Source organism: Sphaerisporangium rufum (assembly GCF_016863395.1).
In the GTDB taxonomy this organism is placed as follows: Bacteria; Actinomycetota; Actinomycetes; order Streptosporangiales; family Streptosporangiaceae; genus Sphaerisporangium; species Sphaerisporangium rufum.
This window is the reverse complement of the sequence record NZ_BOOU01000036.1, coordinates 53,994-110,312: the sequence shown is the minus strand read 5'-3', so window position 1 is coordinate 110,312 and position 56,319 is coordinate 53,994. Positions and strand designations below refer to the sequence as shown.

The 56,319-nt window shown below is 73.4% G+C and carries 52 protein-coding genes and 2 riboswitches (1 of these 54 cut by a window edge); of the genes, 34 read left to right on the top strand and 18 right to left on the bottom strand.

The annotated features are described in order from the left end of the window. The 3 genes from folB to Sru01_RS12590 form a co-directional block, all read left to right on the top strand. On the top strand, positions 1–132 hold the 3' end of the coding sequence (gene folB / locus Sru01_RS12600; RefSeq protein WP_203984461.1) for a dihydroneopterin aldolase. It extends 234 nt beyond the left edge of the window; only the last 132 of its 366 coding nucleotides appear in the window; the start codon falls outside the window, past its left edge; it ends in the stop codon at positions 130–132. After that, complete coding sequence (folK, locus tag Sru01_RS12595; protein ID WP_203984460.1) at positions 129–635, top strand: 2-amino-4-hydroxy-6-hydroxymethyldihydropteridine diphosphokinase; 507 nt, start codon at positions 129–131, stop codon at positions 633–635. Before folB ends, folK begins: the two co-directional genes overlap by 4 nt. A 128-nt stretch (positions 636–763) precedes the next feature. Next, positions 764–1,219: a DUF3180 domain-containing protein gene (locus Sru01_RS12590; protein WP_203984459.1), complete on the top strand. Its 456-nt coding sequence runs from the start codon at positions 764–766 to the stop codon at positions 1,217–1,219. A 315-nt stretch (positions 1,220–1,534) separates the two neighbouring features. Here Sru01_RS12590 and Sru01_RS12585 read toward each other — a convergent pair whose 3' ends face one another. Both Sru01_RS12585 and Sru01_RS12580 read right to left on the bottom strand, forming a co-directional pair. Beyond that, the gene (locus tag Sru01_RS12585; RefSeq protein ID WP_203984457.1) at positions 1,535–2,713 is read right to left on the bottom strand and encodes an NADH-quinone oxidoreductase subunit D; all 1,179 of its coding nucleotides are present in this window, start codon (positions 2,711–2,713) and stop codon (positions 1,535–1,537) included. Between the two features lie 18 nt (positions 2,714–2,731). Further along, entirely contained in the window at positions 2,732–4,090 is a 1,359-nt protein-coding gene (locus tag Sru01_RS12580; RefSeq protein ID WP_203984455.1) for an aminotransferase class V-fold PLP-dependent enzyme, read from the bottom strand. A 47-nt stretch (positions 4,091–4,137) separates the two neighbouring features. Then, a riboswitch (SAM riboswitch) is annotated at positions 4,138–4,253 on the bottom strand. Positions 4,254–4,413: 160 nt separating this feature from the next. On the opposite strand from Sru01_RS12580, the gene Sru01_RS12575 reads away from it, so the two are divergent. Beyond that, positions 4,414–5,289 carry a TerC family protein gene (locus Sru01_RS12575; RefSeq protein WP_239137358.1) on the top strand — a complete coding sequence of 292 codons (876 nt, stop codon included), beginning with the start codon at positions 4,414–4,416 and terminating at the stop codon, positions 5,287–5,289. Between the two features lie 48 nt (positions 5,290–5,337). After that, positions 5,338–6,567 (top strand): cytochrome P450, encoded by a 1,230-nt coding sequence (locus Sru01_RS12570; RefSeq protein WP_203984454.1) that lies wholly within the window; start codon positions 5,338–5,340, stop codon positions 6,565–6,567. On the opposite strand, the gene Sru01_RS12565 is transcribed toward Sru01_RS12570, so the two are convergent. Continuing rightward, entirely contained in the window at positions 6,548–7,510 is a 963-nt protein-coding gene (locus Sru01_RS12565) for an SAM-dependent methyltransferase (RefSeq protein WP_203984453.1), read from the bottom strand. The two genes, Sru01_RS12570 and Sru01_RS12565, sit on opposite strands and share 20 nt — an antisense overlap. Before the next feature lie 204 nt (positions 7,511–7,714). Between Sru01_RS12565 and Sru01_RS12560 the strand changes: the two genes are divergently transcribed. From Sru01_RS12560 to Sru01_RS12540, 5 genes are all read left to right on the top strand, one after another. Beyond that, positions 7,715–8,605 (top strand): Rossmann-like and DUF2520 domain-containing protein, encoded by an 891-nt coding sequence (locus tag Sru01_RS12560; RefSeq protein WP_203984452.1) that lies wholly within the window; start codon positions 7,715–7,717, stop codon positions 8,603–8,605. Positions 8,606–8,696: 91 nt separating this feature from the next. Beyond that, positions 8,697–9,566, top strand: coding sequence for a pantoate--beta-alanine ligase (panC, locus tag Sru01_RS12555; RefSeq protein ID WP_203984451.1), 870 nt, complete (start codon positions 8,697–8,699; stop codon positions 9,564–9,566). 81 nt (positions 9,567–9,647) lie between these two features. Continuing rightward, positions 9,648–12,194 carry an L-aspartate oxidase gene (locus tag Sru01_RS12550; RefSeq protein ID WP_203984450.1) on the top strand — a complete coding sequence of 849 codons (2,547 nt, stop codon included), beginning with the start codon at positions 9,648–9,650 and terminating at the stop codon, positions 12,192–12,194. Then, positions 12,194–12,976 (top strand): type III pantothenate kinase, encoded by a 783-nt coding sequence (locus tag Sru01_RS12545; protein ID WP_203984449.1) that lies wholly within the window; start codon positions 12,194–12,196, stop codon positions 12,974–12,976. Before Sru01_RS12550 ends, Sru01_RS12545 begins: the two co-directional genes overlap by 1 nt. A 594-nt stretch (positions 12,977–13,570) precedes the next feature. Beyond that, on the top strand, positions 13,571–13,735 hold the full coding sequence (locus tag Sru01_RS12540) for a helix-turn-helix domain-containing protein (RefSeq protein WP_307837838.1): 165 nt from the start codon (positions 13,571–13,573) through the stop codon (positions 13,733–13,735). A 136-nt stretch (positions 13,736–13,871) separates the two neighbouring features. Here the strand turns inward: Sru01_RS12540 and Sru01_RS36200 are convergent, their stop codons facing one another. Further along, positions 13,872–14,948, bottom strand: a complete 1,077-nt coding sequence (locus Sru01_RS36200) for a C40 family peptidase (RefSeq protein WP_275412160.1) — start codon at positions 14,946–14,948, stop codon at positions 13,872–13,874. Between the two features lie 5 nt (positions 14,949–14,953). Further along, positions 14,954–15,156, bottom strand: a riboswitch (cyclic di-AMP (ydaO/yuaA leader). A 366-nt stretch (positions 15,157–15,522) separates the two neighbouring features. On the opposite strand from Sru01_RS36200, the gene Sru01_RS12530 reads away from it, so the two are divergent. The 6 genes from Sru01_RS12530 (at position 15,523) to Sru01_RS12505 (ending at position 23,032) form a co-directional block, all read left to right on the top strand. Beyond that, positions 15,523–16,095 carry an amino-acid N-acetyltransferase gene (locus Sru01_RS12530; RefSeq protein ID WP_203984447.1) on the top strand — a complete coding sequence of 191 codons (573 nt, stop codon included), beginning with the start codon at positions 15,523–15,525 and terminating at the stop codon, positions 16,093–16,095. 89 nt (positions 16,096–16,184) lie between these two features. Continuing rightward, a complete protein-coding gene (locus Sru01_RS12525; RefSeq protein ID WP_203984446.1) occupies positions 16,185–17,474 on the top strand; it encodes an RDD family protein in 1,290 nt (429 codons plus the stop codon). A 792-nt stretch (positions 17,475–18,266) separates the two neighbouring features. Continuing rightward, positions 18,267–18,416 carry a hypothetical protein gene (locus Sru01_RS12520; protein WP_203984445.1) on the top strand — a complete coding sequence of 50 codons (150 nt, stop codon included), beginning with the start codon at positions 18,267–18,269 and terminating at the stop codon, positions 18,414–18,416. Between the two features lie 113 nt (positions 18,417–18,529). After that, positions 18,530–18,862: a histone-like nucleoid-structuring protein Lsr2 gene (locus Sru01_RS12515; protein WP_203984443.1), complete on the top strand. Its 333-nt coding sequence runs from the start codon at positions 18,530–18,532 to the stop codon at positions 18,860–18,862. A 310-nt stretch (positions 18,863–19,172) separates the two neighbouring features. Continuing rightward, positions 19,173–21,716, top strand: coding sequence for an ATP-dependent Clp protease ATP-binding subunit (locus Sru01_RS12510; RefSeq protein ID WP_203984442.1), 2,544 nt, complete (start codon positions 19,173–19,175; stop codon positions 21,714–21,716). Positions 21,717–22,087: 371 nt separating this feature from the next. Beyond that, positions 22,088–23,032 (top strand): sugar phosphate isomerase/epimerase family protein, encoded by a 945-nt coding sequence (locus Sru01_RS12505; protein WP_203984441.1) that lies wholly within the window; start codon positions 22,088–22,090, stop codon positions 23,030–23,032. A gap of 51 nt (positions 23,033–23,083) precedes the next feature. Here Sru01_RS12505 and Sru01_RS12500 read toward each other — a convergent pair whose 3' ends face one another. Beyond that, a complete protein-coding gene (locus Sru01_RS12500) occupies positions 23,084–23,977 on the bottom strand; it encodes an HhH-GPD family protein (RefSeq protein WP_275412159.1) in 894 nt (297 codons plus the stop codon). Between the two features lie 214 nt (positions 23,978–24,191). Between Sru01_RS12500 and Sru01_RS12495 the strand changes: the two genes are divergently transcribed. Further along, positions 24,192–24,845, top strand: coding sequence for a hypothetical protein (locus Sru01_RS12495; protein ID WP_203984440.1), 654 nt, complete (start codon positions 24,192–24,194; stop codon positions 24,843–24,845). Positions 24,846–24,872: 27 nt separating this feature from the next. Here the strand turns inward: Sru01_RS12495 and disA are convergent, their stop codons facing one another. The 5 genes from disA to Sru01_RS12470 form a co-directional block, all read right to left on the bottom strand. Continuing rightward, positions 24,873–25,961: a DNA integrity scanning diadenylate cyclase DisA gene (gene disA / locus Sru01_RS12490; protein ID WP_203984439.1), complete on the bottom strand. Its 1,089-nt coding sequence runs from the start codon at positions 25,959–25,961 to the stop codon at positions 24,873–24,875. A gap of 67 nt (positions 25,962–26,028) precedes the next feature. Further along, positions 26,029–27,462 (bottom strand): DNA repair protein RadA, encoded by a 1,434-nt coding sequence (gene radA / locus Sru01_RS12485; protein ID WP_203984438.1) that lies wholly within the window; start codon positions 27,460–27,462, stop codon positions 26,029–26,031. Positions 27,463–27,566: 104 nt separating this feature from the next. After that, on the bottom strand, positions 27,567–27,881 hold the full coding sequence (gene trxA / locus Sru01_RS12480; protein ID WP_203984437.1) for a thioredoxin: 315 nt from the start codon (positions 27,879–27,881) through the stop codon (positions 27,567–27,569). After that, positions 27,878–28,258: a MerR family transcriptional regulator gene (locus Sru01_RS12475; protein ID WP_203984435.1), complete on the bottom strand. Its 381-nt coding sequence runs from the start codon at positions 28,256–28,258 to the stop codon at positions 27,878–27,880. Before Sru01_RS12475 ends, trxA begins: the two co-directional genes overlap by 4 nt. A gap of 74 nt (positions 28,259–28,332) precedes the next feature. Then, complete coding sequence (locus Sru01_RS12470) at positions 28,333–29,031, bottom strand: class I SAM-dependent methyltransferase (protein WP_203984434.1); 699 nt, start codon at positions 29,029–29,031, stop codon at positions 28,333–28,335. Positions 29,032–29,150: 119 nt separating this feature from the next. Here Sru01_RS12470 and Sru01_RS12465 point away from each other — a divergent pair, with 119 nt between their 5' ends. From Sru01_RS12465 to Sru01_RS12440, 6 genes are all read left to right on the top strand, one after another. Beyond that, positions 29,151–29,966 carry a sugar phosphate isomerase/epimerase family protein gene (locus Sru01_RS12465; protein ID WP_239137357.1) on the top strand — a complete coding sequence of 272 codons (816 nt, stop codon included), beginning with the start codon at positions 29,151–29,153 and terminating at the stop codon, positions 29,964–29,966. Positions 29,967–29,979: 13 nt separating this feature from the next. Beyond that, the gene (locus Sru01_RS12460) at positions 29,980–30,597 is read left to right on the top strand and encodes a TetR/AcrR family transcriptional regulator (protein WP_203984433.1); all 618 of its coding nucleotides are present in this window, start codon (positions 29,980–29,982) and stop codon (positions 30,595–30,597) included. A 162-nt stretch (positions 30,598–30,759) separates the two neighbouring features. Then, the gene (locus Sru01_RS12455) at positions 30,760–32,919 is read left to right on the top strand and encodes a (Fe-S)-binding protein (RefSeq protein WP_239137356.1); all 2,160 of its coding nucleotides are present in this window, start codon (positions 30,760–30,762) and stop codon (positions 32,917–32,919) included. 75 nt (positions 32,920–32,994) lie between these two features. Continuing rightward, a complete protein-coding gene (locus Sru01_RS12450) occupies positions 32,995–33,816 on the top strand; it encodes a hypothetical protein (protein ID WP_203984431.1) in 822 nt (273 codons plus the stop codon). Then, the gene (locus tag Sru01_RS12445; RefSeq protein ID WP_203984425.1) at positions 33,813–34,910 is read left to right on the top strand and encodes a glycosyltransferase; all 1,098 of its coding nucleotides are present in this window, start codon (positions 33,813–33,815) and stop codon (positions 34,908–34,910) included. Before Sru01_RS12450 ends, Sru01_RS12445 begins: the two co-directional genes overlap by 4 nt. Positions 34,911–34,960: 50 nt before the next feature. Then, positions 34,961–35,242: a metal-sensitive transcriptional regulator gene (locus Sru01_RS12440; protein WP_203984424.1), complete on the top strand. Its 282-nt coding sequence runs from the start codon at positions 34,961–34,963 to the stop codon at positions 35,240–35,242. Positions 35,243–35,359: 117 nt separating this feature from the next. On the opposite strand, the gene Sru01_RS12435 is transcribed toward Sru01_RS12440, so the two are convergent. The 3 genes from Sru01_RS12435 to Sru01_RS12425 all read right to left on the bottom strand — a co-directional run bounded on the left by Sru01_RS12435 (position 35,360) and on the right by Sru01_RS12425 (position 37,705). Then, positions 35,360–35,521: a hypothetical protein gene (locus Sru01_RS12435; RefSeq protein WP_203984423.1), complete on the bottom strand. Its 162-nt coding sequence runs from the start codon at positions 35,519–35,521 to the stop codon at positions 35,360–35,362. Positions 35,522–35,752: 231 nt separating this feature from the next. Then, entirely contained in the window at positions 35,753–37,105 is a 1,353-nt protein-coding gene (locus Sru01_RS12430; protein ID WP_203984422.1) for a hypothetical protein, read from the bottom strand. A 54-nt stretch (positions 37,106–37,159) separates the two neighbouring features. Further along, positions 37,160–37,705 (bottom strand): gamma carbonic anhydrase family protein, encoded by a 546-nt coding sequence (locus tag Sru01_RS12425; RefSeq protein WP_239137355.1) that lies wholly within the window; start codon positions 37,703–37,705, stop codon positions 37,160–37,162. A 156-nt stretch (positions 37,706–37,861) separates the two neighbouring features. Between Sru01_RS12425 and Sru01_RS12420 the strand changes: the two genes are divergently transcribed. After that, complete coding sequence (locus tag Sru01_RS12420) at positions 37,862–39,349, top strand: hypothetical protein (RefSeq protein WP_203984418.1); 1,488 nt, start codon at positions 37,862–37,864, stop codon at positions 39,347–39,349. 325 nt (positions 39,350–39,674) lie between these two features. On the opposite strand, the gene Sru01_RS12415 is transcribed toward Sru01_RS12420, so the two are convergent. Beyond that, entirely contained in the window at positions 39,675–39,899 is a 225-nt protein-coding gene (locus Sru01_RS12415; RefSeq protein ID WP_203984417.1) for a hypothetical protein, read from the bottom strand. A 114-nt stretch (positions 39,900–40,013) separates the two neighbouring features. Then, positions 40,014–40,763 carry a GntR family transcriptional regulator gene (locus Sru01_RS12410; protein ID WP_203984416.1) on the bottom strand — a complete coding sequence of 250 codons (750 nt, stop codon included), beginning with the start codon at positions 40,761–40,763 and terminating at the stop codon, positions 40,014–40,016. 745 nt (positions 40,764–41,508) lie between these two features. Here Sru01_RS12410 and Sru01_RS12405 point away from each other — a divergent pair. Next, the gene (locus Sru01_RS12405; protein ID WP_203984415.1) at positions 41,509–41,814 is read left to right on the top strand and encodes a hypothetical protein; all 306 of its coding nucleotides are present in this window, start codon (positions 41,509–41,511) and stop codon (positions 41,812–41,814) included. A 284-nt stretch (positions 41,815–42,098) separates the two neighbouring features. Then, complete coding sequence (locus Sru01_RS12400) at positions 42,099–43,160, top strand: methyltransferase domain-containing protein (RefSeq protein WP_203984414.1); 1,062 nt, start codon at positions 42,099–42,101, stop codon at positions 43,158–43,160. A gap of 36 nt (positions 43,161–43,196) precedes the next feature. Here Sru01_RS12400 and Sru01_RS12395 read toward each other — a convergent pair whose 3' ends face one another. Further along, positions 43,197–43,820 carry a DJ-1/PfpI family protein gene (locus tag Sru01_RS12395; RefSeq protein WP_203984413.1) on the bottom strand — a complete coding sequence of 208 codons (624 nt, stop codon included), beginning with the start codon at positions 43,818–43,820 and terminating at the stop codon, positions 43,197–43,199. Between the two features lie 332 nt (positions 43,821–44,152). Here Sru01_RS12395 and Sru01_RS12390 point away from each other — a divergent pair, with 332 nt between their 5' ends. The 4 genes from Sru01_RS12390 to Sru01_RS12375 all read left to right on the top strand — a co-directional run bounded on the left by Sru01_RS12390 (position 44,153) and on the right by Sru01_RS12375 (position 50,140). Next, positions 44,153–47,950, top strand: a complete 3,798-nt coding sequence (locus tag Sru01_RS12390) for a S8 family serine peptidase (RefSeq protein ID WP_203984412.1) — start codon at positions 44,153–44,155, stop codon at positions 47,948–47,950. Between the two features lie 127 nt (positions 47,951–48,077). Then, on the top strand, positions 48,078–48,323 hold the full coding sequence (locus tag Sru01_RS12385; RefSeq protein WP_203984410.1) for a cell division protein SepF: 246 nt from the start codon (positions 48,078–48,080) through the stop codon (positions 48,321–48,323). Positions 48,324–48,525: 202 nt separating this feature from the next. After that, positions 48,526–49,206, top strand: a complete 681-nt coding sequence (locus Sru01_RS12380) for a class I SAM-dependent methyltransferase (RefSeq protein ID WP_203984618.1) — start codon at positions 48,526–48,528, stop codon at positions 49,204–49,206. Between the two features lie 151 nt (positions 49,207–49,357). Further along, the gene (locus tag Sru01_RS12375) at positions 49,358–50,140 is read left to right on the top strand and encodes an inositol monophosphatase family protein (protein ID WP_203984408.1); all 783 of its coding nucleotides are present in this window, start codon (positions 49,358–49,360) and stop codon (positions 50,138–50,140) included. On the opposite strand, the gene Sru01_RS12370 is transcribed toward Sru01_RS12375, so the two are convergent. Then, the gene (locus Sru01_RS12370; RefSeq protein WP_239137353.1) at positions 50,141–52,588 is read right to left on the bottom strand and encodes an ATP-binding protein; all 2,448 of its coding nucleotides are present in this window, start codon (positions 52,586–52,588) and stop codon (positions 50,141–50,143) included. A gap of 189 nt (positions 52,589–52,777) precedes the next feature. Here Sru01_RS12370 and Sru01_RS12365 point away from each other — a divergent pair, with 189 nt between their 5' ends. Beyond that, the gene (locus tag Sru01_RS12365; protein ID WP_203984404.1) at positions 52,778–53,233 is read left to right on the top strand and encodes a carboxymuconolactone decarboxylase family protein; all 456 of its coding nucleotides are present in this window, start codon (positions 52,778–52,780) and stop codon (positions 53,231–53,233) included. Between the two features lie 229 nt (positions 53,234–53,462). After that, entirely contained in the window at positions 53,463–53,942 is a 480-nt protein-coding gene (locus tag Sru01_RS12360) for an iron chaperone (protein ID WP_239137352.1), read from the top strand. A 48-nt stretch (positions 53,943–53,990) separates the two neighbouring features. On the opposite strand, the gene Sru01_RS12355 is transcribed toward Sru01_RS12360, so the two are convergent. Continuing rightward, a complete protein-coding gene (locus Sru01_RS12355) occupies positions 53,991–54,605 on the bottom strand; it encodes a hypothetical protein (protein WP_203984403.1) in 615 nt (204 codons plus the stop codon). 120 nt (positions 54,606–54,725) lie between these two features. Here Sru01_RS12355 and Sru01_RS12350 point away from each other — a divergent pair, with 120 nt between their 5' ends. Together Sru01_RS12350 and folP are read left to right on the top strand one after the other, a co-directional pair. Next, the gene (locus tag Sru01_RS12350; RefSeq protein ID WP_203984402.1) at positions 54,726–55,211 is read left to right on the top strand and encodes an Lrp/AsnC family transcriptional regulator; all 486 of its coding nucleotides are present in this window, start codon (positions 54,726–54,728) and stop codon (positions 55,209–55,211) included. Between the two features lie 116 nt (positions 55,212–55,327). After that, positions 55,328–56,239 carry a dihydropteroate synthase gene (gene folP / locus Sru01_RS12345; RefSeq protein WP_203984401.1) on the top strand — a complete coding sequence of 304 codons (912 nt, stop codon included), beginning with the start codon at positions 55,328–55,330 and terminating at the stop codon, positions 56,237–56,239. Positions 56,240–56,319 lie beyond the last annotated feature (80 nt).

The following is a 56,319-nucleotide window of genomic DNA, read 5'->3' as shown; positions in this document are numbered from 1 at the left end:
GGGCGGCTGGCCGACGAGTGCCTGGCGGGCGGGCTGGTCGAGGAGGCCGAGGTGCGGGTGCACAAGCCGGCCGCGCCCATCCCGGTCCCGTTCGACGACGTGGTGGTGACGGTGAGGAGGCGGAGGCGATGAAGGTCGTTCTGGCGCTCGGCAGCAACATCGGCCGCCGCTTCGACACGCTGCAGGGCGCGGTCGACGCGCTCTTCGACGCGCCCGGCCTGGAGTTCGTGGCCCTGTCCCCGGTGTACGAGACCGATCCGGTGGGCGGCCCGCCGGATCAGCGGGCCTACTTCAACGCGGTGGTGGTCGGCCGGACCATGACGCTCGGCCCGCGGGCCATCCTCGAGCGCGCGCTCGGGGTGGAGACCGCGTTCGGGCGGGTGCGCGAGGAGCCGTGGGGCCCGCGCACCCTGGACGTCGATGTGATCATGGTCGGTGACCTGATGTCCGACGATCCCGAGCTGACCCTGCCGCACCCGCTGGCGCACGAGCGGGCGTTCGTGCTGGTCCCGTGGGCACAGGCCGATCCGGGTGCGGTGCTGCCCGGCCGCGGTTCGGTGGCCGGGCTGCTCGCCGACCTCGACCAGAGCGGGGTGCGCCTGCGCGCCGACCTGGCCCTGCAGCCGCCCGGCTGACGTCTCCGGCCGGGAGATGCCGGTGACCGGGCGGGCGGCGGCCCGCCGGCGCGGCACGGCCGGCGATGGAGCAGAGTGGGGGTGCCGAGCCGACAGCGACGGGCACGGCACGAGAAGGAGGTTCCGACGTGACACCGAGCCGGCCCGGCGTGCTCGTTCTGCTGCTGGCCGGGTTCGCGGCCGTGACCTGGGCGGTGTTGCAGCAGGTCTACTCCGACCTGCCCACCGTGCCGTGGACGGCCATCCCGACGCTGCTGCTGCTCGCCGTCGGCGAGGCCTACAGCGGGTGGGCGACGCGGGCGCGCATCCAGCGCCGGCCGGGCACCGAGCCGGTGGAGCCGCTCGCGGTGGCCCGGCTGGCCGCGCTGGCAAAGGCGTCCGCGTACGTGGGGGCGGCGCTGGCCGGGATCTTCGCCGGGTTCGTGCTCTACGTGCTGCCGCTGTTCGACCAGGACACTCCGCGGCGCGACCTCTTCCTGGCCGGCGGCTCGCTGGTGGCGTGCGTCGCGCTGGTGTGCGCGGCGTTGTTCCTGGAGCACTGCTGCCGGGTGCCGCGCGACCCGGACGACGAGGCCCGCGCCTGAGGTCACCAGGTGCGGCGCCGGGACGAGGCGCGGCCGTCAAGGGTGGAGCGCGGCCAAGCACGCGGCGCGGCCCACAAGGATGAGGCGCGGTCAAGGACGCGGCGCGGGCGTGGGTACGAGGTGGCGGTCAGGTGGCCGGGGCGGCGGCCGAAACCCGCGAGGCCCGGCCGAAGCCGGGCCTCGCGCTGCAAGGAGCCACCCTTTTCATCAACCCCTGTCCCTTTACACCGGTCTTCTGCGCCGGAGGCGGCCGGTTAAACCAGCCGGACGGATCTCGTCGCGTCGTCCCAGGTCAGCGGGTGCTCGGGCTGTCGGTCACCGGTCGATGTCGCCCACGACGAAGAACATCGAGCCGAGGATCGCCACCAGGTCGGCGACGAGCGCCCCGGGCAGCATCTCGCGCAGCACCTGGACGTTGCTGTACGACGCGCTGCGCAGCTTGAGCCGCCACGGGGTCTTCTCGCCCCGGGACACCAGGTAGTACCCGTTCAGGCCGAGCGGGTTCTCCGTCCAGGCGTAGGTGTGGCCCTCGGGCACCTTCAGCACCTTGGGCAGCCGCTGGCCGATCGGCCCCGGCGGCAGCGACCGCAGCCGCGCCAGGCAGGCGTCGGCCAGGTCCAGCGACACCTTGACCTGTTCGAGCAGCACCTCGAACCGGGCGTGGCAGTCGCCGGCCGTCCGGGTGACCACCCGGACCGGCAGCTCGCCGTAGGCCAGGTACGGTTCGTCGCGGCGCAGGTCCAGATCGACGCCGGAGGCCCGGGCGATCGGGCCGCTCACCCCGTACTGCATGACCGTCTCGGGGTCGAGCACGCCGATGCCCTTGGTGCGGGCCAGGAAGAGCTCGTTGTCGAGGATGAGCCGCTCCAGGTCGGGCAGTCCGCGGCGCACCTCGCCGACGGCGGCGGCGGTCCGCGCCGGCCAGCCGTCCGGCAGGTCCTCCTTCAGCCCGCCCACCCGGTTGAACATGTAATGCAGCCGGCCGCCGGAGACCTCCTCCAGCACCGCCTGCAGCGTCTCGCGGGCGCGGAGCGCGGCCAGGCCCGGGGTGACCGCGCCGAGCTCCATCGGGTAGGCGCCGAGGAACATCAGGTGGCTGAGCACCCGGTTCAGCTCGGCGAGCAGCGTCCGCGCCCACACCGCCCGCACCGGCACCTCCATGCCGAGCATGCGCTCGACCGCGAGCACCACGCCGAGCTCATTGGCGAAGGCCGACAGCCAGTCGTGCCGGTTGGCCAGCACGATGATCTGCCGGTAGTCGCGCACCTCGAAGAGCTTCTCCGCGCCGCGGTGCATGTAGCCGATGATCGGTTCGGCGGCCTCGACGCGCTCGCCGGCCAGCGCCAGCCGCAGCCGCAGCACGCCGTGCGTCGACGGGTGCTGCGGCCCGATGTTGAGGATCACGTCCTCGGCGGCGAGCTCCTTGGCGCCGGCCCCCATGCCCACCGTGCGCTCGGTGCGCCCCGGGCGGGCCGCGGCGGGAGGTTCGGTCATGCCGCCCATGCTGCCATGTCAGCGGCGCGCGGCGAGATCCGCGACCGCGGCGACCAGCCGGCGGACGTGCTCCTCGGTGGTCCCGATGCCGATGGACGCGCGGACGGCGCCCGCCGTGCCGTCCGCGCAGTCGCCGGCCGCGGTGTGCCCGATGCCGTCCAGCAGGTGCCGGACGAACGGATGGGCGCAGAACCTGCCGTCCCGCACGCCGATGCCGTACTCGGCCGACAGCGTCTCGGCGACCCGCCGGGCCGTCCAGCCGGTCACCACGAAGGACACGATGCCGACGCGCGGGTGGCCGGGGCCCCACAGCGACAGCTCGTGGACCCCCTCGATGCCGGCCAGGCCGTCGCGGAGCAGCCCCAGCAGCCGCTCCTCCTCCCGCATCGGCCCGATCCAGCCGGTCGCCGACAGGGCGTCGCACGCGGCGGCCAGCGCGATGGCGCCCAGCACGTTCGGCGTGCCGGCCTCGTGCCGCTGCTCGGGGTCGGCGCTCCACTCGACGGCCGGCGGCCGCCCCTGTCCGGCACCGCCGGTGACGGCCGTGGACGCGCCGCCGCCGTGCAGGTAGGGCTCGGCCTCGGCCAGCCAGTCGGCCCGGCCCACCAGCGCGCCCGCCCCGAACGGGGCGTACAGCTTGTGACCGGAGAACATCACGTAGTCCAGGTCCAGCGCGGTCAGGTTCAGCCGGCGGTGCGGGACGAGCTGCGCGGCGTCCACCAGGACGCGGGCGCCGTGCCGGTGCGCGATGTGGGTCAGCGCGGCGATCGGCCACAGCTCGCCGGTGACGTTGGAGGCGGCGGTGACGACCAGCAGCTTCGGCCCGTCGATGGCGGCGAGGGTCTCGTCCGCGGCGCGGACCGCCTCGCCCGGGAACTCCGGCGGCGCGAGCCGCACCGCGTCCGGCCAGGGCAGCAGGGCGGCGTGGTGCTCGGTCTCGAAGACCACGACGGTGGTGCCCGCGGGCAGGCACCTGGCCAGCAGGTTGGCCGCGTCGGTGGTGTTGCGGGTGAACACGACGGCGTCCCCGGGCCGGGCGCCGACGAAGGACCGCACGGTGTGCCTGGCCTGCTCGTAGCGCGCCGTGGTGAGCTGCGAGGCGTACCCGGCGCCCCGGTGCACGCTGGAGTAGGCCGGCAGCGCGGCGGTCACCGCGTCGCGCACCGGTGCCAGGCAGGGGGCGCTCGCCGCGTAGTCCAGGTTGGCGTACCGGACCAGCCGGCCGCCCTTGACGGGCACCTCCAGGTCGGCGCCGAGCACCGCGGGAACGGCGGCCGCGCCGCCGGACGGCGCCGAGGGCGCGGCCCGGCCGCCGGCCGGAACGGCGGCGCCGGAAGTCGCGGGGGACTGGGCCGCAAGGACGGTGAGCACGGACACGCCTGCCTCCTGAGGTCATGGGACCCCGGCATGGCGTTAGGTGACGGAGCCCGCGCTTGTCCGGCACACCTCGTGCCGGACCTGGTCCTCACCCGGGGCACCCCGCCGCGAGCGCGAGGGTTGCCGGCCAGCGAGCCGGGGCTTGACGCTGGCACTCATGACCTACCGGGACTATAACCCACCGGCCCGGCGCCGGCGCAACCTTCCGAAACGGGTAAATCTTCGCGGCGGGTCGCGAACTTTGCCGCCCCCTGGAGCGTTGAGGTGGCATGCCCTACCCGCGCCGGGCGGGTGGGGCCTTCACGATCTCCGGAGGAACAGCGATGGCATGGGTGGCAGACCCGCAGATCTGGATCGGGTTTCTCACCCTGGTCGCACTTGAGATCGTCCTCGGCATCGACAACATCATCTTCATCTCGATCCTGAGCGGGAAGCTGCCCGCCGAGCAGCGGGACAAGGCCCGCAAGCTGGGCCTGGCGCTGGCCCTGGTGAGCCGGCTGGCCCTGCTGCTCGCGCTGTCGTGGGTGATCCGGCTGACCGCGCCGCTGTTCGAGGTGCTCGGGCAGGAGATATCCGGGCGTGACCTGATCCTGATCCTCGGCGGGCTGTTCCTGCTGGGCAAGAGCGCCTTCGAGATCGGCGACAGCCTGGAGGGCGGGTCGGGTCACTCCGGCGGCAAGGCGGCCGCGGTGTCCTTCACCGGGGTGCTGGTGCAGATCATGCTGCTGGACGTGGTGTTCTCGCTGGACTCGGTGATCACCGCGGTCGGCATGGTGGACGAGATCGGCGTGATGATCGCCGCGGTGGTCGTCGCGGTCGGGGTGATGCTGGTCGCGGCCAAGCCCATCAGCGAGTTCGTCGAGCGGCACCCCAGCATCAAGATGCTGGCGCTGGCCTTCCTGGTGCTGATCGGGGTGGTGCTGATCGCCGAGGGCTTCGAGCAGCACATCGCCAAGGGCTACATCTACTTCTCGATGGCCTTCGCGCTCGGCGTCGAGCTGCTGAACATCCGGTCCCGCCGCAAGGCCGGCCGGCAGCGGCCGGTCCAGCTGCACGAGCGTTACGAGTCGGAGCCCGGGTCCGAGGCCACGTCCGAGACCGAGCCCGGGTCCAGGCCCGAGGCCCGGTCCGAGGCCCGGCCCGAGGTCAGGGCCGAGACCGAGCCCGGGTCCGGGGCCGGGGCCGCGCCGAAGTCCTGATCCGCCGGGGCCGCCCCGGGCGGCCACCGGGGTGTTTACCATGGTCTGGTGGTTTTCGACCCGTGGAGTCCGGAGTTCGTCGCCCATCCCTACGACGCCTACCGGGAGCTGCGTGACAGCGCGCCGGTGAGCTTCTTCGAGCCGACCGGGCAGTGGCTGGTCGCCCGGCACCGCGACGTCAACGCGGCGCTGCGCGACCGGCGGCTCGGCCGCTCCTACCTGCACGTCGCCACGCACGAGGAGTTCGGCCGCGAGCCCGAGCCGGCCTTCCAGGAGCCGTTCTGGCGGGTGACCCGGGCCGGCATGCTGGACGTGGAGCCGCCGGTGCACACCCGGCTGCGCCGCCTGGTGTCCCGGGCGTTCACCCCGCGCATGGTCGAGGAGCTGCGGCCCCGGGTGCGCCGCATCGCCGGCGGCCTGGTGGACGCGTTCGTCGCCCGCGGCGGCGGCGACCTGATCGCCGAGGTGGCCGAGCCGCTGCCGGTGACGGTGATCGCCGAGATGCTCGGCATCCCGCCGGCCGACCGCCACCTGCTGCGGCCCTGGTCGGCGGACATCTGCGGCATGTATGAGCTCAACCCGCCGGTCGAGACGCAGCACCGGGCGGCCCGGGCCGCCGAGGAGTTCGCCGGCTACCTGCGGTCCCTGGCCGCCGAGCGCCGCCGCGAGCCGGGCGACGACCTGATCAGCGCGCTGGCCCGGGTGGTGGACGAGGGGGACCGGCTGACCGAGGACGAGCTGGTCGGCACCTGCGTCCTGCTGCTCAACGCCGGCCACGAGGCGACGGTGAACGTGACCGGCAACGGCTGGTGGTCGCTGTTCCGCAACCCCGGCGAGCTGGCCCGGCTGCGCGCGGACCCGGCGCTGCTGCCCCGGGCCGTCGAGGAGCTGATGCGCTGGGACACGCCGTTGCAGCTCTTCGAGCGCTGGGTGTTCGAGGACGTGGAGATCGGTGGCGTGCGCGTCCCGCGGGGCGCGGAGGTGGCGCTGCTGTTCGGCTCGGCGAACCGCGACCCGGAGGTCTTCGCCGAGCCGGACCGGCTGGATCTTGGCCGGGTGGACAATCCGCACATCTCTTTCGGTGCGGGCATCCATTACTGCCTGGGGGCGCCGCTGGCCCGGATCGAGCTGATCGAGTCGTTCGGGGCGCTGCTGCGGGCCGCCCCGGAGATGGAGCTCGTCGAGGAGCCGTCCTGGGCGCCGAACTACGTCATCCGCGGGCTCACCTCGCTCAAGGTGGCCACCGGGCGGCCGGCGGTCAGCGCCGCCACTGGCTGAGCCAGCCGAACCCGCCGAGGCCGGCCGGGTCGATCAGCTCGGCGTCCTCGCCCGCCCGGGCCAGCGCCCGGAGGTAGCCGCCCGGGTCGGTGCCGGCCAGGGCCAGCGGTGGCCGGGCGCCGACGACGCCCAGCTCGCGTAACGCGTCCCGCTGGGTGCGCAGCGTGGTGGCCGTCGCCCCGGCCCGCTCGCCGGCCGCCGCGCAGGCGTCCAGCGCGACGTGCGCGGTGATGTCGCACGACCCGTCCGGCACGGCCGGGACGCGGGCACCGTCCCGGTAACCCGCCAGGGTGCCGCCGGGCGGCCGCCCGCCCGCCGCGTGCGCGTAGTCGGCGGCCACCGCCAGGCCGCCCGCCAGCCGCCGGATCACCGCGGCCCAGGCCGCGTCGCGCGGCCGGCCGACCTCGGCGCGCCGGCCGGTGGCGCCGAGCGGCCACCACCGGGCGAGCCAGCGCGCGTCCGCCTCGTCCGGCGGGCCGCCCAGCCGTTCGGCGCCGGTCGCCGGGTCGACCAGCACCACCCGTGGCCCGCAGGGAGCGGCCTCCACCACGTCCAGCGGGATGTTGTCCAGCCACTCGTTGGCGACCACCAGCCCGGTGATCGACTCGGGCAGGGTGGCCGACCAGGTGACGGCCGGGTCCAGGTCCGCGGGGCGGGGCGACAGGTCCACCGCCACCGGGTGGAGCCGGCCGGCCGCCGGGGTGCCGGCGGCGGCGTGCAGCACCTGGGTGAGCAGCGAGCCGTCCCCCGAGCCGACGTCCACCAGGTCGAGCCGGGCCGGGCGGCCGAGCGTGTCGTCCACCGTGGTCAGCAGGCGCAGCACCGCCCGGCCGAACGCCGGGGTGGCGCTCACCGAGGTGCGGAAATGGCCGCGGGGGCGCTCCCGGAGGTAGAAACCGTTCTCGCCGTACAGGGCACGGCGCATGGCCTCCCGCCAGGTCATCCACACGGCATGGGACGTTACCAAGGCCGGCGGCCGGCCACCGCCGAGCGCCGCAGGCTGAGGGCTTATGGCTTATATGTAGAAACGCACGCTTGCCGGGTTCGGCCGTCGTGCGAGAGCCTGCCGGAGCGGCGCGGCGGTCCCTGACCGGCGGCCGTTACGCTGGTCGGGCGAGTGTGTTTCGTCGAAAGTGGACGGTAGGCGATGGAGACAAGCGACCGCCCCGGGCGCCTGGCGGTCGGGGTGCTCGGCGCCGGACGGGTGGGATCCGCCCTCGGCGCCGCGCTCGCGCAGGCCGGTCACCGCGTCGTGGCCGCGGCCGGGGTGTCCGACGCCTCCGGCCGGCGGGCCGCCGAGCGGCTCGGCGTGTCCCTCTCCCCGCCCGACGAGGTGATCCGCCGCGCCGAGCTGGTGCTCCTCACCGTGCCGGACGACGTGCTCCCCGGCCTGGTGGCCGGGCTCGCCGCCGCCGGCGTGGACCTGCGGGGCAAGATGCTCGCGCACACCAGCGGCGCGTACGGCCTGGCCGTGCTGGACGCGGCGGTGGGCCGGGGCGCGATCCCCTTCGCGCTGCACCCGGTGATGACCTTCACCGGGCGCGACGACGATCTGCGCCGCATCGGCGGCTGCTCGTTCGGGGTGACCGCACCCGAGCAGCTGCGGCCGGTCGCCGAGGCGCTGGTGATCGAGATGGGCGGCGAGCCGGTGTGGATCGCCGACCCCGACCGCCCGCTCTACCACGCGGCGCTCGCCCAGGCGGCGAACCACATGGTCACGCTGATCGCCGAGTCCCAGGAGCTGCTGAAGAAGATCGGCGTGGACCATCCCGGGCGCATGCTGGGCCCGCTGCTCGGCGCGTCGCTGGACAACGCCCTGCGGCTGGGCCTGGCCGGGCTCACCGGCCCGGTCGTGCGCGGCGACGCCGGCACGGTGCGCAAGCACGTCGACGCGCTCATCCTCGCCGCCCCGGAGGCGGCCGACGCCTACGTGGCCCTGGCCCGGCTCACCGCCGACCGCGCGCTCGCCGCCGGCCTGCTCAAGCCGGAGGCCGCCGAACGTCTCCTGGACGCCCTCGGCGGCAATTCCTGGACCTGATCCCGCCCGGTGCGGCGGCGGGGCGGGCGCACTAGCGTGGGGCGCGCCCCGCGCGGCCGGCGCGGGCCGACAGCAGCCGGGAGGGACAGGCGTGGACGTGATCGTCGCCGGAGACCGTGCCGAACTGGACGCGGCCCGGACGGCCCTGGGCGTCGGGACCGGCGGGCCGCCGGGGGGAACGCTGGCCCTGGTGCCGACCATGGGGGCCCTGCACGAGGGGCACCGCTCGCTGATCAGGCTGGCCCGCGAGCACGCCCGGCACGTCGCGGTGAGCATCTTCGTCAACCCGCTGCAGTTCGGCCCGGCCGAAGACTATTCGCGCTATCCCCGGACCTTCGACGCAGATCTCGCGGTGTGCGCCGCCGAGGGCGCCGGGCTGGTGTTCGCCCCGGCCGTCGAGGCGATGTACCTGCCGGATCGGCAGGTGAGCGTCGCGGCCGGTGAGATGGGCACGGTGGCCGAGGGCGCCTTCCGTCCCGGCCACTTCGACGGCGTCCTCACCGTGGTGCTGAAGCTGTTCAACCTCGTCCGCCCGGACGTCGCGGTGTTCGGCCGCAAGGACGCCCAGCAGCTGGCGCTGATCCGCCGCATGGTCGCCGACCTGGACGTCCCGGTAGAGATCGTCGCCGGCGCCACGCTGCGCGAGCCGGACGGCCTGGCGATGTCCAGCCGCAACCGCTACCTGTCGGCCGCCGACCGGGGGACGGCCCTGGCCCTGTCGGCCGCGCTGCGCGCCGGTGCCGGGCACCACCGCCCGCAGGAGGTGCTGCGGGCGGCGGGGGAGGTGCTGGACCGGGCGGCGCGCGCCGATCCGCCGCTGGTCCTGGACTACCTGACGCTGGCCGACCCCGCCACGTTCACCCCGGTGGCCGCCGGTCACCGCGGGCCGGCCGTGCTGGCGGTGGCGGCCCGGGTGGGCGGCACCCGGCTGATCGACAATGTCGAGGTGAGCCTGACCTGACGGCGATCGCGGGGGGCACCCGCGGTGAGGACACTCCCGGCCATGCTTTATCGTCATATTGACGAAATAAGGGAGCGCCCCATGACCCACCCGCCCATCCCCCGGCGGCTGACCGCACCGGACCCCGGCTGGACCGGGCACGCCGACGTCGTCGTGGTCGGTTCCGGCGTCGCCGGGCTCACCGTCGCCCTGCGCTACACCGAGCTCGTCCCGGACGCACGCGTCCTGGTGGTCACCAAGGACGTGCTGTCCGCCGGGTCCACCCGCTGGGCGCAGGGCGGCATCGCCGCGGTGCTCGACTCCGCCGATTCCCCCGCCGACCATCTCGGCGACACGCTCGTCGCCGGCGTCGGCCTGTGCGACGAGGCGGCGGTGCGCACCCTGGTCACCGAGGGCCCGGCCGCGCTCGGCCGGCTGATCGGCCGGGGCGCCCGCTTCGACCGGGGGCCGGACGGCGGGCTCCAGCTCACCCGGGAGGGCGGCCACCGACGCGACCGCATCGTGCACGCCGGCGGCGACGCCACCGGCGCCGAGGTGCAGCGCGCGCTGATCGAGGCGGTACGGGCGGAGGTGGCGCGCGGCCGGATCGAGGTCATCGAGCACGCCCTGGTGCTCGACCTGCTCACCGACGCCGCCGGGGCCGCCTGCGGCGTCACCCTGCACGTCATGGGCGAGGGCGCCCGCGACGGCGTGGGAGCCGTCCGGGCCGGCGCGGTCGTGCTCGCCACCGGCGGCATGGGCCAGGTGTACGCGGCGACCACCAACCCCGCGGTCTCCACCGGCGACGGGGTCGCCCTCGCGCTGCGCGCCGGCGCGGTCGTCCGCGACCTGGAGTTCGTCCAGTTCCACCCGACCGTGCTGTGGCTCGGCGGCGACTCCACCGGCCAGCAGCCGCTGATCTCCGAGGCGGTGCGCGGCGAGGGCGCCTACCTGGTGGACGGGGCGGGCGAGCGCTTCATGCTCGGCACGCACGAGTTGGCCGAGCTCGCCCCGCGGGACGTGGTCGCCAAGGCGATCATGCGGCGGATGCTGGAGACCGGGGCCGAGCACGTCTTCCTGGACGCCCGGCACTTCGGCGCGGACAAGTGGCGCTCCCGGTTCCCCACGATCCACGCCATCTGCCGCGAGCACGGCATCGACCCGGTGCGCGAACCCATCCCGGTCGCGCCGGCCGCGCACTACGCCAGCGGCGGCGTCCGCACCGACCGGCACGGGCGTACCAGCGTGCCGGGGCTGTACGCGTGCGGCGAGGTGGCCTGCACCGGCGTGCACGGCGCCAACCGCCTGGCGTCCAACTCGCTGCTGGAAGGCCTGGTCTTCGCCGAGCGCATCGCCGCCGCGCTGGCCGCCGCCCGGCCCGCGCCCGGCGAGCCGGTTACCGACGGCCGGGCCACCGGCCTGGCCGACCCCCGGGTGCGCCCGCGCGTTCAGGCCCGGATGAGCGCCGGCGCGGGCGTGCTCCGCAGCGGGCGCAGCCTGGCCGAGGTCACCGCCGGGCTGCTGGACGCCCGGTGGACCCCGGTCGCCGTCCAGCCGTGCACCGAGTCCTGGGAGGCCACCAACCTGCTCACCGTGGCCACCGCGCTCGTCACCGCCGCCGCGGCCCGCGAGGAGACCCGCGGGTCGCACTGGCGGGAGGATTTCCCGGCCCGCGATGATGCCTGGTGGTCCGGGCACCTCGACCTGACCCTGACCGAGAAGGGACTGACCATGAACTACCGGCGGCACGAGGAGCAGGGCGCGGCCCGGCTCCCGCAGCGGGTCGAGGCGGAGCTGGCCGGAGCCGGGCTGGATCCGGCGGCGGTCCTGGCCCTGGCCGGCGTGGCGCTGGCCGAGGATGTCACCGCCGACGGCGACGTGACCACGAGCGCCACCGTCCCGGCCGGCCAGGTCGCCGCCGCCGACGTGGTGGCACGGGCGGACGGCGTGGTGGCCGGGCTGGCGGTCGCCGAGGCCGTGTTCGCGATCTGCTCGGCGGGCCGGCTCACCGCCGACCGCCCGGTCAAGGACGGCGAGCGCGTCCGGCGCGGCGACGTGCTGATGACCGTCACCGGGCCGGTGCGCGACCTGCTGACCGCCGAGCGCACGGCGCTCAACCTGCTCACCCACCTGTCCGGGGTCGCCAGCCTCACCGACCGCTGGGTCCAGGCGATCGCCGGCACCGGCGCGCGCGTCCGGGACAGCCGCAAGACGCTGCCCGGCCTGCGGGCGCTGGAGAAGTACGCGGTGCGCTGCGGCGGCGGGACCAACCACCGGATGTCGCTGTCCGACGCCGCCCTGATCAAGGACAACCACGTCGTGGCGGCCGGCGGGGTCGCCGAGGCGTTCCGGGCGGTGCGCCAGGCCCACCCCGGGCTGCCGATCGAGGTGGAGGTGGACCGGATCGACCAGATCGAGCCGGTGCTCGCCGAGGGCGCCGAGGAGATCCTGCTGGACAACTTCACCGTCGCCGAGTTGGCCGAGGCGGTCCGCCTGGTGGCCGGGCGCGCCCGGCTGGAGGCCAGCGGCGGTCTCACCCTGGAATCGGCTCGTGATGTGGCCCGAACCGGTGTTGACTACCTTGCTGTGGGCGCGCTGACCCATTCCGCGCCCGCGCTCGACATCGCTCTGGACCTTCGGGGGGCTTGATGCTGCTCACGATCGACGTCGGCAACACGCACACGGTGCTCGGCCTGTTCGAGGGCGAGGAGGTCATCGAGCACTGGCGCCTCGCCACCGACGCGCGGCGCACCGCCGACGAGATCGCGGTGGTCCTGCAGGGCCTGCTCGGCCAGAGCCCGCTGCTCAAGGGCACCGACGTCAGCGGCATCGCGCTGTGCTCCACGGTGCCGTCGGTGCTGAACGAGATGCGGGAGATGTGCCGCCGGTATTACGGGGACGTCCCCGCCGTCATCGTGGAGCCCGGGGTGCGCACCGGGGTGCCGGTGCGGATGGACAATCCCAAGGAGGTGGGCAGCGACCGGGTGGTGAACGCGCTGGCCGCCATCCACCTGTACGGCGGGCCGTGCGTGATCGTCGACTTCGGCACCGCGACGTCGTTCGACGCCGTCTCGGCCAAGGGCGAGTACGTCGGCGCGGTCACCGCGCCCGGCATAGAGATCTCGGTGGACGCGCTGGCGGCGGCCGGTGCCCAGCTGCACAAGGTCGAGCTGGTCCGGCCCCGGTCGGTGATCGCCAAGAACACCGTCGAGGCGCTCCAGGCGGGCATCATCTACGGCTTCGCCGGCCAGGTGGACGGCATCGTGGAGCGGATGGCGGCCGAGCTGGCCGACGATCCCGACGACGTCACGGTGGTGGCCACCGGCTCGCTGGCCTCACCGGTCGCCGGTGAGGCACGCTCCATCGACGTGCAGGAGCCCTGGCTCACCCTCATCGGCCTGCGGCTCATCTACCATCGCAACGCCGGCTGACGCCGGTGCCCGCCCGGCCGACGCACCGCCGGCCGGGCACGGTCCTATCCCATATCGTGGACGCCGTCGCGGTCGATGCGGAAATCCGGCGGACCGGTGGCGCGAGGGATCATGACAAATCGGATCTACGTTGCATGCCGCCCGCGCATCGGCTGTTCACCAATAATCAGGAAAGTGATCTGACATTTGCCGGTATTCCGGCGCGGAGATCGGCGGTGGGGCCGGTGCGGTGCGGCGCGATGGCGGCCGGTCCACCTGGCTCCACCAGGGACATCATGCCGCGAGCGATGGCCGGGCGGTGGCCGGGGATGTCCTCATGGCGACACTCCACAGGCCCTGGCCCGGATACATGTCATGAGTAGTTCACATATGGCTAGGTATGTCAAACCCAAACCCATCGCCTGACGTCCCCAACGCTTGACGACCTTTCAACGTGGCGTTTACCGTTCGTCACGGGCGGGCTGAAGCATTCCAGTATGTTGCCGAGTTCGTCGTGGGGGAGGACACCCGATGGCGTATCCGGATCTGGTTTCCCGTGGGAATGGCATTCCCACGGGATCAGACGGTGTGGGACTGAGTGATGATGATCTTCTCTTGCTCGCCGAACTGGCCAAGGGCGTGACCGTCGACCGGGTGGGCCGGCGGTTGGACGTGAGCGGGCGTACGGTGCGGCGCCGGCTGCGCGGCATCTGCGACCGCATCGGCGTCGCCACCGCCATCGAGGCGGTGGCCTGGGCGGCGCGCCGCAGGCTCATCTGACGCGCTCAGGGCGCGCCCGCCGCCGGAGCCGGACGCTCCGGGCGGTCCGGCGCGCCCTGGCTCCGCGGAAAGGCGGGGTGACCACCCCGGCGGCCCGGACATCCGGCCCCCGCCGGGGCTCGGTCATGCGCGCCCGTCAGTCGGCGATGCGCACCGCGCCGGCGAACGGGCGGTTGCCGATCGGCGCCACCCGCACCACGTCACCGGTGTGCGGCGCGTGCACCATCAGCCCGCCACCGATGTAGATGCCGACGTGGTGCAGGTCGCTGTGGAAGAAGACCAGATCACCGGGACGCATGTCGTCCCGGGACACGTGCGTGCCCGCGGTCCACTGGTCGCCGGTGTAGTGCGGCAGGCTGATGCCCACCTTCTGGTAGGCCCACATGACCAGGCCCGAGCAGTCGAAAGTGTTGGGGCCCTCGGCGCCCCAGACGTATGGTTTGAGCTGCTGGGTGAGCGCCCACTTGGTCGCCTCGGCCGCCTTGCCATCGCCGGGGATGGGAATGGCGACCCGGGTGGCGCGCCCGAAGCCGCCGACCTTGGCGCGCGCCTGGCGGAACAGGCTCGTCTCGGTACGGCCGATCGCCTTGCGGATCTTGTCGCGCTGGGCGCCGAGGTCGCTGACGAGCTTCTGCACCTCGGCCTCACGGGCCCGGGCGCTCTCCTTGGCCCGCCTGGCGGTCTCCATCGCCTGGCTGATCTGGGAGACCTCCTGGCCCTGCTGCATCTCCATGGTGTAGGTCGTGGCGGCCTGGTCGAGGTAGCGGGACGGGTCGGCGGACATGGCGAGGGCCAGGGAGGAGCCGAGGCCGCCGGTCATGTAGGCGTCCTGGGCGTACATGCCGGCCTTGCGGCGCTTCTCCGCCAGATCGGTCTCGCTGCGGGCGAGCGTCTTCTTGGCCAACTCGGCCGAGCGCCGGACCTGGGCGAGACGCTCCCGCTGACCGTTGTACTGCTCGGTCAGCGACTCGATCTCGTTGTAGAGATCCTCGACCTGGGTCTTGAGCTTGTTCAGGCCGGGCTTGGGCTCGGCGGCCGCCGACCCCACCGGTGCCCCGACGGCCACCGCGGTCAGCGCGACGGTCACCAGGGTGAGACGGCGGGCGACGCGCCGGGCGCCGCCGGCCGCGCCGGCGAGCCGGGCACGCGGGGTCCGTGCGACGCCGCGGGGGGGCCGTCCCGAGATCTCTCCAGGCGTACGCCTAGCCTGCACCGATGTGCTCCTCTCCTTGAACGCCTACCGGGTTAGCTGACGGGTTCGGGCCGGAGTAGCCCTACCGAGCGCGTTCGGTCACGGAGATCGTGACGCCTCCCTCTCGGATTCACCCCAGGGGCGGTGGTGCGCGGGCGAGCCGCGGCCACCGGTGGGTCCCCGGTTCCCGGCGTGCGGGGACACGGCCGGGATTAGGCGGATCGGCCACCGCCGCACGATGGCCGACATTGACGCTGGACATTAGTGCAGTCCTGGTTCGTGCTCAACCAGAACTGCGGATTCTGTTGAGGTTTCACAACCACCGCATCACGAAGTGATCACGCTGTGTCGCCGGGGGGCGCCGGTCCGCACCGGCTTTGCCGGGGCATGACCGGGCCGTGGTTCGCACCCGGTGGTGGCTGCGTCCCTCAGATCATGAAACATCCTGAAAGATGGCTGTTTTCACGGTGGAGCCGGCCGGTCGGCGGCGCCGGGGGAGTGCGATGGGCGGTCGAGCAATTAGGGGTCGACCGATATTGCCGATCAACTTTACCTGGCGGCATGGTGTGCTCGGGCGACGGCTACGCTGCCGGTCATGGAGCAGGTCGTCTCGCCGGTCCCCGCGGACAGGGCCCTCGCCGTCCGGCGGGCCCGCACGACCGACGTGCCCACCATCCGGCGGCTGGTGGACGCCTATTCCGGTGACGGGCCGCGCCTGCTGCGCAAGGCCACCGTCACGCTCTACGAGGACGTGCAGGAGTTCTGGGTCGCCGAGTGCGACGGCCAGGTGGTCGGCTGCGGCGCGCTGCACGTGTTGTGGGAGGACCTGGCGGAGATCCGCACCGTCGCGGTCGACGCCGAGCGGCGCGGTCTCGGCATCGGGCACCGCATCGTCGAGGCCCTGCTGGCGACGGCCCGGGAGCTCGGCCTGCGGCGGGTCTTCTGCCTCACCTTCGAGGTCGACTTCTTCGCGCGGCACGGTTTCGTGCCGCTCAACGGCACGCCGGTCTCGCCGGAGGTGTACGCCGAGCTGCTCGCCTCCTACGATGAGGGCGTCGCCGAGTTCCTGGAGCTGGAGCACGTCAAGCCGAACACCCTGGGCAACACGCGCATGCTCCTCCATCTGCGGCCGCCGTCCGACGACGGGGTTGACAGAAGGGAAAGGTGACTGTTGATCCCACTGTCGCTACGTTGGGCAGCACCACAGCATGTGTGTCATGACATGTACCGCATGCGCAGCCGAAGTGAGGTGACACGGTGAGCACCGGACAGCCGCCGTACCCACGCGATGAGCCGGAGGGCAACCCGCCCCCGGGATCTCCGCAATATGGACAGCACGCCGGCGATCATCCCGCTCCGGGCAGCGACCCGGAGCGGACGGTCGTCCACCGCCCCCAGCCGACGTCGGAGCAGAGCAGGCCCCAGTACGGCCAGGGCGGCACCGGCTCCTACGGACAGGGCTACCCGCAGCAGGGCCAGCAGCCCGGGCAGGGCTACGGCCAGCAGGACCAGCAGGGCTACGGCCAGCAGCAGTCCTACGGTCAGCAGGGCTACGGCCAGGAGGCCGGGGGCCAGGCCGGTGGTTACGGCCAGCAGCAGTACGGCCAGCAGCAGGGCTATGGCCAGCAGGCCCAGCAGGGCCAGCAGCCCGGCTACGACCAGCAGGGCCAGCAGGGCTACGGCCAGCAGCAGTCCTACGGTCAGCAGGGCTACGGCCAGGAGGCCGGCGGTCAGGCCGGTGGTTACGGCCAGCAGCAGTACGGCCAGCAGCAGGGCTATGGCCAGCACGGCCAGCAGGGCCAGCAGCCCGGCTACGACCAGCAGGGCTACGGGCAGCAGGGCCAGCAGTACGGCCAGCAGCCCGGCTACGACCAGCAGCAGTACGGCCAGCAGCAGTACGGGCAGCAGGGTTACGGCCAGCAGCAGTACGGCCAGACCGGTGGTTACGGCCAGCCGCAGTACGGCCAGCAGCCGGGGTACCCGCAGCAGGGTTACGGCCAGCCGGCCTACGGCGCGGCCGGCGCCCAGCCGCCCGGCGCGCCCGCGCCGCTCGCCGAGTGGTGGCAGCGCCTGGTGGCCCGGCTGATCGACAGCGTGATCCTCGCCATCCCCGCCGCGATCCTGACCGCGATCCTCACCGGGATCATCGTCACCGCGCCGAGCTTCGACCCGACCACCGGGGCCATCGACGCCGGTGGCGGGGTCTTCCTCGCCGGGCTGATCACCGCGCTGCTGCTCGGCGTCATCTTCTTCCTCTACGAGTTCCTGATGCTCAAGCAGCGCGGCCAGACGGTCGGCAAGATCGCCATGGGCATCAAGGTGGTCCGGGTCGGCGGCGTGCTGGACGCGAGCGGCCTCGGCACCGACGTGGCGGGCAAGCGCGCCGGCGTGCTGTGGGGCCCGCAGTTCCTGCGCTGGGTCCCGGTCCTCGGGTACGTGGTCGGCATCTTCACCCTGGTGAACGTGCTGTGGCTGCTCTGGGACAAGCCCCTCCAGCAGGCTCTGCACGACAAGGTCGCCGGTACGGTCGTCGTCAAGACGAAGTAGGCGCGGCGCCCGGAACGGGGCCGGAGGCGTGTCCTCCGGCCCCGTTCGGCGTTCCATCGCCCGTTCCCGCCCCCGCCCGCAGGGGCGGACCCCCGTCCCCGGCGGGGCGCGCGCGGGACGGTCCGCGAAGGCCGCCTCGCCCGCGGACTCCCGCGCGGCCGCCGGGTAAGCGGCAAGAGAATCATCGGGGGCCGATCTTACGGAAACGTCGGCGCCGCGGCGATTTCTCGTTCATGATGAGGTCCGCGTCCGGAAGGCGCCGATGCGCGACCGCCCGCCGGGGCGGGGCCGGGCGATCGGCCCGCGCCCGCTCCGATGCGTATGCCGTCTTACTATGCGCCGCATTCCGCACGCGGCGCCCGCGTGCGGAATATTCACGCACCGGACCGCTCCTGGTGGCGCCTTCGCCGTGTCCGGCATGCAAAAGCTCCTCGGCGGATCCGGGGATCGGGCCTCGGGTGGCGCGCGGCCGCGGGTCCGGTTCGACGCGGGAATCCCGATGGGAGCGGCTTTTCCGGCGTTCGGACCCGCTGGGGCGCCCCGCCGGATGTTTACGCCGGATCAGCTTTCCCGGGCCATCCGGTAAGGCGGCTTGAGAGACGCGGAATGCTCTGGAACGGTCCTTGCCCGGCCGTGATGGAACGGCAGACGACCCCTGCTGACCTCGGGCAGGGGCCTGGACGGCCGCGCACCGGCCCGATCCGGCGGCCGGGGCGCGAGGGGAGCGGGTCCCGTGTGACAATTATCGGCGGGGGCGACCCTGAATGCCGCCCCCGCGTGGGGAGAGGATCAATGAACGATGTATTGTCCGCGTTGATACCACCCGTCGTTGTGACCGCGGTGGTGGTCTTCGCGATCGTGAAGCTGGTGCGTTCCGAGGCGGCGAGCAGGCGCCAGGAGGCACGGTCTTCCGAGAAGTCGGCCGAGACCGCTTCCGACTGAGCCGGCCGATCCGCGGCGCGGCGCAATCCACTGGCCCGTTGAATTGTCAGGCGGGGTCGCCGGGTATATGTTTAGCTGGCGAAACGAACAATGCTCTGCGAAAGGATTGCCGGATGGCCACGCAGATCCAGAAGATACTCATCGACGACCTCGATGGCGGCGAGGCCAATCAGACTGTCACCTTCGCGCTTGATGGCTCCGCCTACGAGATTGATCTGAGCGAGGAAAACGCCAAGCGGCTCCGCGAGGCGCTGTCCTCTTTCGTGTCCAGTGCCCGGCGGGCCGAGAGTGCCTCCTCCCGGGGGCGCAAGCGCGGTGGCGGGCAGCGTCCGTCCCGTGAAAAGAGCTCGGAGATCCGGGCCTGGGCGAAGTCGAACGGCATCCCGGTCAGCGAGCGCGGCCGTATTGCCTCCTCCGTGGTCGAGCAGTACGAAGCGGCACACTGACGGGCTCTTTGCGATCGCCCGGCTATGGCGGCGAACGGTGACCAATCGCCGCCATAGCCGCATGATCGCGTTTTCGGTGCTGATCGTTCCGGGGCGGTCGGGGACGGTCGGAGAATTCGCCCTGAGTAAACGTCGTTCGCTTGCGGCGTAGCGGGAACACCGGAGCCCTCATCGGTAGTTGGATGGAGGGTGAACGCCCTGCTCCCGGGGAACGTCTCCTGTATTGAGCGGTCGCCGGTCGGGGCTAGCATGCGGATGCGGCGGGCCCGGATATCCCGAGCTGCCTGACCGCTCTGTGAGGAGCGACGACATGTTCGAGAGGTTCACTGACCGCGCACGGCGGGTTGTCGTCCTGGCCCAGGAAGAGGCCAGGATGCTCAACCACAACTACATCGGCACTGAGCACATTCTTCTTGGCTTGATCCATGAGGGAGAGGGCGTTGCCGCGAAGGCTCTGGAGAGCCTGGGCATCAGTCTTGAGGGTGTGCGCCAGCAGGTCGAGGAGATCATCGGCCAGGGGCAGTCGGCGCCGTCGGGGCACATTCCCTTCACCCCGCGCGCCAAGAAGGTCCTTGAGCTGTCGCTCCGCGAAGCCTTGCAACTGGGTCACAACTACATCGGCACCGAGCACATCCTCCTTGGTCTCATCCGTGAGGGCGAGGGGGTCGCCGCCCAGGTGCTGGTGAAGCTTGGCGCCGACCTGAACCGGGTCAGGCAGCAGGTCATCCAGTTGCTCCACGGCTACCAGGGCAAGGAGCCGGCCGCGGCCGGCGGTCCGCAGGAGTCCGCTCCCTCGACGTCCCTCGTGCTCGACCAGTTCGGCCGCAACCTGACCCAGGCCGCCCGCGAGGGCAAGCTGGACCCGGTCATCGGCCGCGACAAGGAGATCGAGCGGGTCATGCAGGTCCTGTCCCGCAGGACCAAGAACAACCCCGTCCTGGTCGGCGAGCCCGGCGTCGGCAAGACCGCCGTCGTCGAGGGCCTGTCCCAGAAGATCGTCAAGGGCGAGGTGCCCGAGACGCTGAAGGACAAGCAGCTCTACACCCTCGACCTCGGCGCGCTGGTCGCCGGTTCCCGCTACCGCGGTGACTTCGAGGAGCGCCTGAAGAAGGTGCTCAAGGAGATCCGCACCCGCGGCGACATCATCCTGTTCATCGACGAGCTGCACACGCTGGTCGGTGCGGGCGCCGCCGAGGGCGCGATCGACGCCGCCAGCATCCTCAAGCCGATGCTGGCCCGGGGCGAGCTGCAGACCATCGGCGCCACCACCCTGGACGAGTACCGCAAGCACCTGGAGAAGGACGCGGCGCTGGAGCGCCGGTTCCAGCCGATCCAGGTGGCCGAGCCGTCGCTCAGCCACACGATCGAGATCCTCAAGGGGCTGCGCGACCGTTACGAGGCGCACCACCGGGTCACCATCACCGACGGCGCCCTGGTGGCCGCCGCCCAGCTGGCCGACCGCTACATCAGCGACCGGTTCCTGCCGGACAAGGCGATCGACCTGATCGACGAGGCGGGCTCGCGCATGCGCATCCGCCGGATGACCGCGCCGCCGGACCTGCGGGAGTTCGACGAGAAGATCGCGCAGGTGCGCCGGGACAAGGAGTCCGCGATCGACGCGCAGGACTTCGAGAAGGCGGCGGCCCTCCGCGACCAGGAGAAGCAGCTCCAGCTCAAGCGCGACCGGCGCGAGAAGGAGTGGAAGGCCGGCGACATGGACGTCGTGGCCGAGGTCACCGAGGAGCTCATCGCCGAGGTCCTCGCGACGGCCACCGGCATCCCGGTCTTCAAGCTGACCGAGGAGGAGTCCCAGCGCCTGCTGCGCATGGAGGACGAGCTCCACAAGCGGATCATCGGCCAGGACGACGCCATCAAGGGCCTGTCCCGGGCGATCCGCCGTACCCGCGCCGGCCTGAAGGACCCGCGCCGGCCCGGTGGCTCGTTCATCTTCGCCGGCCCGTCCGGCGTCGGTAAGACCGAGCTGTCCAGGGCGCTGGCCGAGTTCCTGTTCGGCGACGAGGACGCCCTCATCTCGCTGGACATGTCGGAGTTCATGGAGAAGCACACCGTCTCCCGGCTGTTCGGCTCCCCGCCCGGCTACGTCGGGTACGAGGAGGGCGGCCAGCTCACCGAGAAGGTCCGGCGCAAGCCGTTCTCCGTGGTGCTGTTCGACGAGATCGAGAAGGCCCACCCGGACATCTTCAACTCGCTGCTGCAGATCCTGGAGGACGGCCGGCTGACCGACGCCCAGGGCCGGGTGGTGGACTTCAAGAACACCGTCATCATCATGACCACCAACCTCGGCACCCGGGACATCTCCAAGGGCATCGGGGTCGGGTTCGCCAAGTCCAACGACGTCGAGGGCAACTACGACCGGATGAAGGCGAAGGTGCAGGAGGAGCTCAAGCAGCACTTCCGGCCGGAGTTCCTCAACCGCGTCGACGACATCGTGGTCTTCCACCAGCTGACCCCGGTCGAGATCATCCAGATCGTCGACCTGATGCTGGCCCAGGTGGACGCCCGGCTGAAGGACCGCGACATGGCGCTGGAGCTGACCGACGAGGCCAAGAAGGTGCTGGCCGACCGCGGTTACGACCCGGTGCTCGGTGCCCGGCCGCTGCGCCGCACCATCCAGCGCGAGCTGGAGGACATGCTGTCGGAGAAGATCCTCTACGGTGACCTGCGCCCCGGCCAGGTGGTGAAGGTCGCGATCGAGGGCGAGGGCGACACCGCCAAGTTCACCTTCGTCGGTGAGCAGAAGTCGCCGCACGACATCCCCGACTCGGCGGCGGCCATCACCGAGGCGGCGGGCGCGTCCGCCGGTCCGGCCGACCGCGGCCGGGCGGCCTCGTAACGATCACGTCGCGAAAGCGACCCCGCAAGGCCCCCCGTGAGGCATCTCACGGGGGGCCTTCGGTATCTCTGCGATCACATCCGGCCGATTCGCTATGACACCACCGAAGGTAGTACTACACTCCGTAGAGCGAGGCGGTTCACGCTTCGCCGAGTGACGCACAAGTACAACGAGTACGACGGGCACCGCCCGGGATCCTCCCGCCGGTGTAGCGAGATGTCGGCCGCCGAGATGACGCGGACACCGCCGCCCGCCCGGAAGACTCGTGCGGGCCCGGCCGATGCCGGGCTGGAACCGGTCCTGCGCCGCACGCGGCCACGACGGGACCGGCAAGCGATGAGGTCTGAGACTTCGCCTGGGGAGGCACCCATATGCGGCTGTGTCACGAGGACGGCACGCTCGTCCACCTGTCCTACAACACGGGCGTCCACCCCGCGGAGGATCTGGAGAACCTGATCGCCCATCTCACCCGGTACGCCGTCCCGGTGCGCCGCAGGCTCGGGGTGGACCGGCTCGGGATCGGCCTTTGGCTGGCCCCCGCGGTGGCCGACCACCTCATCGCCGACCGCATCGAGCTGGTCCGGCTGCGCCGTTCCCTGGAGGAACGGGGCCTGGAGGTCGTCAGCCTCAACGGTGCCGGCGGGCGCGGCATGGGGCAGGACAGCCCCGGCCCCGACTGGGCCAAGCCGGAGCGCTACCGCTACACCATGTCGCTGGCGAAGATCCTCGCCTACCTGCTGCCGGACGACGTGCACAACGGCAGCGTCTCCACCATCCCGATCGGCTGGCGGCGCGACTGGCCGGCCGACCTGCACGCGATCGCGTCCCGCCGGCTGGACCGGCTCTCCCGCGAGCTGCGCGGCCTGCACAGCGTCACCGGCAAGACGATCAGGGTCGGCTTCCAGCCGTGGCCCGGCTGCGTGCTGGAGACCACCGAGCAGGCGGTGGAGCGGGTGTGCGGCATCGATTCGGAGTATCTCGGCGTCTGCCTGGACGCCTGCCACCTGACCTGCGGGGTCGAGGAGCCCGGGCCGGCGCTGCGCCGGGTGGCCGCCGCCGGCGCCTCGGTGGTCAAGCTGGGCCACGTGCACAACCACTCCGGCGAGGCCCCGGCCACCGAGTCGATCCTCACCGACACCCTCGCCGCGATCCTGTCCGGCCCGCCGATCGGCGGGGCCCTCATCGAGGTCGAGGCGCACGGCCTGGCCGCCCCGGCCAAGGGCAAGGGCCCGGCCGCCCTGGTCGCCACCCTGGCCGACGAGCTGGACTGGACCCGCCGCAACCTCACCGCCCTGGGCCTCAAGCTCGCCGCCTGATCCGAGTTCCCGACCTCACCCGATCACGGACCTGCGCGATGCCGGCCCGGGTCAGCCGGGCAGCCGGTAGGTGCCGTCCGCCAGCGCCTCGGCGAGGCCGTCGGCGACCAGCCCGTCCAGGGCGCGCTCGCGCTGCGTGGCGTCGGCCCAGACGGCGTCCAGGGCGGCCTTGGGCACCGCGCCGGGCGCGTCGCGCAGCACGGCCAGCAGCCGGCCTCGGCACTGCCGATCGGTGCCCGCGTAGGCCTGCCCGCGCCGCTCCGGGCCGTCGTAGGCCGGTTGCCCGGCCAGCCGCCAGGCGCAGCCGGCCGCGATCGGGCATCCGGCGCACCGGGGGGTGCGGGCGGTGCAGACCAGCGCGCCCAGCTCCATCACCGCCACCGCCCACCGGGGCGCGTCCACCGGCGGGATGAGCGACTCGGCGAGCCTGCGCTCGATCGCGGTGGTGGCCTTCGGCGGGAACTCCTCGCCGCGCACGGCCCTGGCCAGCACCCGGCGCACGTTGGTGTCGAGTACGGCGTGCCGTGCGCCGAAGGCGAAGCTCGCCACGGCGGCGGCCGTGTACTCGCCGACGCCGGGCAGCGCGCGCAGCTCGTCGTGGCCCGCCGGTACCCGCCCGCCGTGCTCGGCGGTGATCGCCCGGGCGCAGGCGTGCAGGTTCAGCGCCCGGCGCGGGTAGCCCAGCCGCCCCCAGTGGCGCACCGCCTCGCCGGGCGGTTCGGCGGCCAGCGCGGCGGGGGTGGGCCAGCGGGCCATCCAGTCGCGCCAGACCGGCAGCACCCGGGCGACCGGGGTCTGCTGCAGCATGATCTCGCTGACCAGGATGCCCCACGGCCCGGCGTCCGGAGCCCGCCAGGGCAGGTCGCGGGCGTTGGCCGCGTACCAGTCGAGGATGGGGGTGTGCAGCCCGGTGCCCGCCGTCCCGGGACGGTGTTCGGTCGCCACGTCCTGGAGCCTATCGGCGGCCGCCGCCCGGCCCGCACCGGAACCGGCGGACGACCGGCCGCCCGGCGCGCGGGTGGCCCGGCCACGGTCACGGTCACGGCCAAAGCCAAGGCCGGGTGATGCGTTGGTGAATGCCAGGTACGTTCCGGTGGCCGGGATCGCCTGCTCGGCGGGTCGGCACGCTCGCAGTATCGCGACTCTCCATACTGTACGTATGGATCCGGACACGTTCCGTGGTGATGTCGGAGTAGAGGGCCCGGACGTCTACTGGCGGCGCCGGGTGTCGGTGCTCACCGGCGCCCTGGTCGTGGTCGCCGTGGTCGCGTGGGCCTGCACGAGCGCGTCCGGCTCGCGGGACCGGCCGCGTCCGGAGACCTCCCGGAGCCCGCACGCCTCGCCGAGCGCCGGTCCGGCGCGCCCGCCCGCGCCGTCCGGGCGCCCGCCGGTCCCCGGCGCCGCGGCGCCCGGCGTCCCGCCGTCCGGCGCCTGTGCCGACGCCGACCTGGTGCTGAGCCTGCACCGCGACGCGAAGATCCACCCGGCCCGCGCCGGCTCCGGTTTCCTGCTCACCGTCGTCAACGTCGGCCGCGCCGAGTGCGCGGTCGACGTAGGACCGCGCGCGGTGGAGGTGCGGATCACCTCCGGCGACGACCGGGTGTGGTCGACGGCGGACTGCCTGAGCGGCGACGGCACCCGGGTGCGCCGGCTGCGGCGCGGCGTGCCCTACGTGCAGCAGATCGACTGGGACCGCCGCCGGTCCGCGCCCGACTGCCGGGCCGCCCGGCCCCGCGCCCGGGCGGGCACCTACGTGGCCAGGGCGCGCCTGGGCGGGCTGGCGAGCCCCGAGGTGGTCTTCCACCTGCGGTGAGCCGGCCGGCGCGCCGCTGCGGCCGGCTCAGACGTAGCGTTCGAGGATGGAGGCCTCGGCCAGCCGGGACAGGCCCTCGCGCACGCTGCGCGCCCGCGACTCGCCGACGCCGCCCACCGACTGCAGGTCGTCGGTGCTGGCGGCCAGCAGCTTCTGCAGGCCGCCGAAGTGGTCGACCAGCCGGTCCACCACGCTGGCGGGCAGCCGGGGCACCTTGGCGAGCAGCCGGAAGCCGCGCGGGCTCACCGGCGTCTCCAGGGACTCCGAGCCGTCGTGCCCGAGGACGTGCGCGACCGCGGTCAGGTCGAGCAGGTCGGCCGCGGACAGCCCGCCCAGCTCGGCGAGCGCCTCGCCGCGCCGGCGGGCCCGGCGGCCGGCCTCGGCCGGCAGGTAGTCGCGCATGATCAGGTCGCGGTCCTCCTCGACCCCGCCCACCAGCTCGGTGAGCTGCAGCGACAGCAGGCGCCCGTCGGTGCCGAGCTCCGCGACGTATCCCTCGATCTCGCCGGAGATGCGGCGCACCATCTCCAGCCGCTGCACCACCACCGCGACGTCCCGAACGGTGACCAGATCCTCGATCTCCAGGGCGGACAGCGTGCCGGACACCTCGTCCAGCCGCATCTTGTACCGCTCCAGGGTGGCCAGCGCCTGGTTGGCCTTGGACAGGATGGCCGCCGACTCCTCCATGACGTACCGCACGCCGTCCAGGTAGAGGGCGATGATCCGCATGGACTTGCTGATCGAGATGACCGGGAAGCCGGTCTGCAGGGCCACCCGCTGGGCGGTGCGGTGCCGGGTGCCGGACTCGTTGGTGGGGATCGACGAGTCGGGCACCAGATGCACCGCGGCCCGGACGATCTTGTGCGCCGCGAGGTCGACCACGATGGCCCCGTCCATCTTGGCGAGCTCGCGCAGCCGGGTGGCGGAGAACTCGACGTCGAGCTGGAAGCCGCCGGTGCAGACCTCGCGCACCGTGCCGTTGTAGCCGAGCACGATCAGCGCGCCGGTGTGGCCGCGCAGGATGCGCTCCAGCCCGTCCCGCAGCTCGGTTCCGGGGGCGAGCGTGGCAAGGGTGGCCCGTCGCCGCTCGTCGATCCCCTTCGTGTTGTTCGCCACATGGCCCCCGGTGGTCGCAGACGGCTCCAGTTTACCGGCGACCGGCCGCCCCGGGCCGGAGGAGCGGTCAGGTGACGTGGGTGAGGGCGTCCCAGACGTTCTCCGCCTCGGTGACCTCGAAGCCGCGGGAGAAGGCGGTGGTGCGCAGCGGCGGTCGCTCCACCGGCACCGGCTGCCGGCCGGCCGCCCCGGCGGCGCCCGGCGGCGGGCCGGCGCCCTCCTCCAGCGAGCCGGCGGGCACCAGGGCGTGGGTGAAGCCGAGCCGGGCGGCCTCGGCGACCCGGCGGCGCACGTCGCGCACCGGGCGCAGCTCGCCGGCCAGGCCGACCTCGCCGAGCACGACCAGCCCCGGCGGCAGCGGGCGGTCGCCGGCCGCGCTGGCCACGGCGAGCATGACGGCGAGATCGACCGCCGGGTCGGCCAGCCGGATGCCGCCGACGGTGGCGGTGAAGACGTCGCAGCCGCTCAGCCGGGCGTTCAGCCGGCGCTCCAGCACCGCGAGGATCATGGTGACCCGGAACGGGTCGAGCCCGGAGGACGACCGGCGGGGCTGCTGGGCCTCGGTCGGCCCGACCAGCGCCTGCACCTCGGCCGGGATGGGCCGGGTGCCCTCCACCGTGACGGTGACGCAGGTGCCGGAGACCGGCTCCGAGCGCCGGGACACGAACAGGCCGCTCGGGTCGGACAGCCCGTGGATGCCGCGCTCGTTGAGGTCGAAGCAGCCCACCTCGTCGGTCGGCCCGAAGCGGTTCTTGACGCAGCGGACCATGCGCAGCCGCGAGTGGCGGTCGCCCTCGAAGTGCAGCACCACGTCGACCAGGTGCTCCATGGTGCGCGGGCCGGCGATCGTGCCGTCCTTGGTCACGTGGCCGACCAGGACGGTGGAGATGCCGCGCTCCTTGGCCAGCCGGACGAGGTTGCCGGTGACCTCGCGCACCTGGGTGACCCCGCCGGGCACCCCGGTGCCCTGCGCGGAGCCGATGGTCTGCACCGAGTCGACCACCAGCAACCGCGGCTGGACCTTCTCCACATGGCTCACCAGGGCCGACAGCTCGGTCTCCGCCGCCAGGTACAGCTCGTCCTGGACGGCTCCGATGCGGTCGGCGCGCAGCCGCACCTGGGAGGCGGACTCCTCGCCGGTGATGTAGAGCACCGTCTCGTACCGGGCCATGCTGGCGGCGGCCTCCAGCAGCAGGGTGGACTTGCCGATGCCGGGCTCGCCGGCCAGCAGCACCACCGCGCCGGGCACCAGCCCGCCGCCGAGCACCCGGTCCAGCTCGCCCACCCCGGTGGTGCGGGCCCGGGCGATCTCCGCCTTCACCTGGGCGATGGGCAGCGCCGGCGCGCTGACCGCGCCGCCCTGGACGACGTGCACCCCGGCGCGGGCGCCCTCCTCGTCGACCGTGCCCCATGCCTGGCACTCGCCGCAGCGGCCGACCCACTTGGCGGTGCGCCAGCCGCACTCGGCGCAGCGGTAACCGGCCTTCTGCGTCTTGGTCATGGCGGCACGCTATCGGCCGGCGCCGACAAACGCGGTGCGACGAACGCGGCATCGGCGAACGCGGCATCGGCGAACGCGGCATCGGCGAACGCGGTGCGCCGCCGTCAGAACCCGCCGTCCAGTTCGGCCAGCAGCAGCCGCTTGGGCTTGGCGCCGATGATCTGGCGCACCACCTCGCCGTCGCGGTACAGGTTCAGGGTCGGAAAGCCCATCACCCCGTAGCGGGCGGCGATCTCCGGGTGGTCCTCGGCGTTGAGCTTGGCGACGGTGAGCCGGTCGGCGTACTCGCCGGCGATCTCCTCCAGCACCGGCGCCACCATCCGGCAGGGCGGGCACCACTCGGTCCAGAAGTCGACCAGCACGGGCTTGTCGCTCCGCAGCACCACGTCGGCGAAGTTCTCCGCGGTCAGCGTGATCATCGGGGGTCCTCTCTCGTCAACGTGCATCCCGGGCACGCCTCGGCCAGCTGTGCGGCCACCTCGGCGCGCCGGTCGAGCAGGGCGCGGATCTGCTCGTCGATCTCCCCGAGCTTGCGGCGGTAGACCGCCACCGACTCCGGGCACGACCCGCCCGTCTCGTGCCCGGCGCGCAGGCACTCCACGAACGGCCGGGCGTCGCGCAGGGTGAACCCCACGGTGACCAGCGATCTGATCTCGGTGACCAGCCGGAGGTCGGCCTCGTCGTACTCCCGGTACCCGTTGGCCGAGCGCCGGGACGAGATCAGGCCCTGCTGCTCGTAGTAGCGCACCGCCCGGGTGCTCACCCCTGCCAGCCTGGCCAGCTCTCCGATCCGCATCCGGCCTCCTCCTCCAGACGCACGGTAGATGTTGACGTCAACGTCAAGGTCAAGCGCCGGCATCCCGCGGCGGGTCAGAACTCGCGCCAGCGCAGCACGTTGGGGTAGGCGATCTCCAGGCCCGGTGTCGCGGCGATGGCCTCCTCGGCGACGGCGGGCGCGAACTCGATGCGCAGCACCGAGGCGAGGTCCGCTCGGGAGTCGAACACCATGCGCAGGTCGAGATCGCGGCGCCGCCAGCCCTGGCGCGACCAGAACGCCTCGACCGCGGCGGCCGAGTAGCCGGGCACCGTACGGGTGAACCACCCGCCGAACGGCCCGCGGGCGGCGTCGATGTCGATGACGAAGGCGGCGCCGCCCCGCCGCACCACCCGGGACAGCTCGCGCAGCCCGGGCTCGCAGCCGGGCCCGAAGAAGTACGCCCACCGGGCGATCGCCACGTCGACCGAGGAGTCCGGCACCGGCAGCGCCTGGGCGGCGGCGGTGCGGACCTCGACGGCGGGCAGGCCGCGGCAGCGTTCGGCCGCGAGCCGGGCCAGGCCCGGGTGCGGCTCCACGCCCAGGACGCGGGCCGCCTCGGCGGCGTAGGCGGGGAGGTGGAATCCGGTGCCGCAGCCGATGTCCAGCAGGAAGGCGCCCGTCCACGGGCGGATCTCGCGGATGGCGGCGTCCGCGGCGCCGTCCGGGTCGACCGCGCGGTTCTCCACCTCGTAGGTGCGGGGCGAGTTCCAGATGTTCGGGCTCGGGATGGCCCCGTCGACGATCCGCGGCATGGGACACACGCTAGACCAGCGCGGACGGCGCCCGGCGCCGCGGAACCCGGCGGCGGAACTCGGCGGTGGGCGGGGCAGCGCCGCGCCACCAGGACGCGACCCGGCTTAGGCTGGCAGTTGTGACCGACGTCATCCGAGTCCCGAACGCCAAGATCGCGTTGTCCACCGCGTCGGTGTATCCGGAGCGCACTCCGGACGCCTTCGAGCTGGCCGCGCGGCTGGGCTACGACGGCGTCGAGGTGATGGTGGGCGCCGACCCGGTCAGCCAGGACATCGACGTGCTGGAGCGGCTGGTCGACCACTACCAGCTCCCGGTGCTGGCCGTGCACGCCCCCTGCCTCCTCGTCACCCAGCGGGTGTGGGGCCGCGACCCCTGGGCCAAGCTGGTCCGCGCGCGCAAGGCGGCCGAGCGGCTCGGCGCCGAGACCGTCGTGGTGCACCCGCCGTTCCGCTGGCAGCGCGACTACGCCCGCGACTTCGAGATCGGCCTGGCCCGGATGCGGGACGAGACCGATGTGATCTTCGCGGTGGAGAACATGTTCCCGCTGCGGGCCCGCGGTACCGAGGTGGTGCCGTACTCCCCGGGCTGGGATCCGGTGGACCAGGACTACCCGCAGGTCACCCTGGACCTGTCGCACACCGCGGTGTCGGGGTCGGACGCGCTGGAGATGGCGGAGAAGCTCGGTGACCGGCTGGCGCACCTGCACCTGGCCGACGGCGTGGGCACCACCAACAAGGACGAGCACCTGGTGCCCGGCCGGGGCAACCAACCGTGCGCGCGCATGCTGGAGCGGCTGGCCTCCACCGGGTACGGCGGGCTGATCGTGCTGGAGGTCAACACCCGCAAGGCCGCCGGGCGCACCGAGCGGATCGACGACCTGGCCGAAGGCCTGGCGTTCGCGCGCCTGCACTTCGCCGCCTCCTCCACGACGTGATCGAATCGACTCCATGACCGACCAGAGCGCGCCGGCCGGGCGGCGGCGCCCGGGGCGCCGTCCCGGCTCCGCCGACACCCGGGGCGAGATCATCGCCGCGGCCCGCAAGATCTTCGCCGCGAAGGGCTTCGACAAGGCCACGGTCCGGGGCATCGCCCGCGAGGCCGGGGTGGATCCGGCTCTCGTGCACCACTATTTCGCCACCAAGGAGGGCATCTTCGTCGCCGCGTTGCGGTTGCCGGTGGATCCCGACCAGGCGATCCCGCTGATCCTGGCGGGGCCGCGGGAGGAGATCGGCCGGCGGCTGGTCCGCTTCCTGCTGACGATGACGGCCGACCCGGCGGCCCGCGAGTCGATCATCGCGGTGATGCGCAGCGCGATGACCAACGAGCAGTTCGGGGTGATGATCCGCGAGTTCCTCACCCGGGCGGTGCTGGACCGCGTGGTGGCGGGGCTCGGCATCCCGCCGGTGCGGATGGAGGTGGCGTTCGCCCAGATGTTCGGCGTGGTGCTGCTGCGCTACGTGCTGCGCCTGGAGCCGCTGGCCTCCGCGGACGTCGAGGAGCTGGTGGACCTGCTGGCACCGACGATCCAGCGTTACCTGGGCGAGGAGGGGGCGGCGCCGGCCTGATCGGCGGTCGCCGGTCCCGGTGCCGGCCGGTCGGCGGGTCGCGATACGGCAACGGGTGCGGGCAAGTATGTTACCGATGGGTAGTATTCGAGGCGGCCTCATCGCACCCGCGGATGACCGGCATGTCTACGCTGGCGGGCAACGCCGTAGTTTGGAGGACCCGTGCTCCTAGTAGCGATCATCGGGCTGTTGATGACCGCGGTGGCGCTCGCGCTCGCCGCCCGCCGCGTGTCGTGGCTCCACCGGCTGGCCACCAGCGGCCAGCCCGCCCCCGAACGCCTGGAGTACGCCAGGACGCACGCGGGCGCCGAGTTGAAGGCCCAGCTGGTCGAGGTGTTCGCCCAGAAGAAGCTGCTGAAGTGGACGCCCTCGGGCGTCGCGCACTTCGTGGTGTTCTGGGCGTTCGTCATCCTGGCGACGGTCTACCTGGAGGCGTACGGCGCGCTGATCCAGGGGGCGGTCACCGGGCGTCCCGACTTCCACATCCCGCTGGTCGGCACCTGGCCGGTGCTCGGCTTCCTCCAGGACTTCATCGCGCTGGCCTGCCTGGCCGGCCTGATCGCCTTCGCCGCCATCCGGGTCCGCAACTCGCCGAAGAAGCTGGGCCGCGACTCCCGGTTCTCCGGCTCGCACCTCGGCGGCGCCTGGCTGATCCTTTTCATGATCTTCAACGTCATCTGGACGCTGTTCCTGTTCCGCGGCGCGGCGATCAACACCGGCAACTTCCCCTACCGCACCGGCGCCTTCGGCTCGCAGGCCGCGGCCGCGCTGCTGCGCCCGCTCGGCACCTCGGCCAACGAGGTGCTGGAGCCGGTCGGGCTGCTGCTGCACATCGGCGTCATGCTGGTCTTCCTGGTGATCGTGGTGCACTCCAAGCACCTGCACATCTTCACCGCGCCGATGAACGTGCTGTTCTCCCGCCGGCCGGACGGTCTCGGCGCGGTGCCGGAGATGCGCAGCAACGGCAAGGTGCTCGACTTCGAGGAGGCCGATCCCGACACCGACGTGTTCGGCCGGGGCAAGGTGGAGGACACCTCCTGGAAGGGCTTCCTGGACTTCTACACCTGCACCGAGTGCGGCCGCTGCCAGTCGCAGTGCCCGGCGTGGAACACCGACAAGCCGCTGTCGCCCAAGATGCTCATCCTCGACCAGCGCGACCACGCCTTCGCCATCGCGCCCTACCTGATGGCGAGCGAGGAGGAGCGGGCCAAGCTGCCCGAGGACGTGCTGGCGCTGGCCGGCAAGCCGCTGGTGGGCGAGGACGGCGTCATCCACCCCGACGTGCTGTGGTCGTGCACCAACTGCGGCGCGTGCGTCGAGCAGTGCCCGGTCGACATCGAGCACATCGACCACATCATGGACATGCGCCGCTACCAGGTGATGATCGAGTCGAGCTTCCCGTCCGAGGCCGGCGTCATGCTGAAGAATCTGGAGAACAAGGGCAACCCGTGGGGCCTGCCGGAGATGAAGCGGGCCGAGTGGATCGAGGAACTGGCCTCCCGCGAGGTCGACCCGATCGAGGTCCAGGTCATCGAGGACAAGGCGCCGGACGACCTCGAATACCTCTTCTGGGTCGGCTGCGCCGGCGCGCTGGAGGACCGGGCCAAGCGCACCACCAAGGCGGTCGCCGAACTGCTGCACATCGCGGGCGTGAAGTTCGCGGTGCTCGGCCCGATGGAGGCCTGCAGCGGTGACCCGGCGCGCCGGCTGGGCATGGAGTTCCTGTTCAACATGCTCGCCCAGCAGAACATCGAGACGCTGAACGACGCGGGCGTCAAGAAGATCGTCGCCACCTGCCCGCACTGCTTCAACACCCTGGCCAACGAGTATCCGCAGCTCGGAGGCATGTTCGAGGTGGTGCACCACACCCAGCTGCTGGCCAGGCTGGTGGAGGAGGGGCGGCTCACCCCGATCACCCCGATCGAGGAGAAGATCACCTACCACGACCCGTGCTTCCTCGGCCGGCACAACAAGGTGTACGCGCAGCCGCGCGACATCATGGCCAAGGTGCCCGGCGTCCAAACCCAGGAGATGCACCGCTGCAAGGACCGCGGCTTCTGCTGCGGCGCCGGTGGCGCGCGGATGTGGATGGAGGAGCGCATCGGCAAGCGCATCAACACCGAGCGGGTGGACGAGGCGCTGACCACCGATCCGGACCGCGTCTCCACCGCCTGCCCGTTCTGTCTCGTCATGCTGGGTGACGCGATCAACGAGAAGAAGAACGGCGGCCAGGCCAAGGAGTCGCTGGAGGTCGTGGACGTGGCGCAGCTGCTGGTCACCTCGGTCAAGGGGCAGCCCGCGGAGGCCGGAAAGACTGCCTGAAAACCTTTCTCCACATATCAGCTAAATAACGGTAACCTCAACGTCGCGGGGCTCATTCGACGGGGAGGGGGCGCGGTGCGCGTCGTCGTTACCGATGCCGAGGTCACACTGGCCGATGTCCTCTCGCTCCGGCTGGCGATCGACGAGCCCTTGGGGGAGGGTTCCCGGCTGGTCCTGCGGCAGCGGGGCACCGGTACGGAGCGGGCGGTGGCGCTGGGCGGCCCGGGCGCGGAGGCGAGCGACGCCTCGATGGCGGTGTCGCTCGCGCCGCTCGGGCTGGGGCCCGGGCGCTGGGACGCCTACCTGCAACGGGACGGCCCGGAACGTTCCGCGGCGCGCACCCGGCTGCAGTGCGTGGACCCCGGCTTCTCGCTCGACCGGCTGGACGCCTACGCGCTGGGCCGGCGCACCCTCGCCTATCGGGCCTACCGCACGCTCAACGGCTTCCTGGCGGTGCGGGTGACCCAGGCCGCGCCGGCGGCCGACGTCCGCGCGGTGTGGTTCCGCGAGGGCCGGTTCGAGGTGACCGGGCTGCTCGCCTACACCGGCTTCGCCGACGACGACGCGCCCCGGCCGGCTCGGCTGGCGCTGTGCCGGCCGGCCGGGCCGGGCGGGCCGGAGGTGGCGGTCACCGCGGCGGCCACCGTGTCCGGGGTGCGGTTCCACGCCGCGCTGTCGCTGTGCGACGTGATCGACGCCGCCCCCGACTCAGAAGGGCTATGGGCCCCGTCGCTGCAGGTGGACGGCCTGGACACCCCTTTGCCGCTCGGCGCCCGCATCGACGACGTGGACGGCAAGCGGCGCCGGGTGCACTATCCCGACGCCGAGGTCGACGGCGTTCCGGTCCGCCCCTGCTACACCGCGGACGACGAGCTCCGCCTCGAGGTGGGCGGATGAAGATCTGCTTCCTGGTGGCGTCCGCGTACGGGATGCGGGGTGACACCCGGGCGGTGCTGAACCTGGCGGCGGAACTCGCCGCCCGGCACGAGGTGGAGGTCATCAGCGTCCGCCGGGTGCGCGAGACGCCGTTCTTCCCGGTGGATCCGCGCGTCTCGCTGCGCTGGCTGGTCGACGCCCGGCCGGACGCCCGCCATCTGCTGCCGCGCGGGCAGATGCGCACCGAGATGGCGCTGTGGCGCACGCTGCGCGGAATGCGCGCCGACGTGCTGGTCACCACCCGGGCCGGGCTCGGCGTGCAGGCGGCCCGGCACGTTCCACGCGAGACGCTGCGCATCGCCCGCGAGTGGTCCCGCCCGCAGGTGCCCGCGCCGGTGCGGCGCTTCTACCCCAAGATGGACGCGGTGTTCGCCGCCACCCCGAGCGCGGCCGACGACTTCACCCGGCTGCTGGCCGGGCCGGAGGCGCCGCCGGTGCGCGTCGTGCCGGACGCGCTGGCCCCCGAGCCGTGGCCGCGATCCCGGATGGACAACCGGATCGTCGCGGCCGGCGGGCGGTGGCTGCCGGGCCGGTCGTTCGACGTGCTGGTGCGGGCCTTCGCCGTCGCCGCCGACAAGCGCCCCGACTGGCGGCTGCGCCTGTACGGCGGCGGGCCGGAGGAGAAGCGGCTGCGCGCGCTGGTCGGCCGGCTCGACATGCACAACAACGTCTACTTCATGGGAACCACCTCCGACCTGCCGGGTGAGTTCGCCAAGGCGTCGATGGTGGCGGTGACCGGGCAGGGCGAGTCGCCAGGCATGGCGTTGCTGGAGGCGCTGGCCTGCGGAGTTCCGGTGGTGGGCTTCGACGGCCCGCGTGGCCCGGCCGAGTTCGTGACGCCGGGGCGCGACAGCGTGCTGGTGCCGCGCGGTGAGGACGAGGTGACGGCGTACGCCTCGGCGCTCCTCGGCCTGATCGACGACGAGCGGCGCCGGATGGTGCTGGCGGCCGGCGCGCTGCAGGCGGCCGCCGGGCACGCCGCCCCGGTCGTCGCGGGCCACTGGGAGGCGCTGATCGAGGAGCTTCGGGCCGGTCGCCGGGCGGAGCGGCGATGAGGTGCGCGATGCGATCCCCGGCTGATACCCCGAACAGGTATTCTGGCCGCATGCATGGGTACAGCGGCGACAAACAGGCCTACCTGACCCGCCTGCGGCGGATCGAAGGCCAGATCCGGGGCCTGCAGCGCATGGTGGAGGAAGACTCCTACTGCATCGATGTCCTCACCCAGGTGTCGGCGGCCACCCGGGCCCTGCAGGCGGTGGCTCTCGGCCTGCTGGAGGACCACATCGGCCACTGCGTGACCGACGCCATCAACGCCGGCGGCCCGGAGGCGGAGGAGAAGGTCAAGGAGGCCTCGGCGGCCATCGCGAGGCTAGTGCGGTCGTAGCGGATGTCCGGGTCGGCGCGGTCCGCCCGGACTAGTCCCGGCCGGACGGCGCACTCGTTCTCCACACAAAACCGTCCCGAACTCCGGGGGGAGTCCGGGACCGGTCTGCGAGTTCCTTCAGTGACTCACCGAAGTCCGTAGTCCGAGCGCGTTGTCGAGCTCATCCATGGTCAGCTGTCGCTCACTGGCGGCAACGGCGCTCAGCACCTCCGCGTAGAGCGCGATCTCGTCCAACGCGACACGGTCATGGACCCGCGAGTCCAGGTTGTCGTGCCCCACCGCGTCGTCCTTCCTTCCGCAGCCCACACCCTCTTCGAGGTTACGGGGGCGTCCCTTTGGGCGACATGGCCCATCGGGACCATTCGGCGCCCTCGGTCCTGTCCACCTGGAACCATTTCCCGGGATTGAAGATCACAATTCCGTCAAAAGCCCAGATAGGGGGGCGGGGAATGATATACGCGGAGTAAGTATGAAATAGCGGGAAATGACGTTTTGACCAGGGGCGGCGGCTCAGGAGTGACGGAGCGATTCCCCTGGTGACTCCGGGACGGCCGGTCGCGGATCGTCCCGCTCGTGCATCAGGCAGCTCACCGTGGCGGCGGACACCGGGAACCCGCGCGCCGGCGGCTCGACGCCGGCCAGCCGGCACCAGGCGAGCCCGGTGGCGTAGCCGGCGCCGAGCACCGCCGCCGCCGAGGCCCGGTCCGGCGGCCGGACCGGATCCGGCGGCTCCCCCTCGCGCGGCCAGCAGTCCCGTAGCGGATGCCCGGGCCGGGAGAGGGCCACGTAGTACGTCTGGCGCAGTTCGGCGTCCAGCCACGGGTACAGTCGCGCCGCGGCCTGCGGCGCCACGCCCGCCACGTCCGCGGCGAGCAGCGAGGCGGCCACCGCCCGCGGGTCGGCGCCGCGGCCGGCCAGATACGACAGCGCTTCCACCAGGTCGTACAGCGAGTGCCGGAAATGGTCGCCGGGCGAGGTCTCGAACAGCACCGCGCTTCTCAACCGGGCCGGGCAGCGCTCCAGCCATGCCTGGCGGATCGCGGCGGCGTCCCACGCCGGATGGTCCAGCCACGGGCGGGCCCGCAGCGGCTCGATCATGGAGATCAGCGCGTGCGCGCGCGGCGCGAAACGCGGGTCGGGCAGCAGCGCCCGGGCGGTGTCGGCGACCAGCCCGGCCAGCCGCAGCGCGGCCCCCTGCGCCCGGCGGCACAGCTGCTCGTGATACAGCGCCACCAGGGCGTCCAGCGAGGTCGGCGGCAGCCAGCGCACCCAGTCGTCCCCCGGCAGCGGCCGGGCCAGGAACTCGCCGAACATCGACAGCAGCACCTCGTTGCCGTCGAACGCCGGCGCGTAGGAGCACCACATGACGGTGCCCCACACCGCCGCCACCCCGGCGGTCACGTCGGAGTAGAACAGCTCCCGCAACGGCCCGACGACGAACGGGTGCTCCTCCTTCGCGGCGCGCTGCCGGTCCAGCAGCTCGCGGACCCCCTCGACGACGCTCTCCGGCACGTCCGGGCCGACGAACGCCTGCGTGGAGCCGCGCTCGCGGGCGAAGTCGGCCGCCGCCGGCAGCAACTCCTCGGGGATCACCGGCGCCGGATGGGCCGGCCGGGCCGCCGCTCGGACCTCCGGGGAGGCGGGCGGCGCGGACAGGTGCCACCGCCCGTCGGCCCGGTCGTGGCGGTACCAGCGGGCGTGCGCGCCGTACAACCAGCAGCCGCCGTCCGCGGTGGCCAGCAGGCGGGCCGCCATCGCCTGTACCTGGGTGCCGGCGGGCACCTCGGCCCACCGAGGATCGGTGACCATGGCACGGGTGTCCCCCTCGATCGCGTCGAACGGGTCCCACGGCACGGCCGCCATGCTACTGCGGGCGCCCGGCCCGCCCGCGGGCCCGCCGCGGCGGCCGCCCTCCCGTCAGCCGCCGGCCAGGGGACGCGCGGCGCGGTGGCGGGCCGCCTTGGCGACGTAGTTGTCCGGGGTGGCGGCGAAGACCGCCCGGTCGTCGTCGGTCAGCTCCCGGACGATCTTCCCGGGCACGCCGGCGACCAGCACTCCGGCCGGGATCCGCCGGCCCGGCGCCACCACGCAGCCGGCCGCGACCAGCGATCCGGCGCCGATCCGGGCGCCGTTCAGCACCACGGCACCGATGCCGACCAGCGCGCCGCCCTCCACGTGCGCGCCGTGCACGACCGCCCGGTGGCCGAGGCTCACCCGGGGCTCCAGCACCACCGGCAGCCCGGGATCGGCGTGCAGGCAGCACAGGTCCTGCACGTTGCACTCCTCGCCGACCTCGATCGCCTCGTCGTCGCCGCGCAGCACCGAGCCGTACCAGACGCTGGCCGCCCGGGCGAGCCGCACCCGTCCCACCACCACGGCGGACGGCGCCACGTACGCCTCGGGATGGATGGACGGGGCGCCGCTGTCCAGCGCGGCGAGGTAGGGGACGGCCGGCTCGCTCATACCCGCCATGATCGCACGGGTACGCCGGGCGGCCGGGAACGGAACCGGTCGGTGGTTCGGGTTGCGGACTTGGGCAGATGGCAGGAAAGTCGTGTCCTGACGTCTTGCCCCCAAAGCAGAACCCCCACTCGCATACCAGACCCCCAGGGCTCAGCCATGACGAACCAGCACGACAGCTTTCCCGACATGATGCACGAGGACCTCGGCTTCGAGGTCGTGATGCGGGGATACAGCCGCCGCCAGGTCCACGAGCACATGTCGCGCACCCGCAACCAGATCCGTGACCTGGAGGAACGGCTGGCGCGGGCCATCGACCAGGCCGAGCAGGGCCGTATCGAGCTCTCCGAGGCCCGGCGTCGCCTGGCCGAGGCCCCGCAGGACTACGACGAGCTCGGCGAGCGGCTGAGCGCCATCCTGAAGCTCGCCGACGAGGAGGCCCTGGCCAAGCGGCAGAGCGCGGAGGCCGAGGCGACCCGGCTGCGCGAGGAGGCCCGGGTGGAGTCCGAACGCATCCTGTCGGCGGCCCAGGAGGAGGCCGAGCGGCGGGTGCACGAGGCGACGGACGCCGCCGAGCGGCTGCTCGCCCAGGCCGGCGCGGACGCGGAGGAGACCCTGGGCACCGCGCGGGCGGAGGCCGACGAGACGTTGCGCGACGCCCGCGCCGAGGCCGACCGTGCTTTGACCACGGCCCGGCAGGAGGCGGAGGAGACGGTCGCCGCCGCCCGGGCCGAGGCGGATTCGACGCTGAAGGCCGCCCGGGCCGAGGCCGGTGACCTGCTGGCCACCGCCGAGCACCGCGCCACGTCGCTGGACGAGCACACCGGCCGCCGGGTGACCTTCCTGACCGACACGCACGCCGAGGTCATGCGGCGGCTCGGCGAGATGAGCTCGGTCCTGGGCGACCTGCTGGACCGCGAGGGGGTCGCCGGACCGCTGCCGGACGCTGCCGCCGCGCTGCCGCCGCGCCCGGAGTTCCCGCCGCTTCCGCCGTCCGGTGCGGGCCCGGCCGCCGGGGAGCTGGACTCGGTGCGGGTGGTGCTGGACGACGAGGGCGGGCCGGCGGATGGCGGGCCGCGCGGGTTGCCCGCCGCCGAGCCGCTGGACGCGCTGCCGCCGGCGGGCCGGGACGGTGGGCCCGGCGACCGCGCCGATGGCCCGGGCGGCTCCGGCGCGCCGGGCGCCCCGGTTCGCGGCGCCGCGGACTCCCCGGCGGACGGCACCGCCGGCCCGCGGGACGGCGCGCCGGACCGGGCCGAGGACGGGTACCCGGACGGTCCGGCCGGCGCCGGTCACCCGGGGCCGGCCGACCGGGTGGTGACCGCGCACGCCGAGGCGCCGCACGGCGAGGCGCATGGTGAGGCGCATGGCGAGGCGCACGGCGAGGCGGGCTCCGCCGGGCCGCAGGACGCACCGCGGGACCCGGTACCGGGCACCGGTCCGGATGCGGCGCAGGACACCGGTCAGGACACGGTGGAGGTGCGGCCCCGGGACGGCGCCTCGCTGGCCCACCTGCTCGGCACGCCGGCCGCGCCCGGCCCGCAGGACGACGAGCCGGTGGTGCGCGGCTTCTTCGACGACACCCGGGTGCGCTTCGGCGCGCCGCCCGAGCACCCCGGCGGCCCGGCCGGCACCGGGCACCGCTGACCCCGCGTCCTGGCGGGATCGCGGCGAGCGGGAGCGACCCGAGGTCCTGACCGCGGCGTCGTGACCGTGGCGTCGTGACCGTGGCGCCGCGACCGCGACGGGCCGCCGGACCAGGTCCGCGGTGCGACGGGCCGCCGGACCAGGGTCCGCCGCGCGCGCGACCGCCGGACCAGGGTCCGCCGCGCGCGCGACCGCCGGACCCAGGGTCCGTCGCGCGGGGCCGGCCGGTAGGGCACGCCGGCCGGCCGCCGCCGGGCGCCCGGCGGAAATCTCCGCCCCCGATCGGGTCAGAGATTTCCGCGCCGCCGCCGCCGGCCGGTCGCGATCAGCGGTCCGGTTCGGTCTCGGGCAGGCACGCGCGCTGCTCGAGCAGCCTTTCACGCAGCCCGTCCGGATCGTCGGCGTCGATCGTCATCGCGCAGCCCGCGTCCCGCTCGTGTTCGGTGAGCAGGCGGTGGCGGGTGGCCCACCAGCGCCCCGCGTCGCTGCGCCAGATGGTCCACTCGGGGAACTCCCGGGCGATTTCGGCGAGGTGCCGGTCGAACGACATCCCGTCCACCCTCCCCGGCCGGTTTGTACCTTTCACCCTCACGTTGCGGGACATCTCTAGAGAAATCAATGTTCGGGGTGGACAGGTCCACCTAACGTGCCGGGCGCGCGGTGCTCAGGCGTCGAAGTCGTACTGGAGGACGTAGGACGCGGCATCCATGATCATCTCGTTCAGCTCCACGGTCCGGCCGTCGGCGGTGTAGGCCGAGCGGCACACCAGGATCACCGGGTTGCCGGCGGGCAGGCCGAGCCGGGCCGCCTCCCGCGGGGAGGGCATCCGGGCGCGCACCTCCTCGGTGAAGTGCGCCGGGCCGTGCCCCAGCTCGCGCAGCCGGGCGTACACGCCGCCCGGCCCGGTGTCCGGCCGGGTGATCGGGGTGTCGGCCACCAGTTCGGCCGGGAAGTGCGAGGCCGCGAGCTGCACCGGCCGGCCGTCCACCGAGTAGCGGCGGCGGCGCACCCACACCTCTTCGCAGCCGAGCACCCGGGCCACCTCGGCGGACGCGGACTCGCGGGCGACGGTCAGCTCGTCGACGGTGTACGGGCGGCCGGTCGTGTCGGAGTCCCAGATGGCCCGGCCGCGGCCCCATTGCTCGCGCGACAGCCGCCGGGGACCGTGCCGGCGGATCGGGCGGAACCGCCGCACGTAGACTCCCGAGCCGCGCCGGGGCACCGCGAGCCCTTCGTTGATGAGCACGCCCAGCGCCTGCCGGGCCGTCGCCCGGGCGACGCCGTACTCCGCCATCAGGGCGTTCTCGCCCGGCAGGCGGTCGCCGTCGCGGAGGTCACCGGCCAGGATGGCCTGGCGCAGGCTCTCCGCGATGCGGCGATAGATCGGGGGTTCGGGCGGTACCGGGGACTCCATCACGCTCCATCACCCTCAGTCACCAACGCGATCCGCGTCTCCAGAGAACTTGCCCCACGTTGTCCACGATCGCACAGATACCAGGGTTGGTCCCGTGCTTCTTTTGTGCGAATCGTGCCCGTGTGGCGATCCCCGCGAGGTTTAGGGCCATCCGTTACGGTGGACCGGTCCCGTCCGCCGGGGCGGCGCCGCCCGCTCGATCGGACGGCGGCCGGAAGATGGGTGGCGACGACCCCTGGAGAACCCGGCAAATGGCGCTACTTGGGCATTTCATGGCTACCCGGCCCGCCGGACGGCCCGCCGTCCGCGCCCCGAAGGCCCGCCCGGCGGGCCGGGGCCGGTAGACCCGACCGGTGGGGCCGGGTAACAAGAAGCTGGCCTTGGGGAAAGGGACCGTCCGCCGGTCTCCGCAGCCGGAACCGGGCAGTGGTCGATGACGGAGCGTGCCCGTCCCGGCCGGCGAGGGACGCGGACCGGGTGCCGGCGGCGCTCTGGATCGGCCGTCCGGGTGGAACCCCGGCCGCGCCGGATCCGCGTCCATGCGCAATCACACTAAGTGATTGCCCGCGCGCGCCCCGTGGACTAGCCTGCCAGGCGTGGCCCAAGTGAGCCGGCGGTCCATGCCGCCCGGCCATGGTCCCGAGCACCCTTTCCACGCTCTTCCGGCCGATCCGGCGCGTGCGCCAGGCCGGCCTCGGCACGTCCTTTCGCGCAGCACCCGCCACGGACAGGAGCCTCCACGTGGATGTTCGACACGCTCGGCCGCCCTTCGACGATCGGCGCGGGTGAGCCCATGCCCGCGTCCATCACGCACCTGCGGGAGACCTACGGCAAGCACTGGCTGGTGTCCGACGCCGTCGGCGGCGGCTGGTACGCCGTCCGCCGGCACGGGGTCTCCCGTGCACTGCTCCAGCGCGGGCTGTCGAACGTCCGGTGTGCCGCCACCCTGGACGAGCTCGCCGGGCACCTGGCGGCGGAGTCACTGCTGGAGTCGCGGCTGGCCGTCGTCTCCCCGGACGCCGAACCCGCCGCCGTCCTCGACGCCTCCTGAGGGGCAGGCGGGCGGCACGAATCGGGCGCGCCCGGCGGCCGCCGGGCTTCGCGCGCCCCCGCTCTCCCCACCGGATCGCGGCGACGGGCGGATCTAGTAACATCCCGGACATGAAGTTCTTCTACCGACGTTGAGCCCGCCGTCGGCGAGGCGAGGAACCCCCGACGCCGACGAGGCGGGGCGGCGTTGCGCCGTCCCGGGCTTCGACGTGGGAGAAGAACCGACATGTTGCGCGCTCGCGCACGTTTTCTCACCGCACCGCGTCCCGGCCGCCTCGCCGTCCCGTGACGGCGGCGCGCCTGGTGGCGCGGTGCGTACGCGGGCTGGAGGCGGTCCTCGCCGACGAGATCCTGCAGCTCCGGCTCGGGGTGGTCACCCGGCTCGCCCACCGGGAGGTCCGCTTCCGCGCGGACGGCCCGGCGCGGCCGGCGGCGGTACCGAGGACCGCGGACGACCTGTTCCTGCTGGCCGCCCGGTCGCCTGACATCGGGACGGCCCGGCGCGAGGTCGCCGGCCTCGCCGGCCTGGCGGCCGCCGCCGACCTGACCGGAACGCCGGACGCCGGAGGCGGCGCCGCCCGCGCCGCGGGCGCCGGGATCGAGGTCTCGGCGTCGTTCCTCGGCCGGCGCGACTTCAACCGGTACGACGTCGAGGACGCCGTCGGCGAGGAGCTCGCCCGCCGGCTCGGCGTGGCCTATCACTCGCGCCGGCACGGCTCCGTACCGCCGGCCGGCTGCCTGGCCTGGCGGGTCGTCCTGGACGGGGAACAGGCGTCGCTGATGGTCCGGACGGCCGACCGGCCGCTGCACCGGCGCGGCTACAAGCGGCACACCATCCCCGGCACCCTCCACCCGCCGGTCGCCGCCGCGATGGCCCGGCTGGCCGGCATCGGGCCGGGTCACCTGGTGGTCGACCCATGCTGCGGGGCCGGCACGATTTTGATCGAGGCCGCCCTCGCCGGCCCGGCGGCCCGGCTGTCCGGCTTCGACGCCGATCCGGCGGCGCTGCGGGCGGCCCGGGCCAACGCGGCGGGCCTGCCGGGCGTCACGTTCCGGCCCGGCGACGCCGGGCGGCTGCCGCTGCCGGCCGGCGCCGCCGACCGGATCGTGTGCAACCCGCCGTGGGGCGGCCAGGTCGGCGGGCGCGGCCTGCTCGGCGGGTCGCTGTCGCGCTGGTGGGCGGAGCTCGTCCGGGTGCTCGCCCCAGGCGGGCAGGCCGTGGTGCTGGTCCCCGACCCCGCCGGCCTGGCCACCGCCATCCGGCACGGCCTGGACCCGGTCGAGATGCACCAGGTGCGCGTCTCCGGCGCCCTGTCGTACCTGGTGCGGCTGGTGCCCCGCCGGTGATCCCTCGCGGGCTCCGCCGGGGGCGCAGCACCGTCCTCAGCGGAGCCCGCGGGCGACCAGGTCCCTGACCTCCTGGGGCGCCTTGGCGGGCGAACCGGAGTCGAACGGCGGCCGCGGGTCGTACTCGATGACGAGTTGCACGGCCTGCGCCACCGTCGGACCGGCCAGCCGGTCCGCCAGCGCGAGCGCCATGTCGATGCCGGCGGAGACGCCGGCCGCCGTCACGATCTTGCCTTGGAACACCACCCGCTCGGGCGTGTAGGTGGCGCCGAACGACTCCAGCACGTCCGTGGCGCCCCAGTGGGTGGTGGCCGCCAGCCCGTCGAGCAGGCCGGCCGCGCCGAGCAGCAGCGCCCCGGTGCACACCGACGTCGTCCAGGTGCTGGCCTCGTGCATCCGGCGGATCCAGCCGAGCAGCGGTTCGTCCGCCAGCAGGGCCCGGGCGCCCGGCCCGCCCGGCACCAGCAGCACGTCGCAGGAGTCGACGTCGGCGAACGCGGCCGTCGCCGCCAGGGTCAGCCATCCGTCCATGTCCCGCACCGGCCCGGGTTCGGCGGCCACGAACACGACCTCGGCGCCGGGCAGGAACTTGAGCACCTCGTACGGCCCCACGGCGTCCAGCGCGGTGAACCGGTCGAACAGCGGGATGGCGACGCGCACTGCGACCTCCTGGGTCGGCGGCTGATCGGAGGGACGGCCGTCAGGCTACGGGACCGGACGCGCCTCCGCCCGATCTTGGGGCTCTGCCTGGATCCGGGCCGGGTGTCGCACCGCGTCCGGGAAATGCGGGTGTGGCGCACCGTACGGCGATGGTCGCCGTCCGAGGTGCGATGAATGTCACCATTGCCCGGCGCAGACAGAAGATCAAGAAAAAGCGATCATGCGGCTGGGAGATCTCCCTCCGGCGCTCCGTCGCCGGGACCACCGAGGAAAGGGATGACTTGTCGCAGTCGCGCGCCCGCTTAGCCGCGGGTTTATCGGGTTTATCAAGCTTGACGCTCGCACTGACCCTCACCGCAACACCCAGCTCCGCACTCTCCGGCCCGGCCGCACTGCCCGCCGCCCCGCCGCCCGCCTCGACGGCGCCTTCCGCGCCCGGCGGCCAATCCCCGGTCACCCTCACCCTGATCACGGGTGACGTCGTCGTCTACACCCCGACCGGCAAGGGCGCCCCGGCGACGACCATCAAGCCGGCCCCCCGCCCGGGCGGCGCCCCCGTCACCTTCCTCACCCTGCCCAGCAGGGACGGCGGCCACCTGGTCCTGCCGTCCGACGCCGCGCCGCTGGTCGCCGCGGGAACGCTGGACGAGGAACTGTTCGACGTGGACACCCTCGCCCGGGACGGACGCACCGCCGCCATCCCGCTGATCATCGACTACGGCGCCAAGGCGGCCGCCGCGGCGAAGACCGCCGACGCGCTGCCGGGCACCGGGAACGTCCGGTCGCTGACCGCGATCAACGGTGCGGCGGTGCGCGTCGCCGCCAAGGACACCAAGGCGTTCTGGACCGGGCTGGCCGGCGACGGCGCGAAGAAGCTCACCGCCGGCGGCGCCACCGGCATCGAGAAGGTCTGGCTGGACCGCCGGGTCAGGATGTCGCTGGACAAGAGCGTCCCGCTGATCGGCGCGCCCACCGCCTGGCAGCGCGGGCTGGACGGCGCGGGCGTCAAGGTCGCGGTGCTGGATTCCGGCATCGACGCCGCGCACCCCGATCTCGCGGGCCGGATCGCGGCCACCCAGAACTTCTCCGACTCCGCCACGACGACCGACAAGGTCGGCCACGGCACCCATGTCGCCTCCACCATCGCCGGCACCGGCGCGGCGTCCGGCGGCAAGTACAAGGGCGTGGCCCCCGCGGCCTCGCTGCTGGTGGGCAAGGTCCTCGGCGACGACGGCAACGGGGACTGGTCCTGGGCCATCGCCGGCATGCAGTGGGCCGCCGAGCAGGGCGCCGACGTGGTCAACATGAGCCTCGGCGGCTGCTGCGGCGACGGCACCGACCCGATGAGCGAGGCGCTGAACCAGCTCACCGCGACCTACGGCACGCTGTTCGTCACCGCCGCGGGCAACGACTCCCAGCGGCTCACCATCAACGTGCCCGCCGCCGCCGACCAGGCCCTGGCCGTGGGCGCGGTGGACAAGGACACCGGCACGACGCTGGCCGCCTTCTCCAGCAAGGGCCCGCGCCTCGGCGACGCGGCGGTCAAGCCCAACATCGTCGCGCCCGGCGTGGACATCGTCGCCGCCCGCTCCGCCGACTCCACCGTGCCGGCGGTCCCGGGCGCCGACCAGTACACCCAGAACAGCGGCACCTCGATGGCCACCCCGCACGTGGCCGGCGCGGCGGCCCTGCTGGCGCAGCAGCATGCCGACTGGACCGCGCCGCAGCTGCGGGACGCGCTCACCTCGACCGCGCGGCGCAACGCCGACCACACCTGGTTCGAGCAGGGCAGCGGCCGGGTGGACGTCGCCCGCGCGGTCACCCAGCAGGTCTTCGCCACCTCGGTCGTCGACTTCGGCCGGCCCGGCAGCGCGCCGGTGACCCGCCCGATCACCTATCGCAACACCGGTGACCAGCCGGTCACCCTCACCCTCGCCCCGATCACCAAGGGCTGGAGCGGCAACCCCGCGCCCACCGGCGCGGTCCAGCTCGCCGCGACGAGCGTCACCGTCCCCGCGCGCGGCACCGCGGCGGTGAACCTCACGATCGACCCGCGGCTCGGCGCGGTGGGCGCCTACGGCGGCTGGATCACCGCGACCGGCGCCGGTGGCGTCCAGCTGGTCACGCCGTTCAGCTACTACACCGGCCCGGCCACCCACGAGCTCACGGTCTCCATGATCAACTCCTACGGGACCAAGGAGTTCGTGCCCAATTACCAGGGCGAGCCGATCGTTTACATGATCCCGCTGAAGCGCGGCAACAGCGCCGAGGACCCGTTCAACCCCGCCGCCTACTACACGCTCAAGCTCGACTACACCGGCGCGCACGAGCCGGTCCCGCTCCCGGCGGGCGACTACGAGGTCATCGGGGTGGCCCCGGAGTGGCAGCTGAGCAACCGCAACAGCTGGGTGGTGCAGAAGGTCACCCTGGACGCGGACCGCACCGTCACCCTGGACGCCCGAACCACCACGTCCATCCGGCCGGTCATGACGCCCGCGGCCGAAGGGCCGGGCACCGCCTGGTACGTGCGCACGTTCACCGACCGGACCAGCCCGGTGTCGGTGTACGGCGGCGCCGGGGCGGGGCAGGACCTCTTCGTCACCCCGGTCTCGTCGGTCTCCGCGGGCACCCTGCGCCTGTCGCACCAGTGGAACATGTACCCGCAGGTGCTGACGAGCGCCACCGCCGGTTCGCTCACCCTGCACCCGGCCTACGACCCCGAGTCGCTGCGCGGCGCGCTGACCGCCGTGACGAGCTACCCGGTCGTCTTCGCCGGGCAGGGCACCGACGCCGACTTCCAGAACCTGGACGTGACCGGCAAGCTCGTCCTGGTCGCCGTGCCGGCCGGCACCGGCGCCACGCCCTACGTTACGGCGGCACTTCAGATGGACAACGCGGCCCGGGCGGCCGGGAACCGTGGCGCCGCCGGCCTCATCGGCTACCTCGACGTCACCGGGGGCCGGGCGCGGGTGCCCGCCGGGTCGCCGGCGTTCCACCGATTCGGCCTGACCGTGGCCGAGGGGCGCGCGCTGCGCTCCGCGGTGGCCGCCGGGCCGGTTTCGGTGCGGCTGCAGCCCTACAGCGGGCCGGACGTCGCCTACCACCTGCGCTTCGACGAGCGCGGGCAGATCCCCTCGGCGCCGCGCCAGGTGACCACCAGCGCGCTGACCAAGCTGGACGTCTCCTACCACGCCGATAAGCCGGACACCTACGGCTGGGAGTACGGCGTCTCCGCCACCACCGAGCAGCCGGGTGACATCCCCTACGGCGGGCCGCTGCGGCTGCCGCTCACCCGCACCGAGTACTTCGGCCCGATCGACAGCCGGGTGACCTGGGCCCGTTCGATCACCAGCGAGAGCCTGCTGCTGCACTCCACCGACCGGTTCACCGAGACGACCCGGACCGAACGGTGGTTCAAGGCGCCGCTCGTTCCAGGCGCGGCCAACGTGCCGAGCGGCTACCCGGTGTCCGTGCCGTGCGCGATGTGCCGGGACGGCGACCGGTTCGTGCCGGCCGAGCAGTGGCTGGACTCCGACCCGCGGCACTTCAGCGATCTGAGCGCGGTCACCGCCACACCCAAGCTGACCGTGGGCGGGCAGCAGCTCACCGCGCAGGGCCGGGCGCCCCGCTCCTTCACGGTGCCCGCCGGGAGCGCCCAGTACCAGCTGGACGCGGTGGACACCAGCGACCGGACCTTGTCCTCCCGGGTGACGACCGGCAGCCGGTTCAACTCGGTGTCCCCGTCCGGGACGCCCGCCGGGTACACCTGCAACTTCGGCCCGGCCTGCACCGTGCAGCCGGCCACGCTGCTCACCTACGACCTGCCGCTCGACGTGCTCAACCGGGCCGCCGCCGGGCAGTCCTTCGAGTTCGACGTGCGGGCGGCCGCGCACGCCACGGTGGCCACCCCGCCGGTGGTCACCTGGACCAACGTCGAGTGGTCGGTGGACGACGGCACCACCTGGCGGTCGGCCACGGTCACCAAGCCGGCGACCGGCCGCTTCCACGCCCAGCTGACGCACCCCGCGCTGGGCCAGACCAACGGCTACGTGTCGCTGCGGGTCACCGCCTATGACGACAAGGGAGGTTCCACCACCCAGACGATCACCCGGGCCTACGCGCTGAAGTAGGCCGCCGCTCGCGACCGGTGCCTCGCGTGTCCCGTGGTCGTCACGCCACGGGACACGCGAGGCCCTATCGCATGGCCGTCACCGGCCGGGGCCTTGACGGCTCCGGCGCGCGGGGGAGACTGGACCGGTGATCAAAACCCTGTGCCCGACCGACTACAACGAGGCGATCTACGTCGGCCATTACTTCCGGACCGGAATCCCGGTGGTCATGGACCTGACCGGGGTCGGGGACGACGTGGCCAAGCAGTTCGTCGACTTCGCCGCCGGCCTGGTCTTCGGCCGGGGCGGCGACATGGACCGGCTCTCGCCCAAGGTCTTCCTGCTGACACCGCGCGACCGGCTCGTCCGTCTCCCGGCCGATGATCAGGACTGATGCCCGCTGTCCGTATCGCGGCCAGAAATCGATCATGGCCGGTGATGCGGGACAGGCCGCACGGCGGTACGAGGGGTGCTGAGGGGGCCGGCGGAAAACCCTTGGACATCGGCACGGTTCGCTGGCGAGGGTAGAGATCGTGAAACAGGACGACATCTGGGACGTCGAGACCGCCCAGCGATATGACACCCCCGGCGTCGGCATGTTCGCCCCCGAGGTGCTGGACCCCACGGTGGACCGCCTCGCCGAGCTGGCCGGCGGCGGGCGGGCCCTGGAGTTCGCCATCGGCACCGGCCGGGTGGCCGTCCCGCTCGCCGAGCGCGGGGTGCCGGTGACCGGCATCGAGCTGTCCCGGCCGATGATCGACCAGTTGCGCACCAAGGCGGACGAGGCCACCATCCCGGTCATCGCCGGCGACATGGCGACCGCCGTCGCGCCGGGCGAGTTCACCCTCGTCTACCTGGTGTTCAACACCATCTCGAACCTGCTCACCCAGGACGAGCAGGTCGAATGCTTCCGCAACGCCGCCCGCCATCTCGCCCCCGGCGGCCGGTTCGTGATCGAGCTGTGGGTGCCCGAGCTGCGCAAGCTGCCGCCGGGACAGCAGGCCACGGTCTGGCTCTGCGAGCCCGGCTACATCGGCCTGGACACCTACGACACGCTGCGCCAGCACGTCGTGTCGCACCATTTCCGGTTCGACGACGGCAGGGAGGCGCGGCTGGGCCGTAGCCCGCACCGCTACATCTGGCCCGCCGAGCTCGACCTGATGGGCCGGCTGGCCGGGTTCGAGCTGGAGAGCCGGCACGCCGACTGGGCCGGCGCCGAGTTCACCGCCGACTCCCGGTCCCACGTGTCCGTCTACCGGCGCACCGGTAACCGGTAGCCGGTCCCCGATCCGCGGCCGGACGCCCGTTCGAGCCGAGGTGGCGGGCCACCGGGCGGCCATGGAGATCTCGACCGGCACGCGAGCCGCCGGTCGGCATGCCGGTCGGGCCGCTCGCCGGGCGCCGCGCGCCCTCGGCTATCCTGCGCGGATGATCAGCACGGACGTGGAACTGGCGGTGGCGGCGGCCCGGGCCGGCGCCGCCGTGGTGCGGGCCCAGTACGGATCGCCGCTGGCCCGGGTGGCGAAGAGCGCGGGCGACTTCGCCACCGCCGCCGACATCGAGGCCGAACAGGCCATCCTGACCGTCATCCGGGCCGCCCGGCCGGACGACGCCGTGCTGGGCGAGGAGAGCGGGCGCACCGGGCCGGACGGCGCGGCACGCGAGTGGCTGGTCGACCCGCTCTGCGGCACGCTCAACTACGCGGCCCGGAACATGCTGGTCGCGGTGAACGTCGCGCTGCGCCACGGTGACCGCGTCACCGCGGCCGCCGTGGCCGACCCGTTCGCCGGTGAGATCTTCTGGACCGACGGCGACCGGGCCCGCGTCCGGCACGACGGCGCCGACGAGCCGCTCACGCCGTCGCCGGACTCGTGGCTGGTGGACGTCAACCTCGATCCGCCGTTCCCGAACGCGCCGGACTTCCAGGCCGTCCGGCTGCTCGCCCACCCCGGGTTCGCCGAGCGGTTCCGCCCGCGCGTCGTGTCCACCACCCTGGCGGTGGCCTGGGTGGCCGCCGGCCGCCGGGCCGGGTACGTCACCGACGGTCACCTACGGGACAGCGTCCACTTCGCCGCCGGGATCGCGCTGTGCCAGGCGGCCGGGTGCGTGGTCACCGACCTGCGTGGCCGCCCGGTGCACACCGGCGCGGGCGGGCTCGTCGTGGCCGCCGACCCGCCGGCCCACCGCGCGCTGCTCGACCTGATCACCTGATCAACCGGCGAGCGGCAGCTCTTGCAGCAGGGCCAGCCCCGCGGCCCGGTGCTCGGCGGCCGCGGCCGGGTCCGTCTCGTCCAGCACGACCGCGATGCCCTCGTGCGCGCGCACCTGCTGGTGCCGGTTGCCCAGCGCCGGCGCCAGCTCCAGCACCTGCCGGTGCAGCCGCAGGGCCTCGCCGGGCAGGCCGGCCAGCCGGCAGGTCTCGCCATAGCCGTTGAGGAAATGGACCTTCCATTCCTCGGCGAACAGCTCGTCGAGCAGCGCGAACGCCTCCCGGTGCTTGGCGAGCGCCTCCTGATACCGGCCCATCCGCCGCAGCGCGACGCCCAGGCAATTGAGGCACCACGCCTGGTTGTGCAGGTGGCCGTCGTCGCGGGCCAGCGCCAGCGCCCGGTGCAGGTGGGCCAGCGCCTCGTCGGGCCGCGCACCGGCGATGGCCACGCCGAGGGTGATCCGGGCGGTGAGCGCGGGCGGCCAGCCGGGATCGGCGTGCGGGACCTCCAGCACGTCTCCGGCCAGCCGCGCCGCGCCGGCGTCCTCGCCGAGCTGCAGCATCGTCCACGCCTGGGCCGCGGCCGCGTGTGCCGCCCCGGCCGGGCAGCCGGCCTTCCCGTACAACCGCCCCGCCAGCCGGAAGAGTTCGAGCGGCTCCGCGGCGTGCCCGCCGTCCCACAGCAGCTGGCCACGGCGCATCGCCAGCTCGGCCTCGGCCCGGGGATCGCCCGGCAGCAGCGCGCCGGCCGCGTCGTAGGCGGCGGCGGCCTCGGCCGGCCGGCCGGCGTTGTAGCGCGCGAAGCCCAGGTCGCTGTACGACTCCGCCAGCCGCGCCGGGTCGCCGAGCCGCTCGGCGGCCGCCAGCGAGCGCTCGAAGAGGGCGTTGAGATGCGTCGTACCGCAGCGTCTGGCGAAGTAGGCCCGCAGGTAGCGCGGCAGCTCGTGCACGTGCGTGTCGGCTCCGGCGGCGGCCGCCGTCTCGATGGCCGCCATCAGGTTCCCGTACTCGGCGACGAACCACGCGAAGGCCGCGTGCTTACCGGCGAACCTGGGCAGCGCGTCCGGTGCCCGCCCCGCGGCGGGCGGCCGAGCGGGCGCCGGGAACGGCATCGCGGCGTCGGCGGCCGCCGCCGCGTGCACGTAGTAGTCGAGCACCCGGCCCAGCGCGCGCTCCCGCTCGGCGGCCGGCTCCTGCTCCGCCACGGCCCGGCGGGCATACCGGTGCACCAGATCGTGCAGCCGGTGGCGATCGGGCACCGGCTGCTGGACCAGATGCGCGTCGACCAGCTCCTCCAGCGCCGCCCGGGCGTCGAGCACCGGCACTCCCGCCACCGCCGCCACCACGTACTCGTCGAACGACGCGCCGGGCAGCAGCCCCAGCAGCCGGAACAGCCGCCCCTGCGCCCGGCTCAGCTGTCGGACGGACATGGCGAACGCCGGGTCGACGCCGGTGTCGCCGGCGCCGCCCGCCATCCGCTCGGCCAGCACGCCCATCGTCCAGCCGGGCCGGTGCCGGAGCCGGGCCCCGGCCAGCCGCAGGGCCAGCGGAAGATGGCCGCACAACCGCAGCACCTCGGCGGTGGCCGCCGGATCGCGGGCCAGCCTGCCGTCCGGTCCGCCGGGGTCGCCGCCGGCCCGGGCCAGCAGCTCAGCGCTCTCCGCCGGGCTCAGCACGTCGAGCGAGACCGGGGGCACCTCCTCCAGGCCGACCAGCCGGTTCCGGCTGGTGATCAGCGTCGCGGACGGCCCGGCGCCGGGCAGCAGCGGGCGGACCTGGCCGGCGTCGGCGGCGTTGTCCAGGACCACCAGCACCCGCCGGCGGGCCAGCTCCGAACGCCAGCAGGCGGCCAGCCGTTCCAGCCCGTCCTGTGGCACCTTGTCGGACGGCACGTCGAGCGCGGCGAGCAGCGTCCGCAGCGCGGAGTCGGGGTCGAGCGGCGGCCGGCCCTCGGTGAAGCCGTGCAGGTCCACGTACAGCCGGCCGTCGGGGAAGTCGGCGGCGAGCCGGTGCGCGGCGTGCACCGCCAGGCACGTCTTGCCGACCCCCGCCATGCCGTCGACGGAGACCGCGCGGTGGCTCTCGATCGCGGCAAGCACGGCGGCCAGCCGCTCCTCGCGTCCGATGAAATCGGGCACGTCCCGCGGCAGCTCGTCGCGGACCGGCGGCCGGAACCGGCGGCTGGTCTCCGGGGGCGCCGGCAGGGCGGCCGCGGTGCGTTCCCACAGCGGGCGCAACGGCCGCGGATCGCGCTTCACCAGCCGGCAGAGCGCGACCACCGCGGGCCACGGCGGGACGGTCCGCCCGTTGAGGTAGCGCGACAGCGACGAGGAGCTCAGGCCGGCGTCCCGGGCCAGGGCGCGGACGCCCAGCCCGGACAGCTCCTGGATCAGGCGCAGCCGGGCGGCCAGTTCGTCCCGCGGATCGATTGGTGCCGTTCGTTCGCGCACTGGCACCGCTCCCCGACTTGCCCGTCCCGTGCCGCCAGCAGTTTCCCAACCTGTTTCACCGCTGGTCAAGGCCGTGCCGCCCGTCCCACGGTGTCCCGGCGACATGGCCGTGGCACGCCGGCCGGGCTGTGATGGAGTCACGCCCCGGCCGACGATCGGGGCGCCGGCCCCGGAAGAGGAGAGATCGACATGCAGTCCCGCATGCGCAACCCCGCCGTCGTGCTGCCCGACGCGATGCGGCCCATCCAGGAGATCGCCAAGGCGGCGCGGTCCGGCGGCGTGGCCGAGCAGACCCTGGAGCTGGTGCATCTTCGGGTGAGCCAGATCAACGGGTGCGCCTCCTGCGTCGACGGCGGCGTCAAGACGGCCCGCAAGGCCGGCGTGAGCGACGAGCGGCTGGCCACCGTCGCCGCCTGGCGGGAGGCGCCGTACTTCACCGCGGAGGAGCGGGCGGCCCTGGCGCTGGCCGAGGCGGCGACCCGGCTCGCCGATCGCCCCGATCCGGTGAGCGACGAGGTCTGGGATGCGGCCGCCACCCACTTCGACGAGAAGCAGCTCGCCGCGATCATTCTTATGGTGGGTGTCACCAACCTGTTCAACCGGCTGAACGCCACCACCCGCCAGATAGCCGGCGCCTGGGGCTGAACCACCGGCCCGGCCCTCGGCCGGGTCCTGGCCGCCGGCCGGGTCCTGGCCGCCGGTCGGGGCGGCCGGGCGGCCACCGCGCCGCTGTGCCACCATCGCAACCGGACATCTCCTCAGAAAGCACCGCACCGTTGATCCGGCGCCGGCCGCAACGCCGCTCCCCGGATCGTGACGCGGGCGGAGGCCCGGGTCTCCGCCCGGAAATCCAGATATCGAAGGGAAAGCCGCTATGAAGGACAGCAAGAAGCCCGCCCGGAAGACCACCGGGATCAACGAGCCGGCCGAGGCGTTCACCGCCGAGGAGCGCGCCGCGATGAAGGAGCGGGCCAAGGAGGTGAAGGCGTCCGCGCGCCGCCTGTCCCGCGCCGAGAAGGCGGCGGAGGAGGAGGCCGCCGTGGTCGCCAAGATCGCTGAGATGCCGGAGCCCGACCGCGTCCTGGCCGAACGGCTGCACGCCATCGCCAAGGAGACCGCGCCGGACCTCGCGCCGCGGCTCTGGTACGGCATGCCCGCGTACGCCAAGGAGGGCAAGATCGTTTTCTTCTTCCAGGCCGCGCAGAAGTTCAACACCAGGTACGCGACCCTCGGCTTCAGCGACAAGGCCAACCTCGACGACGGCGCCATGTGGCCGGCCGCCTACGCCCTGACCGGCCTGACCCCCGCCGCCGAGGCGCAGATCGCCGCCCTGGTGAAGAAGGCGGTGAGCTGAGGCCCGGCAGCACGCGGGCCGGCTTTCGGGGTCCGGAACGGCAGGGGACTATCGAAACCGCGCCGACGGCGACGGCCGGTATCTCCGCCGCGCGGCGTACCGAATCCGGGCCAGCATGAGAACGCTCGCGGTGATGCCGGTGACGCCCAGCGCGATCAACCGGGGATCGGACCGGTACAGGCCGTAGACGGTCCAGCAGGAGACCTCGCCGAGCACCAGCAGCCAGGTGCCGGGTGACACGCCGGTCGGCCGGGGCGCCCGGTAGGCGGTCACCACCGACGGGGTGACCTGGACCACCGAGGCGACGGTCAGCACCGTGCCGAGCCCTGGCGGGCCGGCGGCGGCGGCGGACCCGGCCAGCAGGACGGCCCATGCGCCCACCCAGGCACCGGATCGGAGCCCGGCGCGCCCCAGCCGGGCGAGCAGCACGGCGACCGTCCCGGCCAGCAGGGTGGCCGCCGCCGACGGGACCAGCGCCGTCCAGTAGCCGGACGAGGTGAAGTAGCCGAACCACGCGGCGTTGTTGACGCCGGTGAGCGCCGCCCAGGCCCAGGAGACCCCGGCCGGATCGCGCGTGCGCCACAGCCGCCCGATCTGCGGCAGATATTGCGGGATGCCGAACAGCGTCGCCATGAAGGGCAGATAGTCGAATGGATGTCCCATGCGCGGCGCCGATCCTCCGTTTACCTCTTTATCAGACCGCCGGCAAGAATATCTCGAAAAATGCGAAACTTGTTTGCGTATTATGCCGAGTATTACGGCATTCGGGATATGATTCGGCGAATGGACGCCATTGATCGCAAGATTATTGCGCTGCTGGAGGTGGACGGCCGCCTCACCGTGACCGAGCTGGCTCAGCGGGTCGGGCTCAGTGCGGCGCCCTGTCACCGGCGGTTACGTGAGTTGGAGCGGACCGGTGTCATCAAGGGCTACCGGGCCGTCGTCGATGCGGCGTCCCTCGGCCTGGGCTTCGAGGTGCTCGTCTCGGTCACGATGGACCGCGAGGACGCCGGCACGATCGACGGATTCGAGCGGGGCCTGGCCGAGATCGCCGAGGTCCGGACCGCGGAACGGCTGTTCGGCGACCCCGACTACCTCGTCCGGGTGGTGACCGCCGACATCGCGGCCTACCAGCGCCTCCGGGACCAGAAGCTGGCCGCGCTGCCCGGTGTCCAGCGGCTCACCTCGACGATCGTGATGAAGAGCGTCGTCGACGACCGGCCCTACCCGCGGCTCGGCCCGCCGGCCCCGCTCGGCCGGTCCCGCTGACGCCCGCTCCCGCGCAGCGCCGCCGTCCGTGAGCGGCGGCCGGCCGGGGGGCGACCGCTGAGCAGGTATCTTCGACCTGCTCCGCGTGGTGACCGCTGCCCTAAGGAATGACTGTCATGGATGCGAACGGCGCCGGGAGGATCTTCCACCCTCCCCTGATCTCTCCTGAGCGCACGATGGGCCGGCGGAGGTTCGACTTCGCCCGGCAGGTGGCGGTGATGGCGATCATCAACCGGACGCCCGACTCGTTCCACGACCGGGGTGCCACCTACGAGCTCGGGGCCGCCGTCGACGCCGCCGAGCGGGCGGTGGCGGCCGGCGCCGACTGGCTGGACTTCGGCGGGATGCCGTTCGGCGCCGCCGGGCCGCCAGTGCCGGTCGCGGAGGAGATCGAGCGGGTGGTGCCGCTCATCGAGGCGGTCCGCGGCCGCACCGACGCCGTCATCTCGGTCGACACCCATCGGGCCGACGTGGCCCGGCAGGCCCTCGCCGCCGGCGCGGACGTCGTCAACGACACCAACGGCCTGCGCGATCCCGGGCTGGCCGGCGTGATCGCGGACGCCGGTGCCCACGTGGTGATCACCCACAGCCTGGGCGGCCCCCGGCAGGCCGTCCGGCGCCCCGGCTACGACGACGTGGTGGCGGAGGTGGCGAGGTTCCTGCGCGAACGGGTGGCCCACGCGCTGGACGCCGGCATCGCCGCCGAGCGGATCATCATCGACCCCGGGCACGATCTGAACAAGAACACCTATCACTCCCTGGAGATCACCCGCCGGCTGCCGGAGATCGCGGAGATCGGCCACCCCACCCTGGCCGCCGTGTCGAACAAGGACTTCATCGGCGAGACCCTGGGCGCCCCGCAGGGCGAGCGGCTGGCGGGCACGCTGGCGGCGATCTCGGTCTGCGTCCTGCTCGGCGCGCGCATCGTCCGGGTGCACGACGTGGCGCCCGCCGTCGCCGCCGTCCGGATGGTCGAGGCCATGCTCGGCTGGCGGGAACCCTTGATCGCCGAACACAACCTGGACTGAACGGCATGGCCGGGCCTCGACCTACCCCGCCGGTCGGTCTACGCGACCGGCGGCAGCACGATCGGGCAGAACGCCCGGCT

Bases quoted from the DNA above. Each gene is read 5' to 3' on its own strand.
- Sru01_RS12545 (WP_203984449.1), top strand. From the start codon at position 12,194: ATGCTGCTCACGATCGACGTCGGCAACACGCACACGGTGCTCGGCCTG.
- Sru01_RS12375 (WP_203984408.1), top strand. From the start codon at position 49,358: ATGATCAGCACGGACGTGGAACTGGCGGTGGCGGCGGCCCGGGCCGGC.
- Sru01_RS12550 (WP_203984450.1), top strand. From the start codon at position 9,648: ATGACCCACCCGCCCATCCCCCGGCGGCTGACCGCACCGGACCCCGGC.
- Sru01_RS12460 (WP_203984433.1), top strand. From the start codon at position 29,980: ATGACCGACCAGAGCGCGCCGGCCGGGCGGCGGCGCCCGGGGCGCCGT.
- Sru01_RS12365 (WP_203984404.1), top strand. From the start codon at position 52,778: ATGCAGTCCCGCATGCGCAACCCCGCCGTCGTGCTGCCCGACGCGATG.
- Sru01_RS12360 (WP_239137352.1), top strand. From the start codon at position 53,463: ATGAAGGACAGCAAGAAGCCCGCCCGGAAGACCACCGGGATCAACGAG.
- Sru01_RS12420 (WP_203984418.1), top strand. From the start codon at position 37,862: ATGACGAACCAGCACGACAGCTTTCCCGACATGATGCACGAGGACCTC.
- trxA (WP_203984437.1), bottom strand. From the start codon at position 27,881: ATGATCACGCTGACCGCGGAGAACTTCGCCGACGTGGTGCTGCGGAGC.
- folP (WP_203984401.1), top strand. From the start codon at position 55,328: ATGGATGCGAACGGCGCCGGGAGGATCTTCCACCCTCCCCTGATCTCT.
- Sru01_RS12355 (WP_203984403.1), bottom strand. From the start codon at position 54,605: ATGGGACATCCATTCGACTATCTGCCCTTCATGGCGACGCTGTTCGGC.
- Sru01_RS12445 (WP_203984425.1), top strand. From the start codon at position 33,813: ATGAAGATCTGCTTCCTGGTGGCGTCCGCGTACGGGATGCGGGGTGAC.
- Sru01_RS12510 (WP_203984442.1), top strand. From the start codon at position 19,173: ATGTTCGAGAGGTTCACTGACCGCGCACGGCGGGTTGTCGTCCTGGCC.
- Sru01_RS12560 (WP_203984452.1), top strand. From the start codon at position 7,715: ATGGAGACAAGCGACCGCCCCGGGCGCCTGGCGGTCGGGGTGCTCGGC.
- radA (WP_203984438.1), bottom strand. From the start codon at position 27,462: ATGACCAAGACGCAGAAGGCCGGTTACCGCTGCGCCGAGTGCGGCTGG.
- Sru01_RS12505 (WP_203984441.1), top strand. From the start codon at position 22,088: ATGCGGCTGTGTCACGAGGACGGCACGCTCGTCCACCTGTCCTACAAC.
- Sru01_RS12585 (WP_203984457.1), bottom strand. From the start codon at position 2,713: ATGACCGAACCTCCCGCCGCGGCCCGCCCGGGGCGCACCGAGCGCACG.
- Sru01_RS12440 (WP_203984424.1), top strand. From the start codon at position 34,961: ATGCATGGGTACAGCGGCGACAAACAGGCCTACCTGACCCGCCTGCGG.
- Sru01_RS12410 (WP_203984416.1), bottom strand. From the start codon at position 40,763: ATGGAGTCCCCGGTACCGCCCGAACCCCCGATCTATCGCCGCATCGCG.
- Sru01_RS12405 (WP_203984415.1), top strand. From the start codon at position 41,509: ATGTTCGACACGCTCGGCCGCCCTTCGACGATCGGCGCGGGTGAGCCC.
- Sru01_RS12530 (WP_203984447.1), top strand. From the start codon at position 15,523: ATGGAGCAGGTCGTCTCGCCGGTCCCCGCGGACAGGGCCCTCGCCGTC.
- Sru01_RS12565 (WP_203984453.1), bottom strand. From the start codon at position 7,510: ATGACCTGGCGGGAGGCCATGCGCCGTGCCCTGTACGGCGAGAACGGT.
- Sru01_RS12475 (WP_203984435.1), bottom strand. From the start codon at position 28,258: ATGCGGATCGGAGAGCTGGCCAGGCTGGCAGGGGTGAGCACCCGGGCG.
- Sru01_RS12575 (WP_239137358.1), top strand. From the start codon at position 4,414: ATGGCATGGGTGGCAGACCCGCAGATCTGGATCGGGTTTCTCACCCTG.
- Sru01_RS12515 (WP_203984443.1), top strand. From the start codon at position 18,530: ATGGCCACGCAGATCCAGAAGATACTCATCGACGACCTCGATGGCGGC.
- Sru01_RS12415 (WP_203984417.1), bottom strand. From the start codon at position 39,899: ATGTCGTTCGACCGGCACCTCGCCGAAATCGCCCGGGAGTTCCCCGAG.
- Sru01_RS12520 (WP_203984445.1), top strand. From the start codon at position 18,267: ATGAACGATGTATTGTCCGCGTTGATACCACCCGTCGTTGTGACCGCG.
- folK (WP_203984460.1), top strand. From the start codon at position 129: ATGAAGGTCGTTCTGGCGCTCGGCAGCAACATCGGCCGCCGCTTCGAC.
- Sru01_RS12380 (WP_203984618.1), top strand. From the start codon at position 48,526: ATGTTCGCCCCCGAGGTGCTGGACCCCACGGTGGACCGCCTCGCCGAG.
- Sru01_RS12470 (WP_203984434.1), bottom strand. From the start codon at position 29,031: ATGCCGCGGATCGTCGACGGGGCCATCCCGAGCCCGAACATCTGGAAC.
- Sru01_RS12425 (WP_239137355.1), bottom strand. From the start codon at position 37,705: ATGAGCGAGCCGGCCGTCCCCTACCTCGCCGCGCTGGACAGCGGCGCC.
- Sru01_RS12430 (WP_203984422.1), bottom strand. From the start codon at position 37,105: ATGGCGGCCGTGCCGTGGGACCCGTTCGACGCGATCGAGGGGGACACC.
- Sru01_RS12350 (WP_203984402.1), top strand. From the start codon at position 54,726: ATGGACGCCATTGATCGCAAGATTATTGCGCTGCTGGAGGTGGACGGC.
- Sru01_RS12495 (WP_203984440.1), top strand. From the start codon at position 24,192: ATGGATCCGGACACGTTCCGTGGTGATGTCGGAGTAGAGGGCCCGGAC.